A 55,489-nucleotide genomic window follows, 5' to 3' on the forward strand; every position below is an offset into this window, starting at 1 on the left:
GAGCGTCGGCGAATGCCGCCACCGCGACCGGGAACGACCGTGCCTCGAGAAAGCCGCGAAGGTAGTCGACGTGCTCGTCGCACGCGAGCCACGTCTTGCCGCGATCGCCCGTGTGGATGCGGGGATTGCGCCAGTCGATGCGCCAGCTCGCCGGCGCACGGCATTCCGCGCGCGAGCAGACGCCGTGGTCGGGCGACGCGCCCAGCCCACCGATCATGCGGTGCCGCGTTCGTCGTGGCGCGTCGAGCGGTCGTCGTCCCCGCCGTGCGCGGAATCCGCTGCGCCCGGTGAATCAGCGACAGGGGGAGTGCGCCGAACAAGACCGCCCGGGCGCAGCACGTTACGCCGCCCGCCCGAGCCCTCCACGTTCGCGACCACGACGGCGAAGTACGGGAGGATGATCGCTCCGGCGGCGAGCACCGCCAGCCACCAACCCCTCGCGAACAGCATGCCGATGACGCAGAGCACACGGATCGACATCGCGATCGAGTACTTGATCATGCGCGCCCGCCGCTCAGCCTCTGGCGAGGGCGGCAGCATGGTGATCGACTGCTGCTGCTTCATGGTGGTCACCGTGGTTCTTCGGCGCTCCTCTCCGTCAAGCCTACGTCCGCAGACGGGTGACGGATGCCTCGATTGCCCGAGCCTCTATGCTGAAACGGGCCGATCGGCCCGACGCCAGAAGGAGAAGTACGCATGACGACGAGCCGCACCGTTCTCGTGACCGGTGGCAACCGAGGCATCGGCTTCGCGATCGCCGGCGAGTTCATCGCCCAAGGGCACCGTGTCGCGGTCACCGCTCGTTCCGGCGAGGGACCAGAGGGCTCCCTCACGGTTCGGGCCGATGTGACCGACGCGGCATCCGTCGACGCGGCCTTCACCGAGATCGAGGCCGCACTCGGCGCGGTCGAGGTCGTCGTCGCCAATGCCGGCATCACGCGCGACACGCTGCTTCTGCGCATGAGCGAAGACGACTTCACGAGCGTCGTCGACACGAACCTCACCGGCGCGTTCCGTGTCGTCAAGCGCGCATCGAAGGGCATGCTGAAGGCACGCTTCGGCCGCATCGTGCTCATCTCGAGCGTCGTCGGCCTCTACGGTTCGGCCGGACAGGTCAACTACTCGGCGTCGAAGGCGGGGCTCGTCGGCATGGCCCGCTCGCTCACTCGCGAACTCGGGGCGCGCAACATCACGGCCAACGTCGTGGCACCGGGGTTCATCGAGACCGACATGACCGGTGAACTGCCCGAGGCGCAGCAGGCCGAGTACAAGAGGAGCATTCCGCTCGCCCGCTTCGCCTCTCCCGCCGAGGTCGCGAAGGTCGTCACGTGGGTCGCGGGCGATGACGCCGGATACATCTCGGGCGCCGTCATCCCCGTCGACGGCGGACTCGGCATGGGGCACTGAGCGGGCGACGGGAGGCACGCCGCTGCTCAGCCGAGAAGGCCGAGCGCCGCGAGTACCGGCGACAGGTCTGGGCGGTCGATCGCCACATCCGCCTGCGCACGCACGATCGGCTTCGCGCAGAATGCGATGCCGAGTGCCGCACGGTCGAGCATCAGCAGGTCGTTCGCGCCGTCGCCCACGGCGACGGTGCGCTCGATCGGGATGCCGCCGGCCTCGGCCCACTCGACGAGCGCCGCTGACTTGGCGCTCGCGTCGACGATCGGGCCGTCGACGACCCCGGTGAGGCGGCCGTCGACGACCTCGAGCCGATTCGCCCGGCAGAAGTCGAGCCCGAGGTGTTCGGCGAGCGGGTCGAGCAGTTCGTGGAACCCGCCGGAGACCACACCGACTCGGCCGCCGGCGGCGTGAACACCGTCGATGAGCCGTTGCACGCCGGGCGTGGGGGTCATGCGCCCTCGCGCGGCGGCGAGGGCGTCGGCGTCGAGGCCGGCGAGCGTCGCCACGCGCTCGCGCAGGCTCTCGGCGAAGTCGAGCTCGCCGCGCATCGCGCGCTCGGTCACCGACGCGACGTGCTCGAGGCTGCCGGCCGCCTCGGCGAGCAGTTCGATCGCCTCCTCGCGGATCAGCGTCGAGTCGGCATCGAGCACCACGAGCGGGCCGCTCGCGCGGCCGGTGGTGCCGCTGCTCACGGGTTGGCCCGGACGCGCGATCCCTTGCCCACGACGGTGATGCCGCTCTCGGTCACGATGAAGCCGCGGGCGAGGTCTTCGGCGCGATCGACGCCGATGCGGGCACCGGCGTCGACGACGACCTCCTTGTCGAGGATCGCCCGCCGCACGGTCGCACCGGCATCGATGCGCGCCCGATCGAAGAGGATCGAATCGGCCACGTGCGCGCCCGACCCGACCTTCGACCACGGTCCGATGACGCTGCGTTCGACGTGGGCGCCCGAGATGACCGAACCGAGCGAGACGATCGAGTCGATCAGGGTGCCGAGCGTGCCGCGCGCGTCACGCGTGAACTTCGCCGGGGGAGAGTTCAACTGCTGGCTGAAGATCGGCCACTCGCTGTTGTAGAGGTTGAACACGGGCAGCACCGAGATGAGGTCCTGGTGCGCTTCGAAGAACGAATCGATCGTTCCGACATCGCGCCAGTAGTACCGATCGCGATCGGTCGAGCCCGGCACGTCGTTGCGCTGCAGGTCGTAGACACCGGCGGTGCCCTCGGCCACGAACGCCGGAATGATGTCGCCGCCCATGTCGTGGCTCGAGTCGGTGCGTTCACCGTCGCGAAGCACGGCATCGATGAGCGCATCGGCGTTGAAGACGTAGTTGCCCATCGAGGCGAGCACCTCGTTCGGCGAATCGGGGAGTCCGACCGGGTCGGTGGGCTTCTCGAGGAATCGGTGGATGCGGCCCGGGTCGTCGGGGTCGACCTCGATGACACCGAACTGATCGGCCAGACCGATCGGCTGCCTGATCGCGGCGACCGTCGCGGCGGCACCCGAATCGATGTGCGCCTGGATCATCTGGCCGAAGTCCATGCGGTACACGTGGTCGGCGCCCACGACGACGATGATGTCGGGCTGCTCGTCGTAGATGAGGTTGAGGCTCTGCAGGATCGCGTCGGCGGAACCCGAGAACCAGCGCTTGCCGAGGCGTTGCTGCGCGGGCACCGAGGCGATGTAGGAGTTCAGGAGGCCGTTCATGCGCCATGTCTGCGAGACGTGGCGGTCGAGGCTGTGCGACTTGTACTGCGTCAGCACGACGATCTGCCGGAGGCCGGAGTTCAGCAGATTCGAGAGTGCGAAGTCGATCAGGCGGTACTGCCCGCCGAAGGGCACCGCGGGCTTCGCACGGTCCTCAGTCAATGGCATGAGTCGTTTGCCCTCGCCGCCTGCGAGGACGATGCCGAAAATCTTGCGCGTCAACATGACCCAACCATAACCAGCACGAAGCATCGGCGCCGCCGAAACGTCGGGGCATTACGAATGCCGCTGCGATACCTTTGCAGCATGCGAGTCGATCTGCTCACCCGCGAGTATCCACCCGAGGTCTACGGGGGCGCCGGCGTGCACGTCGCCGAGTTGGTACGGGCGCTGCGTACCGGCATCGACGTGCAGGTGCGATGCTTCGGCGCGCCGCGTAGCGAGGCCGGGACCGTCGGGTACCCGACGCCGCCGGAGTTCGACGCGGCGAACCCGGCGCTCGGCACGATGGGGGTCGATCTGCTCATGGCCGGCGACACGGCCGGCGCCGATCTCGTGCATTCGCACACCTGGTACGCGAACTTCGCCGGGTTCACTGCGAAGCGCCTGCACGGGATGCCGCACGTGGTCTCTGCGCACAGCCTCGAGCCGTTGCGGCCTTGGAAGGCCGAACAGCTCGGCGGTGGGTACCGGCTGTCATCGTGGGTCGAGCGAGCCGCGTTCGAAGACGCCGATGCGGTCATCGCGGTGAGCGACGGCATGCGCCGCGACATCCTTCGTTCGTATCCCGCCATCGACCCGGCGAAGGTGGAGGTCGTCTACAACGGCATCGACCTCGAGCACTGGGCTCCGCGTGACGACCCCGATGCGGTGCGGGCGCTCGGCGTCGACCCCGATCGACCGTCGATCGTCTTCGTGGGTCGCATCACCCGGCAGAAGGGGCTGCCGTACTTGCTTCGCGCAGCGCGCCTGCTGCCCGAAGACGTGCAACTCGTGCTGTGCGCCGGCGCACCCGACACCGAGGAGATCATGGCGGAGGTCACGTTCCTCGTCGAGGAGCTGAGCGCCGAACGCAGCGGAGTCGTCTGGATCGACCGGCACCTGCCGCGCGCCGAGCTCTCCGCGCTGCTCACGGCGGCGACGACGTTCGTCTGCCCCTCGGTCTATGAGCCGCTCGGCATCGTGAACCTCGAGGCGATGGCGTGCGGTGCCCCGGTGGTCGGCACCGCGACGGGCGGCATCCCCGAGGTCGTCGCCGATGGCGTCACCGGAGTGCTCGTGCCGATCGAGCAGCTCGACGACGGTACCGGCACGCCCGTCGACCCCGATCGATTCGTCGCCGATCTCGCCGCCGCGCTCACCGCAGTCGTGAGCGACCCCGTGCGCGCCGCAGAGATGGGCGCGGCCGGTCGACGCCGTGCGGAGGCCGAGTTCGGCTGGGCGGCGATCGCCGATCGCACGCTCGAGTTGTACCGTCGAGTGCTCGCCCGCTGACGTTCGGCGACGTGCTCGGCGCCTGGTGTGCGCCGAACGACCCCCGCGCTGCCGATAGCATTGGACGTATGGCGAGCACGGTTCTGCAGTTCCACGATGTGTCGGTGGTCCGCGATGGCAACACGATCCTCGACTCCGTCGAATGGAGCGTCGACTCCGATGAGCGCTGGGTCATCCTCGGGCCCAATGGCGCGGGCAAGACGACGCTGCTGCAGATCGCCGCGGCGGCGATGCACCCGAGTTCGGGTACCGCCGAGGTGCTGCAGGAGTCGCTCGGCAAGGTCGACGTCTTCGAGTTGCGTCCCATGATCGGCTTCGCCTCGACGGCGATGGCCCGCAAGATCCCGCGCAACGAGACGGTCATCGACGTGGTGCTCACTGCCGCATACTCGGTCACCGGCCGCTGGAACGAGGAGTACGAGGCGATCGACCTGCGCCGGGCGCAGCGCGTGCTCTCCGAGTGGGGCCTCGACGGCTTCGCCGACCGCCGCTTCGGCAGCCTCTCCGACGGCGAGCAGAAGCGCGTGCAGATCGCCCGCTCCGTCATGACCGATCCCGAGCTGTTGCTGCTCGACGAGCCCGCCGCGAGCCTCGACCTCGGCGCTCGCGAAGAGCTCGTCGCGCTGCTCGGCGGCTATGCCGCATCGTCGGCATCTCCCGCGATCGTGATGGTCACGCACCACGTCGAAGAGATCCCCGTCGGCTTCACGCACGCGATGCTGTTGCAGAAGGGCGGCATCGTGACGGCAGGGCCACTTGCGGAATCGCTGACCGCTGAGAATCTCTCCAAGACGTTCGGCATGTCGATCGAACTGACCGAGACCGACGGTCGATACGCGGCCCGCGCCGTGTGACGGTGCGCGGCCGTCGGTTCTGCTAAGATCGATAGCTGGCCCGTGGGCCAACCTTTTCCTGCGTGCGCGCAGGCCTTTCGAATCCACCGTCCGTTGCTACACCAGCTGAAATCCAAGGAAGTCTCCATGAAGACCGACATCCACCCCGAGTACAACGCCATCGTCTTCCGCGACCTCGCTTCGGGCGCCACGTTCCTCACCCGCTCGACGGCGACGAGCGACAAGACGATCGAGCTCGACGGTGAGACCTACCCGGTCATCGATGTCGAGATCTCGTCGGAGTCGCACCCGTTCTACACGGGCAAGCAGCGCATCATGGACTCGGCCGGCCGCGTCGAGAAGTTCAACCAGCGCTTCAAGAACTTCGGCGCCTGAGCACTGCCGCACGAGAAGAGCCCCGCCGTCGGCGGGGCTCTTCTGCGTCTCGCAGGGCGAGACGCCGCCCTGACGGTGGCCGGTTCAGCGCACCGGCCAAGCGCCCGACGTCGTGAACTCGGGCTCTCCGTTCTTGCGGCGCCACGCCTGGTAGCTCTCGGCCTGCTCGCGGCTCCAGTCGACCTGACGGGCATGCAGCTCGGCGACGGCGGTCGCGGCGAGCTGAGGATACGCGCGGGCGATGGCCTGGGCGACTCTGCCCGCTGCCACGGCGTCGGCGCCGGCGTCGTGGGCGTCGTCGAGCACGACCTCGTAGTGTTCGGCGGCCGCAGACAGCGTGCGCTTTCCGCGGCGATACTTGTCGACGGCCTTGTCGATGACGAGCGGGTCGATGACCGCACCGGGGGCGGGCAGGGGAGCGAGGCCGTAGCGCGCCGCCTCGCGGTCGAGGATCGTGAGGTCGTAGGCGGCGTTGTACGCGACGATCGGCAGGCCCCGCGCCGCGGCATCCGTCACAGCGCCGATGATCTCGGCGACCGCGCCGGGAGCCGCCTGCCCTTCGAGGCGAGCGCGCTCGGTGCTGACACCGTGGATGAGCGACGCGGCGGTCGGGATCTCGACCCCTGGATCGACGAGCCACTCGCGCTGCTCGAGCACCTCGCCCGAGGCGCCGAGCACGCCGACGTGCGCGGTGACGATGCGGCACGTGTCGACGTCGATGCCCGTCGTCTCGAGGTCGAAGACGGCGAGGGTATCGGCCCAGCGGGCTCCCAGAAGATCCATGCCGTCAGGCTATGTTCGGCCACCGTCATCGAGGCCGTGCGGAGGCGCGTGTCGGCGGCATCCACGAGTCGTCGCTCCTCCACAGGGAACAGGAGCGGCCCAGCGACGCGCCATAGAATGGCGAGGATGATCACCTCTCCCTACGCCGAGCAGCTCGCTCGCATCCCCGTGCGAGCGCACCGCATCGACGTCGACGGCACCGAGACCGCCTGGTGGGAGTACGGCGAAGCGGATGCCCCGGTGCTCGTGCTCGTGCACGGCTTCCGCGGTGACCACCACGGCCTCGAACCCGTCGTCGCCCAGTTGCCCGGGTTCCGCATCATTTCGCCCGACCTCCCGGGATTCGGTGAATCGGCGACCTTCTCGTCTCGCCCGCACGACATCGAGGCCTACGCCGCCTGGCTCGTCGCGTTCATCGACGCCGTCGGCATCACCGGCCCCTACGCCCTGCTCGGCCACTCGTTCGGCTCGATCATCTCCGCGGCCGCCGTCGCCGGGGGGCTCTCTCCTGAGCGCCTCGTGCTCGTCAACCCGATCGGCGCTCCGGCCCTCGAGGGTCCGCGCGGCGTCATGACCCGCCTCGCCGTGCTGTACTACCGCACCGCCGCCGCGTTGCCCGAGCGTGCGGGTTTCGCCCTCCTGCGAAACGGCGCCATCGTGCGGGTCATGAGCGTGACGATGGCCAAGACCCGTTCGAAGTCGCTCCGCCGTTTCATCCACGACCAGCACGCCCGCTACTTCTCGGCGTTCGGCGACCGCGACGCCGTGCTCGAGGCGTTCCGGGCCTCCGTCAGCAACGACGTGAGCCAGTTCGCCGCCGACATCGCGGTGCCGACGCTCCTCGTCGCCGCCGAGCGCGACGACGTCACGCCGCTCACTGCACAGCACCGACTCGTCACGCTCTTCCCCGACGCGACGCTCGAGGTGATCCCCGAGGTCGGTCACCTCATCCACTACGAGACGCCCGGTGACGCCGCCTCGCGCATCCTGAGGTTCCTCGGCGCCGGGGCGCGCGCGTGAGGATCGTCGTCGACTGCCGCTACACCCGCATCGGGCAGCACGACGGCATCAGCCGGTTCACGGCGGGCATCGTGACCGAGCTCGGAAGGCGGCATCCGCTCACCATGCTCGTGAGCGACCATCGTCAGCTCGACATGCTGCCCGAGCTGCCGTGGCAGCTCGTGAGCTCGCCGACGAGCATCCGCGAGCCGCTCGTTGCACGTCAGGTCAGGAAGCTGCGCCCCGACGTCGTCTTCACGCCGATGCAGACGATGGGGTCGTGGGGCCGCGACTACAAGCTGCTGCTGACCCTGCACGACCTGATCTACTACGAGAACCGCACGCCGCCGCGCGACCTGCCGGCCCCCGTTCGGCTCCTGTGGCGCCTCTACCACCTCGCCTGGTGGCCGCAGCGCATGCTGCTGAACCGTGCCGACCAGGTCGTGACGGTCTCCGAGACGACGGCAGGGCTCATCCACGAGCACCACCTCACCGATCGGCCCGTCACCGTCGTGCCGAACGCGGCCGATGACCTCGGCGCTCCGGCGCTGCCGCGCACGCGTCCAGTGGGCCACCGGCTCGTCTACATGGGCTCGTACATGCCCTACAAGAACGTCGACACGCTCGTGCGCGCCGTTGCGGCACTGCCCGACCACGAGCTGCACCTGCTGAGCCGAATCAGCGACGGCGAGCGGACCCGGTTGACCCGTCTCGCACCGCAGGCCCGGCTCGTCTTCCACAACGGTGTGACGGATGCCGCGTACGCCGAGTTGCTCTCGAATGCGACCGCACTCGTGCACGCCTCGAAGGCCGAGGGTTTCGGCATCCCGCTCGTCGAGGCGATGCGCCTCGGCACGCCATCCGTCGTCAGCGACATACCGATCTTCCGCGAGATCGGCGGTGATGCCGCCGTCTACTTCGACCCCGACAACCCCGAATCGCTCGTCGCCGCCCTGTGGTCGCTCGAGCGCCAGGGGGAGTGGGAACGGCGCTCGGAGGCATCCGTCGGCGTCGCCGCCCGCTACAACTGGGCGGCGTCGGCTGAGCGACTGCTCGCGCTCATGCAGTCGACGGTGGTCGGCACTGGGCGACGCCGTCGACGTCGCGCCGGCTGAGACGCGATTCCCGGGCTCAGCCGGTCGCTGTGGTCAGGAATCGAGCGCGGTGACGATGGCTGCGAGCGTCTCGCTCGCTCCGGCCTCGATCTTGACCGCCGCCCGGACGTCGCCCTTGGTGACGCCGCGATTGACCACGATGATCGGCAGGCGCTTGCGTCGAGCCTGCTCGATGAGCCGCATGCCCGAGTTCACGACGAGCGACGAGCCGGCCACGAGCAGAACGTCGGCGCCCCTGCACGAGCGAGGCGGCCGCCTGGAAGACGTCGGCGGGCACGAACTCGCCGAAGAAGACCACGTCGGGCTTCAGGATGCCGCCGCAGACGGTGCACGCAGGAATCACCATGGCGTCGACGTCGTCGACCTCGACATCGCCGTCGGGTGCCGGCCGGATCGCCGTCTCGAGGTCGATCTCGGGGTTCAGCGTCTCGAGCCGTGCAGCGATCGCCTGACGGGCGAAGCGCTGGCCGCAGGTGAGGCACAGCACACGGTCCATGCTGCCGTGGAGTTCGATGACGTGCTGATTCCCGGCGCGCCGGTGCAGGCCGTCGACGTTCTGCGTGATGACGCCGTTGACGTGGCCGCGCGCTTCGAGTTCGGCGAGGGCGAGGTGGCCGCGGTTGGGCGCCGCGCTCGCGAAGTTGCGCCACCCGAGGTGGCTGCCCGCCCAGTAGCGCTTGCGCGCCCGTTCCGACGCGAGAAAGGACTGGACCGTCATCGGCGTGCGCACGGGAGCACCTTCGCCGCGGTAGTCGGGGATGCCGGAATCGGTGCTGACCCCGGCACCGGTGAGCACCGCGATGCGGGTGCCGCGGAGCAGCTCGATCGCCTCGGCGAGCCGCGGTTCGGCCGCGACCGGCGCCTCGATGCCAGTGCTCAAGCGGGCCTCCCTTCGACGATGATCCGAGTCTAGACGGGTCCGTTTTCCGGATTGTTTCGTGCACTGGCAGGCTTGGGGTGAGGAGACTGATGCACATCGAACGAGTCCGCGACGCGGCATCCGATGCGGTGGCCGATTACGCCCGGCTCACCGACGTCGCACTTCGCAGCGTCAACGAGCCCGAACAGGGGCTCTACATCGCCGAGTCCGCGAAGGTCATCCGCCGTGCGATCACCGCCGGGCACACGCCGCGCTCGGTGCTCATGGAGGAGAAGTGGTTCGCGGCGCTCGAACCCGTGCTGGCGCCGTTCGACATTCCGGTGCACCTCGCCGACCCCGACCAGCTCGAGGCGATCACGGGGTATCGAGTGCACCGCGGTGCACTCGCGGCGTTCGAGCGGCCGGCACTCGCCGACCCGGCGGAACTCCTCGCGCATGCGCGCCGGGTCGTGGTGCTCGAAGACATCGTCGACCATACGAACGTGGGCGCGATCTTCCGCAGCGTCGCAGCGCTCGGCGCCGACGCGGTGCTCGTGAGCCCGCGCTGCGCCGACCCGCTCTACCGGCGCAGCGTGCGAGTGAGCATGGGCACGGTGTTCCAGGTGCCGTGGACCCGGCTGCCGGAATGGCCCGAAGCGGCGCGGATGCTGCACGCACACGACTTCTCGATCGCCGCACTCGCCCTCGCCGAGGAAGCGGTCTCGTTGCCGGTGCTCGCGGCCGACCCACCCGAGCGTCTCGCGCTCGTCTTCGGCGCCGAGGGCGACGGCCTCAGCCGAACCGCCCTCGCCTCGGCTGACACGGTTGTGACGATCCCCATGCGGCTCGGCGTGGACTCCCTGAACGTCGCTGCCGCGGCGGCCGTCGTGCTCTACGCGGTCGCGCTCGACGAGGAGGCCGCCGATGACCGAGGATGAGGCGCGTGCCGCGAAGGCGCGCGTGTATCGTCGCCGTCGCATCGTCGTCTTCAGCGCGCTCGCGATCGTCGTCGCGCTGCTCACGACGGGCGGCGTCTACACGTCCAACGCGCTCGGCGCGGCGGTGCCGGCGGCCGCGCCGCAGATCACCGACCCCGAACCGGTCGCCGCGGCTGCGCAACCGCTCGCGCTGCCCGGATTCGGCAGCTACGCCGTCGGCGCCGTCGGGTTCGACGGGCTCATGGCCGCCGGCAACGAGTCGACGCCGATGGCGATCGCGAGCATCACGAAGATCGTCACGGCGCTCACCGTGCTCGAGGCGAACCCGATCCCCGCCGGCGAGAGCGGTCCCGACATCGAGTACACCGAGGCCGACGTCGACATCTACTGGGACATGGTGGCCCAGAACGGCTCGGTCGCCCCGGTCGAGGCCGGCGCCGTCCTGAGTCTCAGGGAGAGCCTCGAAGCACTGCTCGTGCCGTCGGGCAACAACTACGGCATCTCGATCGCGAACTGGGCCTTCGGCTCCGAGCAGGCGCTCGTCGATCGTGCCAACGCCTGGCTGGCTGCCCACGGGCTCGCGAACACGCACGTCGTCGATTCCAGCGGCATGTCCGATGACAACGTCAGTACCGCGGCCGATCTGGTCGTGCTCGGCCAGATCGCGCTCCAAGACCCGACCCTCGCAACCATCGTGGCATCGGCGAGCGTCGAGATCCCCGAGATCGGCGTCCTCACGAACTCCAACAAGATGCTCGGCACCCACGGCGTCGACGGCATGAAGACGGGCACGACGGATGACGCGGCGAACCTGCTCTTCACCGCCGACTACGCCGTGGGCTCGTCCACCGTGACCGTGGTCGGCGTGTTGCTCGGCGGCCAGACGCATGCCGCGGTGAACGAGGCCATCGCGGCCCTGCTCGACTCCGTCGCCCCGGGTTTCCACGAGGTCGCACCGCTCACGGCGAACCAGGTGCTCGCCGAGTACTCGACACCGTGGGGCGAGTCCGCACGGGCGCGCACGGCCGAGGGGGCGACGCTCGTCGTGTGGGGCGAGACGCCCGTCGATGTCGAGGTGCAGGCCGAACCCGTGACGCTCGCCCAGCGCGGCGAGAACGTCGGCGCCGCGATCGTGCGTGCCGGATCTCAGGAGTTCAGCGTGCCCCTCGTGCTCGACGCGGCGATCGAAGACCCCGGCACCTGGTGGCGCCTCACGAATCCGGGAGCGCTCGACTGACGCCGGCGAGCCTCTGACGACAGGTTGTTCACCCGGGAAGCGTGAACGGCCCGGCATCCGGTCGTTTCGCGCTGACGCGGTCGCCCGACGACTGATGGCGAACTCGGCGCAGCACCCACGGCACGAGGTATTCGCGCGCCCAGGTGAGGTCTTCGACGCGTGCCTGGCGCCACGTGCTCGACGGTAGCGGCTCGGGCTTCAGCGGTTCGAGCGTGTTCTCGACGTTGAGCGCGTCGACCACCATGCGCGCGACAGTGTGGTGGCCGAGCGAGTTCAGGTGCAGCCGGTCGGGGGCCCACATCCGCTGGTCCTGAATGGCGGTGAGCGCCCACTGGTCGGCGACGATGCAGTCGTACTTGGCCGCGATCGAGCGCAGGTTCTCGTTGTAGATCGCGACCTTGCCGCGGATGCCGCGGAAGACGGGGGAGAACCCGACGTCGACGCCGGTGAAGATGACGATCGTCGCGTGATCGCGGGAGAGGCGTTCGATCGCGTACTCGAATCGCGCCGCGATCTCGTCGGGGTCGGTGCGAGGTCGGATGACGTCATTGCCGCCGGCCGAGATCGTGATGAGGTCGGGGCGCAGCGCGAGCGCGGGTTCGATCTGCTCGTCGACGATCTGCTGGATGAGCTTGCCGCGCACGGCGAGGTTCGCGTAGGCGAAGTCCTCGGTGCCCTGCGCCAGCACCTCTGCGACCCGGTCGGCCCATCCGCGGTGCCCGCCGGGCGTGCCCGGCTCTGGGTCGCCGATGCCCTCCGTGAACGAGTCGCCGAGGGCGACGTAGCGCGACCAGGGATGCTGCGGCGAGACCATGCCTCCATTGTGCCGTGTCTCTCACCGGGTACCTCCCCGCACCGGTTTCGGGGATGTCGTGCCCCTCCGCTACGCTCGGATCCAGTGAGCACCGCGATTCCTTTCGGCCCCCAGCCGGGCACGTCAGCCGCCGAGCACCTCTCACCTTCGTTCCCTGAGCGCGCCGCGTGGGGTACTGCATCGAAGCTCCGGGCGTGGCAGGCCGAGGCACTCGAGCAGTACCTCGCTGAACTGCCGCGTGACTTCCTCGCGGCCGCGACGCCGGGCGCCGGCAAGACGACGTTCGCGCTGCGCCTCGCGGCCGAGCTTCGCGCGCGGCGCATCATCGACCGCATCACCGTCGTGGCCCCGACCGACCACCTGAAGCGGCAGTGGGCGGATGCCGCGGCGCGCGTCGGCATCCGTCTCGACCCGGGGTTCCGCAACGCCCACGGCCGCAGCTCCCGGCACTATCACGGCGTCGCCGTCACGTACGCGCAGGTCGCGATGCGGCCCGCGCTGCACCGCGAACTGACGCTGTCGGGCAAGACCCTCGTGATCCTCGACGAGGTGCACCACGGCGGCGACGCGCTCTCGTGGGGCGACGCGATCCGTGAGGCGTTCGAACGCGCAGAGAAGCGGCTCTCGCTGACCGGCACGCCGTTCCGCTCAGACACCGCGCCCATCCCGTTCGTGCAGTACGTGCCCGATGCCCAGGGCGTGCGGCTGTCGAAGACCGACTACGACTACGGGTACGGCCGAGCCCTCGCCGACGGCGTCGTGCGCCCGGTGCTCTTCATGGTCTACGCGGGCCACATGCGCTGGCGCACGAAGGCGGGCGACGAGATGGAGGCGAGGCTCGGCGAAGACAACACGAAAGACATCACGTCCTCGGCGTGGCGCACCGCGCTCGAGCCGACTGGCGAGTGGATTCCCGCGGTGCTCGCCGCCGCTGACCGGCGCCTCACCGAAGTGCGCCACGGCATTCCCGACGCCGGCGGACTCGTCATCGCCACCGATCAGACCGTCGCCCGCGCCTACGCGCAGATCCTCGAGCAGATCTGCGGCGAGAAGGTCACGATCGTGCTCTCCGACGAGAAGGAGGCGAGCGCGCGCATCGAGGAGTTCTCGGCGAGCACCACTCGGTGGATGGTCGCGGTGCGCATGGTCTCCGAGGGGGTCGACGTGCCGCGCCTGGCCGTGGGCGTCTACGCCACGAGCGCATCGACACCGCTCTTCTTCGCCCAGGCGATCGGACGCTTCGTGCGAGCGCGTCGCCGCGGTGAGACGGCCTCCGTCTTCCTGCCGAACGTGCCGGGCCTCATGGCGCTCGCCGGCCAGCTCGAGCTCGAACGCGATCACGCGCTCGATCGGCGCGGCGGTGATGCCGACGACGACGGGCTCGACGACAGCCTGCTCGAGTCGGCCAATCGCGAGGAACGGGCTTCAGACGAGGAGATGGGGCTCGGCACCTGGGAGGCGATCGGGTCGGATGCCTCGTTCGACCGAGTGCTCTACGACGGCACCGAGTTCGGCACGCTCGCCGAGCCCGGCAGTGACGAGGAGCACGACTTCATCGGCATCCCCGGCATCCTCGAGCCCGAGCAGGTCTCCGAGCTGCTGCGGCATCGCCAGGCGCGTCAGGCCCGGCGGGCGGGCGAGCGGCACAAGCAGGTGGTCGCCGACGGAGACCCGGAACCCGTCGCCCTCTTCCGCACCTTGAAAGAACAGCGTTCATTGCTCAACAGCCTCGTGGGGCTGTGGGCGCGGCACACCGGCGAGGCGCACTCACTGGTGCACGGCGAGCTCCGCCGCGTCTGCGGCGGCCCAGCGGTCGCACAGGCGACGGTGACCCAGTTGCAGGCGCGCATCGAGTTCCTGCGCAAACGTCTCGGCAGCCGCTGACTGGCGATCTCGCAATCACCGGATGCCGCGGCCGGCGCCACCCCGGCGGGTCTAGCATTTCCGTATGGACCGTCGTTCGCGGGTGCTCGTCGTCGCCATCGTCGTCTCGTTCATCGCCTTCCTCGACGGCGCGGTCATCAACGTCGCGCTTCCGGCGATCGAGTCGGATCTCGGCGGCGGACTCGCGCTGCAGCAGTGGGCGGTCGACGCCTACCTGCTGACGCTCGGTTCGCTCATCCTCATCGCGGGGTCGTTGTCGGATTCGTTCGGGCGGCTTCGCATCATCCGCATCGGCCTGTACGGGTTCGCGGTCACCTCGGCGATCTGTGCGCTCGCCCCCGACGGGCTCGTGTTCATCATCGGCCGTGCCCTGCAGGGCGCCGCTGGAGCGCTGCTGGTGCCGAGCTCGCTCGCGCTCATCATTGCGACGTTTCCGTCGGCGGAGCAGGGCAAGGCGATCGGGCGGTGGACGGCGTGGACGACGGCGGCGTTCCTCGTGGGGCCGCTCCTCGGCGGAGCACTCGTCGATCTCGTCTCGTGGCGACTCGTCTTCTGGATCAATCTGCTTCCCATCGTCGTCTCCATCGTGCTCATGCGTGCACTCGGTCGCGATGCGCCGAATCCCGCGCGCGAGCGCATCGACTGGACCGGCGCGGCGCTCGGAGTCGTCGGGCTCGGGGGCACGGTCTTCGCGCTCATCGAACAGGGGCGCCTCGGGTGGTCGTCACCTCTCGTCTCCGTGTCGCTCGCGGTCGGGATCGTCGCACTCGTCGGGTTCCTCTGGTGGGAGCACCGGACGCCGCAGCCGATGCTGCCGCTGAGCCTCTTCCGCGCTCGGAATTTCGCTGCCGGCAACCTCGCCACGTTCTTCATCTACGCATCGTTCGCGCTCGGCCCGTTCGCGATCACGATCTTCCTGCAGGAGTTCGCCGGATTCCCGGCCACACTCGCCGGTCTTGCGACGCTGCCGCCGATGATCCTGCTCGTTCTGCTCGGCGCGTGGTTCGGCGGGCTCTCGTCGCGGTTCGGCCCGAGGATCTTCATGAGCCTCGGCCCGATCACCGTCGCGATCGGCTACCTGCTGATGCTGACCGTGAACGACGACGTGAACTACTGGACCCAGCTTCTGCCCGGCATCATCGTGACCGGGCTCGGCATGGCGATGACCGTCGCACCGCTCACGGCGACCATTCTCGGCGCGGTCGATCCAGCACGGGCGGGCATCGGTTCGGCCGTGAACAACGCCGTCGCACGAATCGCCGGACTCGTCGCGATCGCCGCGATCGGCGTCATCGTGGGCAGTCAGCTCGATGTCACGGGCTTCCACCGTGCTGCACTCGCGACGGCGGTCCTCCTGATCGTCGGCGGGCTCGTGTCATGGATCGGCATTCGCAATCCCGATCTCGCACCGGCGTCGCCTCCGTCGCCGGAGTCGGCGCGTGACTGACGGGGTACCGCAGCACCTGCGATTTGGCATCAAGTTCTACAGCGTGTAGAAATGACGTGAATCCGGCCGTCAGGTCGAGATACGACGCTCGAAGGAGAAACGATGCTGTCCGAGAAGTCCCGCCCCGTCATCGAAGCCACGCTGCCCGTCATTGCGGGACGCATCGCCGAGATCACGCCGAAGTTCTACGACCGTCTCTTCACGGCGCACCCGGAACTGCTCGACGGGATGTTCAGCCGTGCCAACCAGAACAACGGCACGCAGCAGCGGGCACTCGCCGGCAGCATCGCCGCCTTCGCATCGCACCTGATCGCGAACCCGGGCACCCTGCCCGAGGCGGTGCTGTCGCGGATCGCGCACAAGCACGCCGCGCTCGGCATCCCGGAATCCGGATACCCGATCGTCTACGAGCACCTGTTCGCGGCGATCGCGGAGGATCTGGGCGATGCCGGCACACCCGAGGTCGTCGAGGCCTGGACCGAGGTGTACTGGCTGATGGCCGACGCCCTCATCAAGATCGAGCGGGGCCTCTACGCGCGGCAGGCGAACGACGAGATGTGGACTCCGTGGCGAGTCACCGCCAAAGAGGCCGCAGGAGTCGGCTCCATCACCTTCCGGCTGACGCCGGCGAACGACACTCCGGTCACCCGTGCAACTCCGGGGCAGTACGTCTCCGTGCGTGTGCGGCTCGACGACGGTCTGAGCCAAGCTCGCCAGTACTCGCTGTCGGATCTCGTGGATTCGCTCACCGACCGGGTGTTCACCACCAAGCTCGACGAAGGCGGAGAAGTCTCCCCGCACCTGCACCGATCCGTGATGGTCGGCGACGTCGTCGAACTGTCCAACCCGTACGGCGACATCGAATTCGATGACTCCGACGGACCGATCGTGCTCGCAACGGCAGGCATCGGCTGCACTCCGAGCGCATCGATCCTGCAGTCCCTCGCGCAACGGGCATCGGACCGCCGGGTGCTCGTGCTCCACGCAGAGCAGCGCGCCGAGAACTGGGCGCTCGGGCACCAGATGCGCTCAGCGGTCGAGCAGTTGCCGAACGCCGACCTGCAGTTGTGGCTGGAGGAGGCCGCGACCGAGACGGGCGCCGAGTCCGGCTTCATGGACCTGGAAGGCGTCGCACTGCCGACCGGCGCGAAGCTCTTCCTGTGCGGGCCGGTGCCGTTCATGCGGTCCATCCGGTCGCAGGCCATCAGTGCAGGCATCCCCGCCACCGACATCCACTACGAGGTGTTCGGTCCAGACGTCTGGCTGGCGGCGTAACCAGGCGGCGATCCGGAGGGCGGTGGTGGCGGGACCGTCACCAGCGCCCTCCGCTCAGTCTGCGGCCATCGTCATCGATGCCGTCGCGATGACGCGATCGAGCCCGCCGAGTTCGGCAGCGGCGTCGAGCGCGGCCATGAGGTCGTTCGTGAGGTCGTCGACGTGCTCGAGGCCGATCGCGAGTCGCACGATGCCCGCGCCGGGTTTCGCCTCGCCGGCGACCGGCCGGTGGGTGAGCGAGGCCGGATGCTGCACGAGCGAGTCGACGCCGCCGAGCGAGACGGCGTGCGTGACGAGTTCGCACGACTTCGTGAACCGTGCCGCCGCGTCGTAGCCGCCGACGAGGTCGAGCGCGATGATCGAGCCGGGGCCTTCCAACTGACGGCCGAGCAGGCCGGTCGGGTCCTGGCCGGGCAGGCCCGGGTAGTGCACGGCCGCCACCGCCGGGTGGGAGCGGAGGCGTTCGGCGAGCGCTGCCGCAGTCGCCTGCTGTGCACGGACGCGCAGCGGCAGGGTGCGGAGACCGCGATGCAGGAGGTAGGCGGCCATCGGATGCAACAGGCCGCCGGTGAGGGCGCGAACCTGCCGCAGCCGCTCGACCCAGGCCCGGTCGGCGGCGACGACGCCGCCCATGACGTCGCCGTGCCCGCCGAGGTACTTGGTGGCGCTGTGCAGCACGAGCGTCGCCCCATGCTCGGCGGGGCGCTGCAACACCGGCGTGGCGAAGGTGTTGTCGACGAGCACCGGCACTTCGCCCGCAGTATCCGCGATCGCCCGGATGTCGAGCAGTTCGAGCGTCGGGTTCGCGGGCGTCTCGATGACGATGAGCCCGGTGTCGGGGCGGATGGCAGCCGAGATGCCGTCGGCATCCGTCCACGTGACCTCGGTGCCGAGCAGCCCGCTCGCGAGCACGTGGTCGGTGCCGCCGTACAGCGGGCGCACCGCGACGACGTGGGGCCGGCCCGACGAGGCCGTGGCGATGAGCGTCGCGGCGAGTGCCGCCATGCCGCTTGCGAACGCCACCGCGCCCTCGGTGCCCTCGAGCCCGGCGAGCGACTCCTCGAATCGGGCGACCCCTGGCTGCCAGAGCCGCTGGTACACTGCCGAGCTGCCCTCGCCGAGGTCGTGTCCGGTCGCGAGTTCCTCGTAGGAGGCACCACCGGTCTCGACGTCGCCGAGGGGGTTCGTGGTCGAGAAGTCGATGACGGGCACATGGGATCCGCTCTCTCGAACACCCGTCATGCCGCCGTGGACGGCGCGGGTCTCGAGGTGCGACGACGATGTCTGCATGACTCGAATCAAGCAGAATCTGTCACCATCGGCAACTCGGCATGAAGGTTCGATGCGATAAGCTGGAAATCTCGAACATCCTGCAATTCAGACCGTTGAGGAGCTCATCGTGGCGCAGAAGCCGGAACTCGACCGCGTCGACCGGGCACTGCTGCAGGCCCTCTCGACGAACGCACGTGCCTCGGGTGCGGCTCTCGCCGCCGAGGTGGGCGTCGCGGAGTCCACCGTATCGCTCAGACTGCGTCGGCTGCAGACGCTCGGCACGGTGCGCGGGTACCGAGTCGAGGTCGATCTCGCCTCGCTCGGGGTTTCTCTGCAGGCCCTCATCGCGATCCGGCTCGTCAAGCACGACCGCAACGAGATCGACGCGTTCCGCCAGGCGGTGCCGCATCTGCCCGGCGTGATCGGCGTCTTCCACATGGCGGGTGCCGAAGATTACCTGATCCACGTCGCGGCACGCGATGCCGAAGAGCTGCGGGAGTTCGTGCTCGCCTACCTCACGGGGCATCCGGCCGTCGCGCACACCGAGACCAACCTCATCTTCGAGCACGCCGACGGCGACGGCTGGAACAAGCTCGTCGGCTGACGTCTGGTTCGGCGCTCCGAAATCCTGCCAATCAGGGTGAATCCGGCGATCGCGACGGCATCGCCCGGTAGCTTGGCTGAGGCCGCGCGACGGCCGATTGCGATGGCGCGGGACGAACTCGGCACGCGAACGGTCGGGCACCCGCGATGGACGGGAGCAGCATGAACGACGTAGCTTCGGCGGGTACGGCCGCCGACCGGGCGAGATGGCGGCGATACCTCGCCGACGAACGTGCGGAAGCCGCCGTCTACCGCGAACTCGCCGCACGACGCGACGGCGAGGAGCGCGACATCCTCCTCGCCCTCGCTGCGGCAGAGGGCCGCCACGAAGCACATTGGTTCACGCTGCTCGGCGGCGATGACGATGCAGTGCCGCGTGCCGATGTGCGCACGCGTCTCCTCGGAGCGCTCGCCCGCCGCTTCGGCTCGATCTTCGTGCTCGCGCTCGCGCAGCGCGCCGAGGCGCGTTCTCCGTACGCCACCGACCCCGACGCAACGGCCGCCATGGCGGCCGACGAACGCATCCATGGCGAGGTGGTGCGCGGACTCGCCTCGCGCGGCCGCCGGCGACTCGCAGGCACCTTCCGCGCTGCGGTGTTCGGCGCAAACGACGGACTCGTCTCGAATCTCGCACTCGTACTCGGCATCGGCGCCACCGGCGTGCCCGCAGCGGTCGTGCTCTTCACCGGGCTCGCGGGCCTCCTCGCCGGCGCACTGTCGATGGGTGCGGGGGAGTACGTCTCGGTGCGGTCGCAGCGAGAGCTGCTCGAGGCATCCGCCCCCGACCCCTCTGCGCGCGAAGCGCTGCCCGACCTCGACATCGACGCCAACGAGCTCGCGCTCGTCTACCGGGCGCGCGGAATGGACGAGCGAGAGTCCGTCGAACACGCCGCCCTCGTCGTCGCACGGGTGCACGCCGCCGAACAGGTGCAGGCGCCGACCGATGCGCTGAGCGTGGTCGAGCACGACGACGAGGCCGTCGGCACCGGGCTCTCGGCTGCGATCTCGAGCTTCTGCTTCTTCGCCTCGGGCGCACTGATTCCCGTGCTGCCCTACCTCTTCGGCATGACCGGGCTTCCGGCGATCCTGACGGCCACGGTGCTCGTGGGCATCGCCCTGCTCGCCACCGGCGCGATCGTCGGCCTGCTCTCCGGCGCGTCGCCGCTGAAGCGTGCGCTTCGTCAGCTCGGCATCGGACTCGGCGCCGCAGCGGTCACCTACCTCCTCGGCCTCGCCTTCGGCACGACCATCGTCGAGAACTGACGCGCGGCGGCGCAGATCCGACCGCGCGAGTCGGAGTGCTAGTTTGCGAGCATGAACCGCGCCGAGGTTGCTCCGGAGACGATGTCGGCCGCCCCGTCCCCGGTCGCGACCGGGGTGATCATGATCGCGATGGCGATCGCGGTCTGGTGGCCGGCGTTCACGCTCGGCGCCTGGGGCGAACTCTTCTTCGATCAGATCCTCACCGTCTGGGCGGCTTCGACGGCGGCGTTCTTCTTCATCGTCTTCGATCGCCGGCCGCAACGCCGACGAGTCGTCAAGGCCATCGCACTGCTGCTCCCGAGCGTATGGCTGGTGCTCGAGTTCATCGCGGCGAACACCGACGACCCGTTGACACTGCTCGGCGATGCCGTCGGGTTCATCGCGGTCTTCTTCGCCATCCCGTTCACGATCTGGATCCTGGTTCGCGTGATGTGGCCGGAGTTCGGGAACGACATCCCGGTCGTCGGGCGATGGATGATCGTCGTCTCCATCGCCGTGATCGCGACCGCTTCGTTCCTGCTCGGCGTCAACCACCCGCACTTCCTCACGTGCGAGGACTTCGCGGTCAGCGGCAACTCGGAGCCCGCCGGGTGCACCCACCTCGACGAGCTTCCGTAGTCAGCCGGTCGGTGCGGTCACGAAGTCGATGAGCTCCTCGACCCGGCCGAGCAGTGCCGGTTCGAGGTCGCCGTACCCGCGCACGCGCCCGAGGATGTGCTGCCAGGCCCTCGCGATGTCGGCCTGTTCGGCGTGCGGCCAGCCGAAGGCCTCGCACACTCCGTGCTTCCACTCCGTGCCCCGTGGGATCACGGGCCACGCCGCCTTGCCGAGGCGGGCCGGCTTCACGCCCTGCCAGATGTCGATGAACGGGTGCCCGACGACGAGCACGTTCGCGCCGTGGGGGCCTCGCATGACGGCGTCGGCGATGCGCTGCTCCTTCGACCGGGGTACGAGGTGGTCGACGAGCACTCCGGCCTTGCGCCCCGGGCCGGGGCGGAAGTCGGCCAGCGCGTCTGCGAGCACGTCGACGCCCTCGAGGTACTCGACGACGACGCCCTCGATCCGAAGGTCGGCTCCCCAGACCTTCTCGACGAGTTCGGCGTCGTGACGTCCCTCGACGAACATCCGGCTCGGCAGGGCGACCCGCGCCGGTGAGGACTCCACGGCGAACGACCCCGACGCCGTGCGCAACCGTCCGCTGGTCGCCTCGGCCTTCGGAGCGGTGAGCTGCACCGCCTCGCCGTCGACCAGGAAGCCGTGGCCGAGCGGGAACATGCGCTTCGCGCCGAAGCGGTCTTCGAGTACGACGATGTTCTTCTCGATGCCGACCACGGCGCCGCAGAAGCCGTTGTCCGCGAGCTCGACGACGAGGTCGCGTTCGGCCTCGACCGTGGGAATCACCCGGCGCCCGCGCGCCTTCCAATCGCCGGCGAGCACGTCGCCGCCGTATCGGTCATTCGGGTCGTTGCGGAGGGGGTCGTGGGGCATCGCGGGCACCGGTCGAGGCTATCCGACGCCGCGTGATCGGTGCGGCGCCGACACGGCGACGCCCGGAACCGGCGGCCGGCCGCATTCGGTGCCCGAACCGGAGAGCGGGATCAGGAGGCCACTCGTCGTGCAGGCGACGTGCTGCTTCGTCGCAGCGTGAGCGTCCAGACCGCGCCCGCGACGGCCACGGCGGCCCCGACGCCGAACGCCCACGGGATGCCGGCGGCGTCGGCGACGAATCCGAGCATGATCGGGCCGATCCCGAGGCCGAGATCGATCGCCGCGCTTGCGGTGCCCGATGCCACGCCGCGCTGCGCAGGCGATGCGGTGGCGAAGATCGCCGCGAAGAATGCCGGTGTGCTGAATGCCACCCCGACCGCGGTGACTGCTGCACCGGCGATGAGTCCCGCGGGTGACGACCACGAGGCGGCGATCACGAGGCCCAAGCCGATCGTCGCGAGCGCGGCAGCCCCCAGCGCGAGCGGCGGCAGCCGGTCGGGGACCCGTGCGAACACGATGCGACAGACGACCACGACGCCGCCGTAGCTGAACAACGCCAGACTCGGTGTCTCGAGACCCACCTGCACGGCGTGGAGCGATGCGAAGGCCAGAAACCCGCCCATCGCGACGAGCGAGGTGAGGAATCCCAGTGCGATCGGGAGCGCAGGCCGGTGAATCAGATGGCGGACGGATTCGGCGGGTGCGGCCCGTTCCCGCGTCTCTCCGACGAGGAACGCGAGCGCCGCCGCGAGCGCGGCGAGTGCGGCGCCGCCGACCCAGGCCGCTGCGTACCCGCCGATGGCGACGAGCGCGTCGCCCGACAGCGGGCCGAGCGCGATGCCGAGATAGAGCCCGAGGGAGTTGTACGACAACGCCTCGCCGAGTCGCTCTTCAGGTGCGAGGTCGGCGAGCGCGGCGAATACGGCCACGAAGAAGGCTGCTTCGGCGACGCCCGCGAGGAGCCTCAGCACGATGACCGTGATGAGGTCGTCGGCGACAGCGGTCAGCCCCAGGCTGACCGCAGCGATCACGGCTCCACCGATGAGGAGGGGGCGGCGACCGATGTCGTCGGCGAGTCGTCCAGCGAGCGGTCGCAGCACGAGTGCCGTCAGCGCGAAGGCACCGAACGTCAACCCGGCCCATGCCACGTCGCCGCCGATCGGGCCGGTGACGTAGAGCGGGAGCACGAAGATCGCGATGCCGTCTGCCGTGAAGTAGCAGAGCTCGGCGACTCCCAGCGCGACGAACGCGCGCGTGAACAGTTTCGGCCTCGCCGGGCGACGGGTCATCTCCTGCCGCCTCGCACCGAAGGTCGTGGAGCTCGGCTGTCCACGACCTCAGGGTATGCCCGGCGAGCGGCATCCGACAGACGTCAGCGGAAGTCGCGCGATCGGTGCGGCGCCGACACGGTGAGGGGCTCGAATCGATCGGCGACGAGATTGGTGACTCCCTCGTGCGAGCGTTCGAGCATGCCCCGCACGATCATCGCCGGAGCCTCGCGAGCGATGCGGCGATAGCGGTTCCAGACCCCGACGCCCGCAATGACGTTCAACGTGCCGGATTCGTCTTCGAGGTTGAGGAAGGTGATGCCGCTCGCCGTCGCGGGCCGTTGCCGGTGCGTGACCACCCCGCCCACTTCGATGCGCCGCCCCGACTCCGCCTGCTGCAGCAGGTCGATGCGGATGACCCCGCGCTCGTCGAGCCGTTCGCGCACATGCCGGATCGGGTGGTCGTCGGGCGAGATGCCCGTGGCCCAGAGGTCGTAGACGACCTGCTCGGCCGGGCTCAGCATCGGCAGCAGCGGCGGCTGCACGACCACGACCGACCCCGCGAGGTACTCCTCGCGGTCGAGCGCTGCCTCACCCGCCATCCAGAGCGCCTCGCGCCGTTCGAGCCCGAAGCCGTCGAACGCGCCCGCCGCGGCGAGCGCCTCGAGCTGGGCGGCATCGAGCGCTCCGCGGCGCGAGACGTCGGCCATGTCGCGGTACGGCCCGTGGGCCTCGCGTTCGGCGACGAGTCGTTCGGCGACGGCCCGGCCGATGGAGGAGACCTCGGCGAGCCCGAGCCGCACCGCGAACGCGCCGTCACGGCGATGCTCGGCCCCTCGGTCGGGTTCGCGGCGATCGAAGGGGCCGACGGGCGGTTGCACGGGGTCGGCGCACGTCGCGAGGCCGGTGGGCGCGCGGCATCCGTCATCGTGGCCCGAGCCGGCACCTGCGTCGTCTGCGGCCTCGAGGCCCGCGTGCACTCCCGACCGCAGGATGTCGGGTCGCAGTACTTCCACCCCATGTCGCCGCGCATCGGCGGTGAGCGTCTGCGGCGAGTAGAACCCCATGGGCTGGGCACGGAGCAGCGCCGCGAGGAACGCCGCCGGGTAGTGCAGTTTCAGCCACGAGCTCGCATAGACGAGCAGCCCGAAGCTGAGTGCATGGCTCTCGGCGAAGCCGAAGTTCGCGAAGGCCTCGATCTTCTCGTAGATCGAGTCGGCCACTTCGCCCGTGATGCAGTTGCCGGCCATGCCCGTGTAGAGCTTCGCCTTCAGCCGCTCGATCTTCTCGATGCCGCGCTTGGAGCCCATTGCCCGTCGCAGCAGATCGGCGTCGGCGGCACTGCAGTCGCCGACCGCGACCGCCATCTGCATGAGCTGTTCTTGGAAGAGCGGCACGCCGAGCGTGCGTTCGAGCACCGGTTCGAGCTTCGGATGCAGGTAGCTGACGGCCTCTTCGCCGGTGCGCCGGCGGATGTACGGATGCACCGCACCGCCCTGCACCGGGCCGGGGCGGATGAGCGCGATCTCGACGACGAGGTCGTAGAAGCACCGGGGCTTCAGTCGGGGGAGCGTGCCCATCTGCGCCCGGCTCTCGACCTGGAACACGCCGATCGAGTCGGCACGGCAGAGCATGTCGTAGACCGCCGCCTCCTCTTTCGGCAGGCTCGCGAGTTCCCACACCTCGCCCGTCGACTCGCGTACGAGGTCGAAGGTGTACTGCAGGGCAGCGAGCATGCCGAGGCCGAGCAGGTCGAACTTCACGAGACCCATCCATGCGCAGTCGTCTTTGTCCCACTGCACCACGGTGCGCTGTTCTTTGCGAGCGTGCTCGATCGGCACCACCTCGCCGACGGGCCGATCGGTGAGCACCATGCCGCCCGAGTGGATGCCGAGGTGACGCGGAAAGGTGAGGACCTGCCCAGCGAGCTCGACGACGGCGTCGGGGATGTCGTGGTCGTCGGTCTCGACGACGGCGCCCCAGCGCTCGACCTGCCGCGACCAGGCGTCTTGCTGACCGGTGGAGTAGCCGAGCGCCTTCGCCATGTCGCGCACCGCGACCTTCGGCCGGTAGCTGATGACGTTCGCGACCTGCGCCGCATTCTGGCGGCCGTACTTCGCGTAGACGTACTGGATGATCTCCTCCCGGCGATCGGAGTCGAAGTCGACATCGATATCGGGCTCCTCATCACGCAGCGCCGAGAGGAACCGCTCGAAGGGCAGCCGGTATCCGATCGAGTCGACCGCGGTGATGCGCAGTGCGTAGCAGACCGCCGAGTTCGCCGCCGAGCCACGACCCTGGCACAGGATGCCGCGACGCCGAGCCTCGGCCACGATGTCGTGGACGATCAGGAAGTAGCCCGGGAAGTCCTTCAGCTCGATGACGTCGAGCTCGCGTTCGAGTCGTTCGCGCACATGCTGCGGCACGCCGGGGTAGAGCTCCTCAGCCCCCTGCCAGACGAGCACCCGCAGCCAGCTCATCGGCGTGTGCCCCGCCGGCACCTCTTGCTTGGGCAACTTCGGGCGGGCGCTGCGCAGGGTGAAGGCGAGTTCATCGGCGAGTGCCACCGAGCGGGCGACGGCGCCCGGGTAGCGGGCGAACCGGGCGGCCATCTCGGCACCGCTGCGCAGATGCAGCTGATCGGATGCCGGCAACCATCCGTCGAGCTCGTCGAGGCTGCGGCGGGCCCGCACCGCGGCGAGGGCAGCGGCGAGACGGTGCTCGGGCGGTGTGGCGTAATGCACGGCGTTCGTTGCGAGGAGCGGCAGGCCGGCGTGCTCGGCGAGCCCGGCGAGCACGTCGTTCGCCTGCTGGTCGAACGGATGCCCGTGGTCGAAGAGCTCGACGACGACGTTCTCGCGGCCGAAGAGCGCCGTGAGACGGTCGAGCTCCCGTGCAGCCGCATGCGCCCCGCCCTCGGCGAGCGCACGGCGCACGGCGCCCTTGCGGCACCCGGTCGGCACGACCCACTCGCCGTCGGCCCGTTCGGCGAGCTCTTCGATGGCGTACACCGGTCGCCCCTTCTCGCCGCCCGCGAGCTGGCCGGCGGTGATCGCACCGGCCAGCCGGTGGTAACCCGCCTCGCGCCGGGCGAGCACGAGGAGGTGCTCGCCCTCGGGATCGGCGAAGCCGTTCTGCGGGCCCTGCAGTCCGAGTGAGAGTTCGGCGCCGAAGACCGTCTGCAGTTGGGGAAAGCTCTCTGCGGCCTCGGCGAAGTGCACGATGCCGTAGAAGCCGTCGTGGTCGGTGACGGCGAGCCCGGTGAGCCCGAGGCGCTGCGCCTCCTCGACGAGCTGTTCGGGCGAGGACGCACCGTCGAGGAAGCTGAAGTTCGAGTGCGCGTGCAGCTCGGCGTAGGGCACGATCGGCCCGGTCGGGGCCACGAGTCCCGCCGACGGGCGGTACGGATGGCGCTTCCGGCTCCACGCGGGCGAGTCGCCGCCGTCGCCGATGGTCTTCGGCGCGCCGGGCGCACCCGGCCGGCGCTCGTCGGAGAGCTTGCGTTCGAGTTCCGACCACGGGATGCCCGGATTGTTCCAGCCCATCAGCCCCGCCCCGCCATCAGTCGTACCTCGCCTCTGCCCACCAGCCTTCGTCGTCGCGCACGAGGAGCCACGCGCAGCCCTCGTCGTCGACGATCTGGAAGCGGTGCACGCGCCTCGCGTGCTCGGCGTCCCACCAGCGTTCGACGACCGGCCAAGGGCCCGCCCAGGCCCGCACGGGCGTGGGGGCGGCGCCCGCGAGCGCGAAACGTTCGGGCTTCGCCGAGATCGCACCGCGGGCGTCGATCGTGACGACGGCACCGCCGGCGTCGAGCAGCCCGACCGGCCGGCGCTCGCGGAACACGCTCGCCGGGGCGAGCGCGGGCAGGCTGCCGGGCCACGGCGCGCTCTCGTCGCCGCGTTCGGGAGCCCGATCACCCCAGGGCACGAGCACCTGCCGGTCGGCGAGCATTCGCCCGCCGCCGATCACCGCAGTGACGACCGCGTCGTGGCCGAGCATGCTCTGCACCCGGGTGAGCCCGTGATGCACGCGCTCGTCGGGCCCGCCGCCCCAGAGCCCCTCTTCATGGTTGCCGGTGGAGTCGATGCGCTCGGGCACGACGCGCAGTCGCACGATCGGCGAGGTGAGCGCCCTGTCGGCGGTGCCTGTGCCCTGCAGCTGCCAACGCACGCGATCGACGACGTCGGCGGGGGTGAACCAGCGCGGGTGCAACCAGCCGCGGCTCGAGTGCCCGCCTGCTTCGTCGTCGATCTCGATGCGGATGCCGGTGCACACGAGCCGCTTCGCCCGCATGCGCTCGATGAACTCGGAGGCATGCACCCGGAAGGCGAAGGCGAGCTGGTCGATGCGGTCGAGCGGCGGTTCGAACTCCTGCGCGACCTCGAACTCGGGCGGCGGGGTGCGTGCGAGCACCCTCGCCTGCTCGCGCCCGGCCGCCCGATCGTGCGCGAAGGCGCCCGCCGCGCCGAATCGGCGGCGCACGTCGGCCTCGGGCAGGGCCGCGAACTCGCCGAGGGTGTGCACCCCGAGGCGGTTCAGCAGGGTTCGGGTACGGGCATCGACGACGAGTCCCACCGGCAGCGGGGCGATGAACGCAGCGGATGCCCCGGGCTCGACGATGCCCACCGGCGACTCGCCCGCAGCGTCGGCGATACCCGCAGCTCCGATCGCCCGGGCCGCCTGCTCGGCGGCGAACGGCCCGTCGGCGACTCCGACCCGCGCCCCGATCACCCCGAGTGCGGCGACGGTGCCGAGCAGGGCGCGTGCCGCGGCATCTTCACCGCCGTAGTAGCGGGCCGGACCCCGCGCCCGCATGGCGAGCGTGCCGGGGCGGACGAGCTGCACACCGGGCACCGTCTCTTCGACCCGCCGCACGACCGGCTCGAAGACGCGCACGTCGAGCGAGGCGTCGTAGTCGAGCAGGGTGAGTGCGGGGGAGCGGTACTGCGCTTCGCGGAGCTTCAGCCCGCGAACCACGCCGTCGCTGCGAGCCGCGGCCGAGCAGGCGAAGATCTGGCCGCCCTCGGTGAGGGCGACGGGTGCGGCCGGGTCGAGGCCCGATTCGCGGCACGCCGCGAACACGGGCCAGTCGGGGCACCAGAGCACGATCGTGCGGGTGGGGTCGACGTGTACCGGGTCGACGGCCATCAGACGGCCCGCCGCACGTACTCGTCGAGTCGTACCGGCGCGTTCAGGGGCGCCGATGCGCCCTGGGGAACCGCTTCATCGGCAGCGACCCGGAACTCGAGGGAGCGCCCAGGCAACTGGAGCCGGGAGCGGCCGCGACGGCCGAACTCACCGCGACCGCCGGCCGAGACGACGACATCGCGGTCGCTGAGGTGCCCGTGCCCGAGTTCGAGCCCGTGCCACTGGCTCGCCTCGACGCCGACGCTCGCGTCGCTGCCCGGCCACCGACCGGCCACGAGCAGCACGGTGCCGCGCTGCCGGAGCCGTGCGGTCAACCGCGACGCCTCGGCGGGGGAGACCTGACCGACCGGGCGCACCGCGACCACCGGAATGACGTCGGCGAGTGCCGCGACCACGGTGAGCCATTGCCGCCCGGGGTCGGGCACGAGCGCGAGCCGTTCGAGGTCGATGCCGAACCGCGAGGCGGCCTCGACGCCGAACTCGGGCATGCCGGCGACCGCGACCCAGCGCCCGCTCGCCGAGGGGCCGGCCAGAAGCGCCATGAGCAGGGTCGTCGACCCCTCGACCGAGACGATCGTGCCCTCGCGGAGGCTGCCGCCGCCGGGCAGTACCTGCTCGAAGGCCGGATGCGTGGGCACGGTCTTCGAATCGAGCCGCGTCGCCTGCATGCCCCGAATGCGGGCCTGCAGTTCTTCGACCCGCGCCGGCACTTCGGCGGGGGTGAGGGGAGCGGTCATCGTCACCCTCATAGTTTCGAACACATGTTCTAGGTATCTGTCTAACTGAAGTAGGCTTGGACTCATGGCCGAGTCTGCGCATCCGGTGGGTGGTGTCGACTATCCGCGGACGTTCCAAGAGCTCCGCGAGTGGTTCCCGGATGATGCGGCGTGCCTGGCGTACCTCGCACGGTTGCGCTGGCCGGACGGGTTCGTCTGCCCGGAATGCAAGGGTCGCGAGTTCTGGCTCACCGGCGTTGGCCTGTGGATGTGCAGTGGCTGCTCGCGGCGCACATCGGTGACCGCGGGGACGATTTTCCATCGGACGCGGACCCCGCTGTCGACGTGGTTCGCGGCGGTCTGGTTCGTCACGTCGCAGAAGAACGGGATGTCCGCACAGAGCCTGCAGCGGGTGCTCGGCTTGAAGTCTTACGAGACCGCGTGGGCGTGGATGCACAAGCTCCGCCGGGCGATGGTGCGGCCCGAACGGGACCTGCTCCACGGCGTCGTCGAAGTGGACGAGACCTTCGTCGGCGGCGTCAGTGGCGGGCACGCCGGGGCGAGCTCTGGCAAAGCCGTCGTAATGGTCGCGGTCGAAAAGCCCGGCCCGGGCCGCAAGCTCGGTCGGATCCGGCTCGGACTCGCCGACCGACCCGGCACTCTCGGACTCGTCACGTTCGCGCAGAACACCGTCGCGCAAGGCTCGACGATCCACACCGACGGCGCCCGGATGATGCGCCGGCTCGGCGAGCTTGGCTACACCCACGAGTACGCCACCGGCTACAACGCCCCCGACCCGACCGCAGTGCTGCCCGGCGTGCACCTGACCGCGTCTCTCCTGAGGCGGTGGCTGACGGGCACACTCCACTACGGCGTTGCCGAGCACCAGCTGCCCTACTACCTCGACGAGTTCACGTTCCGATTCAATCGTCGCGACGCGACCAGCCGGGGGCTGCTCTTCTACCGGCTGCTCCAGCAGGCTGTGCAGACCGACCCCCACCCACTCCAGGATCTCCTCGACCCCGATTCGAACCCCTACTTCACCTAGGCTCGCGAGACCGGCGTTGACGAGGGTCTGAACCGATGAAAAGCCAGTCAATCCCTACTTCACCTAGACAGATACCTAGACCACAAGTTCTGGGTATTTGCTTGAGTGAAGCCCGGCGGGCGCATGGCGCAGAATTCCATCCGAACGGCGAGTTCCGGCACGCGATATTCGAACTGCGAACCAGGCTCGAACCCAAGGATCGGCTTGCGGGCGCCGCAATATACGTCGTGAAGGAAGTCGCAGTGCACGCGGTGGTAGAACTCGCTCCTCTGTGCGTCGTGGACGTGGCAGGCGTGCAGCCGGTACCCTTCTGCCTGTGAAGTAGGACCCGAGAACCGCCACAGTTATGCCGTTGAGCCCCCGCTCCGGCATTTCCTGACAAGCCCGCTCTCGCCCGACCTCACTCACCAGGAGCCGAACTTCATGCTCGAATCGGACACCGCCTTCCTCGACGCCATCGCCGATGCCCTCGCAGCCCTGCCGGGCGTGCACGCCGTGACACTCGGCGGCTCTCGTGCGCTGGGGACGAACACCCCGGACAGCGATTGGGATCTGTCCGTCTACTACCGCGACGGGTTCACTCCCGACCATCTCCGTGCCGTCGGCTGGACCGGAGAAGTCTCTGAGCTCGGAGCCTGGGGCGGAGGCGTCTTCAATGGAGGGGCATGGCTTCAGATCGACGGGCGGAAGGTCGACATCCACTACCGCGACCTGGCGGTCGTCAACCGAGAGCTGGCCGAGGCCGTGCAGGGCCGGTTCCATTGGGAGCCACTGATGTTCCACCTCGCCGGCATCCCCAGCTACCTGCTGCTGGCCGAACTCGCGTCGAGCCGACAGCTGCGCGGCGACGCACTCCCGCGCCCGGCGTTCCCGGAACCGTTGCGAGACTCCGCATCACGCATGTGGCGGTCGAACGCCGCCCTCACTCTGAATTACGCACAGAACGGTTATGCCGACCGCAGCCAGCTGACGGAGACCGCTGGCGCCCTGGCGACCGCGGCGATGCAGACCGCGCACGCGGTCCTCGCCGAGCGCGGCGAATGGGTCACCAACGAGAAGCGCCTCCTTGCCCGCGCAGGGCTGCGCCGGATGGACGAGATCATCGCGAACCTCAGCACAAGCGCCACGTCACTGACCGAAGGCGTCCGTGCCGCACGAGAGCTATGCCAGTACACCCGATGACTTGATCATGGGTGGGGTCCCTGGCAGTCGGTGGGGCACCGGCTGAGATCGGTGAGGGTCGAGCACCGGCCACCTCGGTGCTGCTGAGAGCCGGTCTCGGGAGGACCGAGACGCCGGCCCTGCCGGATTCCCGTATGCCCCGCCCGATAACTGCTCGGTGAAGGCCACTAAACGCTACGCTCAGCCCCTCACCCACCCCGCGGGTCAGGCAGCCCTCTACGGCGACGATTGGGCGACGGCTACACCTAAGCAGATACCCAGCCATGTTCGAATATGCAAGTCGGCCGTGCCGACCGTCCGCAACATCCGATGGGCGTCGAGGCGCTCGTCGGATGAGCCCCTGAACAGCGAAAAGGCCGGATCAGAAACTGATCCGGCCTTCTCGACACCAGCGTGCGCGAGGGGGGACTTGAACCCCCACGCCCGTTAGGGCACTAGCACCTCAAGCTAGCGCGTCTGCCATTTCCGCCACCCGCGCTCGTGTCAGGCCGTTCCGATCACTCGGTGGCCCGAGAGAAGACATTAGCACGCTTTGAGAGGCGCCTTCGACATGATGGCCAACCACGGATGCCCCGGCTAGCGTGAGGGCATGGCCCAGTCTTCCACCGAGATCACTCCCGACATCGAGCTCGAGGAGACGGCGATCGTCGCACGCGACCTGATCCGATTCGACACCTCGAACTACGGCGAGGGCAGGGCCAACGGCGAGCGCGAGGCCGCCGAGTACGTCGAGGCCCGCCTGGCGGGGCTCGGGCTCGCGCCGCAGCTCTTCGAACCCGAGCCGCGACGCACGAGCGTCGTCGCACGAGTGCCCGGCCGCGACTCCTCCAAGCCCGCCCTCGTCGTGCACGGTCACCTCGACGTCGTGCCCGCCGACGCCCGCAATTGGAGCGTCGACCCGTTCGCGGGCGAGGTGCAGGGCGGCATGCTCTGGGGGCGTGGCGCGGTCGACATGAAAGACATGGACGCGATGATGCTGACCGCCCTCGGCGACATCATCGGCTCGGGGTCGCAGCCCGCGCGCGACCTCGTCGTCGCCTTCTTCGCCGACGAGGAGGCCGGGGGAGGAGCCGGCTCGAGCTGGCTCGTCGACCATCATCCCGAGCTCTTCGACGGTGCCGCCGAGGCCATCAGCGAGGTCGGCGGCTACTCCATCACGGTCGGCGGCCGCCGTGCCTACCTGCTGCAGACCGGTGAGAAGTCGCTGCTCTGGGTCCGTCTCGTCGCCAAGGGCACCGCGGCCCACGGGTCGCGGCTCATCCGCGACAACGCCATCACGAAGCTCGCCCAGGCGATCGCGACCCTCGGGCGCGCCGAGTGGCCGGTCCGGCTCACAGACACCACCCGCGAACTGCTCAGCGAGATCGCGGGAGTGCTCGGCGTCGACCCCGAGCAGGTCTCGCCCGACGAACTCGCCCTGGCCACGGGCTCGGCCTCGGGTTTCATCACGGCGACCCTGCGCACGACGACGAACCCGACGCTCCTCACCGCCGGCTACAAGCACAACGTCATCCCCGACCGGGCCGAAGCGCTCGTCGACATCCGCACCCTGCCCGGCGAAGAGGAGGCGGTGCTCGCCGAGGTGCGAGCACTCGTCGGCGACGAGGTCGAGGTCGAGATCGTGCACCGCGACGTCGGGCTCGAGGCCGCGACATCCGGAGCGCTCGTCGATGCCGTGAAGCGCACGCTCGGCGTGCACGATCCCGGTGCCCCGGTCTTCCCGTACCTGCTCTCGGGCGGCACCGACAACAAGGCGCTCAGCCGGCTCGGCATCGCCGGCTACGGCTTCGCGCCGCTGAGGCTGCCCGAAGGCTTGGACTTCCCTGCGATGTTCCACGGCGTTGACGAACGGGTGCCGCTCGACGCACTAGTCTTCGGAAGGCAGGTTCTGCGCGACCTCCTCCTCGACTACTGAACGAACCCACTCCTCCTGCATCCGCGGAGGCGGAAGGCGGATGCACCACGTGATCGAAGCGCTCATCCTCGGCCTCGTTCAAGGCCTGACCGAGTTCCTGCCGATCTCCTCGAGCGCACACCTGCGCATCCTGGGGGAGTTCCTTCCTGGAGCGCAGGACCCGGGCGCCGCCTTCACCGCGATCACGCAGCTGGGTACCGAGGCCGCCGTCGTGGTGTTCTTCTGGCGTGACATCGTGCGCATCGTCTCGCACTGGTTCGGCTCCTTCACGGGCAGGGTCGCCCGGAACGATCCCGATGCCCGCATGGGCTGGCTCATCATCATCGGTTCGGTGCCGATCGTCGTGCTCGGCCTGCTCTTCCAGGACCAGATCGAGACGAGCCTGCGCTCGCTCTGGATCGTCGCCACGATGCTCATCGTGTTCGGCCTCATCCTCGGGCTCGCCGACTGGGCCGGGGCGAAGCGCCGAAAGCTCGAAGACCTCACGGTGCCGCACGGCATCTTCTTCGGCCTGGCGCAGTCGCTCTCGCTGATTCCCGGTGTCTCACGCTCGGGCGGCACGATCACCATCGGTCTCTTCCTCGGCTACGAGCGTGCGGCCGCGGCGCGGTACGCATTCCTGCTCGCGATCCCGGCGGTCTTCGGCAGCGGCTTCTTCCAGCTCTTCAAGAGCCTCGACGAGCCCGGTGTGTACGGCCCGATCGAGACGGCCGCGGCAACGCTCGTCGCATTCGTCGTCGCGCTGCTCGTGATCGCGTTCTTCATGAGCTACATCTCGAAGCACAGCTTCCTGCCGTTCGTCATCTACCGGGTGCTCCTCGGCGGAACGATCCTCGTGCTGCTGAGCACCGGCGTGCTGAGCGCGTGACGGAACAGCGGTGTGCCTGAAACGGCACGCACCCGACGGAACGCCTCAGCGCGGCCCGTCGCCACGGCCGTCGGCGCGGCCGCCGGGCTCTTCTCCGCGTCGACGCAGGTAGCGCTCGAACTCCTGCGCGATCGCCTCGCCGCTCGCCTCGGGGGCGTCGACCGCATCGCGCGCCTGCTCGAGCTGCCCGATGTAGCCCGCCATCTCCTCGTCTTCGGCGGCGAGGGCGTCGACTCCCGCCTCCCACGCCTTCGCGTCGACCTCGAGGCTGCCGCGGGGGATCGAGAGCCCCGTGAGCTCCTCGACCTTGCCGAGCAGTGCCAGCACCGCCTTCGGTGACGGCGCGTTGTGCACGTAGTGCGGCACCGATGCCCACAGCGAGACCGTCGGAATGCCGACGCGCTCGGCCTGATCGGCGATGACGCTGAGAATACCGACCGGTCCCTCGTAGTTGGAGCGCTCGACGCCGAGCGCCGAGCGCATCTCGGGGTTCTCACTCGATGCGAAGACCGAGAGCGGCCGGGTGTGCGGTGCATCGGCGAGCATCGCGCCGAGCAGTACGATGCCCTCGATGTCGGCGGCGAGCGCCGCGTCGATGAGTTCGGCGGCGAAGCCCTTCCAGCTGCGGGCGGGCTCGGCGCCGAGCAGCACGTGCAGGCGGTCGGCACCCGGCCCGGTGACCCGGTCATCGGCGGTGTCGTCATCGGCGGGCACGGTGGCCGGGCCCATGATCGCCGCGCCCGGCCACTCGAGCCGGCGTGCCCCGTCGTCATCGACCACGATCGTGGGCCGCGTGAACTGGTAGTCGAAGTAGAGTTCGGGATCGACCGCGGCGACTTCGACGAGGCCGAGACGATCGACGAGGAGCTTCGCAGCTCCGGATGCCGCTTCTCCGGCGTCGTTCCATCCTTCGAATGCGACGACGAGCAGCCTTCCGCCCTCGAAACCGGCCGGCTGATTCACTCCTGGTGCCCCGCTTTCCGCCCCGGATCTCCGGGTTCATCTCCACAATAGGCCGTGCCCGTAGACTTGGCGGCTGTGACCACTCGCCTCCCCGCCGCAGTCCTCTGGGATATGGACGGCACCCTCGTCGACACCGAACGCTATTGGATGGCCGCTGAAGAGGAACTCGTCGGGTCGTTCGGGGGCTCGTGGGGCCACGACGATGCGATCGCGCTCGTCGGCAGCGGACTCTGGGAGGCGGCCGCCTACTTCCAGGCCAAGGGCGTCGATCTCGACGCCGATGAGATCGTGAGCCGCCTCACGGCTCGCGTGCGGGAGCAACTCGACGAGCACGGCGTCCCGTGGCGACCGGGCGCCCGCGAGCTGTTGCAGGCGCTCCGAGAGGCATCCGTGCCCACCGCCCTCGTCACCATGTCGATCCGCTCAATGGCCGACGACATCGTCGGTGCCATTCCGTTCGAGGCGTTCGACGTCATCGTCACGGGTGACAGCGTCGACAACGCCAAGCCGCATCCCGAGCCCTACCTCTCGGCGGCCGCCGAGCTCGGGGTCGACATCGCCGACTGCGTCGCCATCGAGGATTCACCGACGGGCCTCGCCTCGGCGCATGCATCCGGTGCGATCGCCCTGGCCGTGCCCAACTTCATTCCGCTCGACGGCCTTCCCGCCGGCGCACTGTGGCCGACCCTCGACGGGATGACCGTCGACGACGTCGCGGCACTCCTGACGGCTCGCGAGGTGACCGCATGACGCTCAGCCGGGGCGAGCAGAGCGGCCCGTTCCGCGTCGGCGACCGGGTGCAGTTGACCGGTCCGAAAGGCCGCCTGCACACGATCACCCTCCAGGCGGGCGCGCACTTCCACTCGCACAAGGGCCTGCTCGCGCACGACGACCTGATCGGCCGGCCCGACGGCTCCGTCGTCGCCAACCAGGCGGGCGTCGAGTACCTCGCCCTTCGCCCGCTGCTCACCGACTTCGTCATGTCGATGCCGCGCGGTGCCGCGATCGTCTACCCGAAAGACGCCGCGCAGATCCTCGCGCAGGCCGACATCTTCCCCGGTGCCCGCGTGGTCGAGGCCGGCGTCGGCTCCGGTGCGCTCTCGCTCTGGCTGCTCCGGGCGATCGGTGCGGCCGGCCGCCTGTACTCCTTCGAGCGTCGCGATGACTTCGCGAGCGTCGCGCGCGCCAACGTCGCGACCTTCCACGGCGCCGACCCCGAGAACTGGTCGATCACGCTCGGTGATCTGGCAGAGGTGCTGCCCGAGACGGTCGATGAGGCATCCGTCGACCGTGTCGTACTCGACATGCTCGCGCCGTGGGAGTGCCTCGAATCCGTCTCGGTCGCACTGAAGCCCGGCGGCGTGCTGCTCTGCTACATCGCCACCGCCACCCAGCTCTCGAGGGTCGCCGAGGCGATCCGTGCCACCGGGGAGTACACCGAACCGCAATCGTCCGAGACGATGGTGCGCGGCTGGCACGTGCAGGGTCTCGCCGTGCGCCCCGACCATCGCATGATCGCCCACACCGGGTTCCTCATCACCGCCCGGCGGCTCGCGCCGGGCACCATCCTGCCCGAACTGAAGCGTCGCCCGTCGAAGACCGAGTTCAGCGACGAAGACGTCGAGGCGTGGACCCCCGGGGCACTCGGCGAGCGCTCGGTCAGCGACAAGAGCCTGCGCAAGCGCGTCAGGCAGGCGGATGCCGCGGCCACACGTTCGCGCGCCGAGCCCGCTGAACCCGCTGAACCCGCTGAACCCGCCGGTCCGGCCGGGTAGGCTTTCAACGCCCCTCACCGCTCACCCAAGAATCGAGGATCAGTGCGCTCGTCATTCGCGCTCATCGCCACGGCCGGCATCATCGCCCTGACGTTGTCGGGGTGCGCCTCGGCGCCCGCTCCGGAAGCGGAACCCGGCAACTCCTCCAGCGCCGTCACGGTGAAGGGCGAATTCGGCGAAGCGCCACGCGTGACGTTCCCGACCCCGCTCGCGCCCGAAGAGACGCAGTGCACCGAGATCATCACAGGCGACGACGAGCACCTCGCCGCCGGACAGATGGCCCTCGTCGGTCTCGCCGTGTACAACGGCGCAACGGGCGAAGAGCTGCAGGTCACCGGATTCGGCGGCGACACCGGTGAGCCCGTGCCGCTCGCAAGCTCCGAGACCACGCTGCCCGGGCTCGCCAAGGCGCTCTCGTGCGGCTCGGTCGGCTCGCGCGTCGCCGCCGTCGTTCCCGAGAAAGACGGGTTCGGCCCCAACGGCAACCAGCAGCTCGGCATCGCCCCCGGCGAGAGCCTCGTGTTCGTGCTCGACATCCAACGTGCTTTCCTGCCGCGTGCCAATGGAGCGGTGCGCCTCACCCGCGACGGCTTCCCGGCCGTGGTACTCGCTCCCGACGGGCGGCCCGGCATCACGGTGCCGAAGTCCGACCCGTTCGAGACCACCGAGGTCGAGGTGCTGAAGGAGGGTTCGGGGCAGGTCGTCGAGTCCGGAGATTCGGTCGTCGTGCACTACACGGGGGTGACGTGGGCCGACGGCGAGGTGTTCGACTCCAGCTGGGAGAAGGGCGCGCCGACCATCATGACCGTCTCCGACGGCGCCGACAGCCAGGCGATCCCCGGATTCTCGAAGGCGATCGTCGGCCAGAAGGTCGGCTCTCAGGTCGCGGTCGTGATCCCGCCGAGCGACGGCTACGGCGATCAGGCGAGCGGACCGATCCCTGCGAACTCGACGCTGTTCTTCGTGATCGACATTCTGGGCGTGGTCTGAGCACCCCGGCGCGTCCGGCGCCGTCGCCGCAGTTCAGTAAGATCGCAGCTGTGGCAAGCGGCGAGAGCAAGGGTGAGGCGAAGATCCCCGTCGAGGATCGCCTGTTCAGTCTCGTCCTGGCGCTGCTCGCCACAGAGACCGGCCTGCTGAAGTCCGAAATCCTCTCGACGGTGCGCGGCTACGCAGAACGCTTCGATTCCGCGGGTCGCAACGCGAATCTCGAGCGACAGTTCGAGCGCGACAAAGACGACATCCGTGAGCTCGGCATCCCGCTCGAGACCGTCGAGTCGCCCGATCGCCCGGGCGACAACCAGGCGCTGCGCTACCGCATCCCCAAGGGCCAGTACGATCTGCCCGACGAGGTGCGCTTCACGCCCGACGAACTCGCACTGCTCGGCCTCGCGGCTGAGGTCTGGCGCGAAGCGTCGCTCTCGGCCGACTCCCAGCGGGCACTCACGAAGCTCCGTTCGCTCGGCATCGAGCCCCGCGAGCCCGTGATCGGCTACGCCCCTCGCCTGCGCGTGCGCGATGCCGCGTTCGAGCCGCTGCGGCAGGCCCTCGATCGCCGCCAGGCCGTGCGCTTCAAGTACTTCAAGCCCGGCGAGGCCGAACCGCGCGAACGCACGGTCGACCCGCTCGCGGTGGTGCTGCACGACGGCCGGTGGCACCTGCACGCCAACGACCACGATGCCGGGGGCGCCCGCACGTTCCTGCTCTCGCGCATCATCGGCGAGGTGATACCGGTGCCCGGCTCGAGCTTCGAAGCGCCGCCGCTCGGCGTGCAAGACCGTATCATCGCCGAACTGCAGCAGCTTCACGAGCGGAACGTCGCCGATCTCGCGGTCAGCGGCGGCAGCGATGCCGAGGTTCGGCTCGGCAAGCGCGCCATCGACGGCGACGAAGACGCCGGAGTCATCCGTCTGCACTACACGGATGCCGCCGTGTTCGCCGACGAGCTCGCCTCATACGGGCCCGAGGTGCGGGTGCTGTCGCCGGAGTCGCTGCGCGACGCAGTGCGCGATCGGCTCCGCGCGGTGGTCGCCGTGCACCGTGATTCGGCGACCGATGCAGCGGGGGAGGAGCAGCGATGACCGCCGGCAGATCGAAACAGCTGAAGGCGCCCGACAAACTCGTCTTCCTCCTCTCCTTCGTGCCGTACCTGCTCGAGCAGCGGGTGGTCGACGTCGATGAGGCAGCGGCCCACTTCGGGCTCTCCGAAGACGAGATCAGGCACGCCGTGCGACTCATCGCGACGTCGGGACTGCCCGGCGAGACCGGCACGTACCAGCCGAACGACCTCTTCGACATCGACTGGGACGCCTTCGAAGAAGACGATGTCATCGTCATCGTGCACCACGTCGCGATCGACGACGCTCCGCGGTTGTCGGCTCGCGAGGCGTCTGCACTCATCGCCGGCCTGCAGTACCTCTCGGCCTCACCCGAGAACGCCGGCAGCGCCTCGCTCGCGGCGCTCATGGCGAAGCTCACGGCCGGAGCATCCGCAGCGCCCAGCCGGCTGGCTGTGGCCGAATCCGTCGCGGATGCCTCGCTCGCACGCATTCGGGAGGCCGTCGCGGGCGAGCGCCAACTCGAGTTCGACTACCGCAACGCACTCGGTGTCGCCGGCCGTCGAAGGGCCGACCCGCTTCGCATCCTCTCGCAGGACGCCGACTGGTACTTGCAGGCGTACTGCCACACCCGCGAAGACGTGCGCAACTTCCGGGTCGACCGCATGAGCGATCTCGTCGTCTCCGACGCCCCGGTCGAGGACCATTCCGACCGCACGGTGCCCGACACGCTCTTCCAGAGTTCCGACTCCGACCTCGACGTGGTCGTCGACGTGGCGCCCGAGACGCTCCCGCTGTTGGCCGACTATCTCGCCGACTCCCGCACCGAACAGGTCGACGGGCGGCTGCGGGTCACGTTGCGTCTCGCGCACGTGCACGGACTCAAGCGTCTGGTCGCGGGTCTGCCGGGTCTCATCACGGTCGTCACCCCGGCCGAGGCGCGCGCCGTGGTCGCCGAATGGGCGGCAGCGGGTCTCGCCGGCTATGCCGAGTCCCCGGCCCCCGATGCCGCGCGGAGGCAGCCCGACGTCGACGACAGGTAGACTGACGTCACCCTCACCGACGAACGGACGAACTTCCCATGTGGCAAGGCTTCACTGGTTGGCACGCGCTGATCATCCTCGTGGTCATCCTGTTGCTCTTCGGAGCTCCCAAGCTTCCCGCGCTCGCTCGCAGCCTCGGACAGTCGATGAAGATCCTCAAGTCCGAAGTTCGCACCGACAAGACCGATCCCGACGCGCCGGGCGATGAGACGCCCAAGCCCGACGGACCGGATTCCGGCAAGAGCGCCTGACCAAGATGACCGCGGTGAGAGATCGCGGCGCGAAGGACCGCGAGAAGCGGATGTCGCTCGGTCAGCATCTGATCGAACTCCGCAAGCGCCTGTTCATCTCGGCGATCGCGATCGTCGTCGGCACCGGTCTCGGGTGGTGGCTGACCGACCTGTTCGTGTGGGATGCGATCCAGGAGCCTGTGCAGCGCGTCGCCGAGGCACGGGCCAACGAGACGTCGATCATCTTCCCGACGATCTCCAGTGGATTCGACCTGTACCTGCAGATCGCGTTCACCCTCGGCATCGTGCTCTCGAGCCCGGTCTGGCTCTACCAGATCTTCGCGTTCCTCGTTCCGGGTCTCAACAAGAAGGAGCGCCGGTTCACCTTCGCCTTCTTCGTGACCGCGATTCCGTTGTTCTTCGCGGGCTGCGCGGCGGGTTGGTTCGTGCTTCCGAACATCGTGAAGCTCATGACGGGGTTCGTTCCCGAAGGTTCTCTGTCGCTGCTCACGGCGAAGGAGTACATCGACTTCGTGCTGAAGCTCGTCGTCGCGATCGGCATCGCGTTCGTGGTGCCGGTCTTCATCGTGCTGCTGAATTTCGCGGGGGTGCTCAGCGCCGCGGCGATCATCAAGTCGTGGCGGGTCGCGATCCTCGTGATCGTGCTCTTCACCGCCATCGCGACCCCCTCTGCCGACGTCGTGTCGATGTTCATGCTCGCGATCCCGATGATCGGGCTGTACTTCCTCGCCTGGTTCCTGGCACACCTGCACGATCGACGAATCGAGCGGCGCAACCTGCGCGAGTTCGGGGAGCCGGTCTAGGAGTTCGTCGGCCCCTGTCTAGTCTGGAGGGGTGATGAGCCTCTCGCCGGCAGAACGTTATTCGCTTTCTCGCCGGCAACGCCGCCAGCCGCGTCTTGTCGACTTCGTTGCGGGGCAGCGATTCGACCTCGACCCGTTCCAGCTCGCCGCGTGCGGTGCGCTCGATGAGGGCCGCAGCGTGCTCGTGGCGGCCCCGACCGGTGCAGGAAAGACGGTCGTCGCCGAGTTCGCGGTGTTCCTCGCGATGCAGGAGCGCGGCGCGAAGGTGTTCTACACGACTCCGATCAAGGCGCTCTCGAACCAGAAGTACCAGGAGTTCGTCGACGCCTGGGGCGCAGACTCGGTCGGGCTGCTCACGGGTGACACGAACGTGAACTCAGGCGCGCGCATCGTCGTGATGACGACCGAGGTGCTCCGCAACATGCTGTACGCCGACTCGCCGCTCCTCGACCGGCTCGCGTACGTGGTCATGGACGAGGTGCACTACCTCGCCGATCGTTTCCGCGGGGCGGTGTGGGAAGAGGTCATCATCCACCTGCCCGAAGCGGTGCGGCTCGTCTCCCTGTCGGCCACCGTGTCGAACGCCGAGGAGTTCGGAGACTGGCTGCACGCCGTGCGCGGCGACACCGATGTCATCGTCTCCGAGGAGCGTCCGGTGCCGCTCGAGCAGCACGTCATCGTGAAGTCGAAGATGCTCGATCTCTTCGACTCCTCGGGGCAGGCCGCGACGAATCGCGTGAACCCCGAACTCAAGCAGCTCGCCCGAGCCGGCGGGCGTTCGATCTCAGGCCGCTCGACTCGCGGGCAACGAGGCGGCGACCGTGGCCGCTACCACCGCGACGCGCGCGCCGGCAGCGGCCGCGCAGACCGGCCAGAGGTCGTCGCGATGCTGCAGGGCAAGAACCTGCTGCCGGCCATCGTGTTCATCTTCTCGCGCGCCGGGTGCGACCAGGCCGTGCGTCAAGTGCTGCGCAGTGGCATCCGTCTCACCGAGTCGGCGGAGCGCGCCGAAATCCGGCAGATCGTCGAAGCGCGCGCCCGCATGCTCCGCGACGAGGACCTCGCGGTGCTCGGCTATTGGGAGTGGCTCGAGGGCCTCGAACGCGGGGTCGCCGCGCACCATGCCGGCATGCTCCCGGCGTTCAAGGAGATCGTGGAAGAGCTCTTCCAGCTGAAGCTCCTGAAGGTCGTGTTCGCGACCGAGACGCTCGCGCTCGGCGTCAACATGCCGGCGCGGTCGGTGGTGCTCGAGAAGCTCGAGAAGTTCAACGGCGAGGCGCGGGTGCCCATCACGCCGGGGGAGTACACCCAGTTGACGGGCCGGGCGGGCCGACGCGGCATCGACGTCGAGGGGCACTCGGTCATCCAGTGGGTCGACGGGCTCGATCCCGAAGCGGTCGCCGCGCTCGCCTCTCGACGCAGCTACCCGATGAACTCGAGCTTCCGGCCGACCTACAACATGGCCGTCAACCTCATCGACCAGTTCGGGCGTGAGCGCACCCGGCAGATCCTCGAGCTCTCCTTCGCACAGTTCCAGGCAGACCGCGCGGTCGTCGACCTCGCTCGCACCCTGCGCAAGCAGGAGGAGTCGATGGCGGGCTTCGAGCAGGCCATGAGCTGCCACCTCGGCGACTTCGGCGAGTACGCCGCCCTCAGGCGGCGTATCGGCGAGATCGAACGGCAGTCGTCGAAGGGCAACCCCACCCACGCGCAACGCGATCGGATGCAGCGTGAACTCGCGTCTGCCCGCAAGGCCATGCGCGCCCACCCGTGTCATGGCTGCGCCGAGCGGGAGTCGCATGCCCGTTGGGCCGAGCGCTGGTGGCGTCTCAAGCAGGAGCACGAGCAGCTCTCCCGGCAGATCCGAACCCGCACCGGCCAGGTGGCCAAGCGGTTCGACCGGGTCACCGAGGTGCTCGAGTCGCTCGGCTACCTCGAGCGCGATGCGTCCGGCGCCCTCGTGTCGACCTCGGCCGGGCGCATCCTGAAGCGCATCTACGGCGAGCGTGACCTGCTCGTGGCGGAGTGCCTGCGACGCGGTATCTGGGGCGGGCTCGACGAGGCCGGCATCGCCGCCATGGCGGCAACGCTCGTGTACGAACCCCGTCGTGACGACAGCGGCGTCGACTATCGCTTGCCGCGCGGCCGGTTCCGTGAGGCGTTCGAGCGCACGACCGACACGTGGAGTGTGCTCGACGACCTCGAACGCGACCATCGGCTGCCGGGGAGCGACGTTCCCTCGCCGGCCCTCGCCTCGGCGATGCACGCCTGGGCACGCGGCGCCGGTCTCGGCACTGTGCTCGCCGATACCGAGCTCGCCGCCGGCGACTTCGTGCGCCTCACGAAGCAGGTGGTCGACCTGCTCGACCAGGTGTCGCTCGTGGCCGATGCAGAGCTCGGCTCGACCGCGCGGGCCGCGATCGACGCCGTGCGGCGCGGGGTCGTCGCCTATGGCGCACTCGCGTGACCGGCCGTCGCGGTCGCTTAGGCTGATCTGGTGCCCGAGAAGTCCCATCGCCCCCTGCTGCCGCTCTGGGGCGGCGTGCTGGCCGCTGCAGCCGGAGGGTTCGCCTATGATCTCGGGTTTCCGGGCGCGAGCATCTGGCCGCTCGCGTTCGCCGGCATCGCCCTCGCGCTGATCAGCCTCATCGGGCGCTCGTCATGGGGTGCAGCGCTCGTCGGCCTCGTCTTCGGGCTCTCGTTCTACCTGCTGCAGGTCTCGTGGACCTCGCTCTACCTCGGCCCCGTGCCGTGGCTCGCGCTCTCCACGCTCGAATCGCTCTTCGTCGCCGGCGGCGGCGTGCTCATCGCACTCGCGTACCGGTGGCTGCCCCGTTCGAGCGATTCGCAGTGGGTCAGGCTCATCGCGCTGCCGCTGATCGTCGCTGGCCTCTGGTGCGTGCGCGAGTTCGCCACCGGCAGCATTCCCTACGGCGGGTTTCCATGGGGGAGGGCCGCGCTCAGCCAGTCCGAGAGCCCGTTCGCCCAGGTCGTGTCGTGGGCCGGTTCGACAGGTCTCAGCTTCGTGATGGTCGCGCTCGTGGCGGGCGTCATCGAGTGGGTGCGGCTCTCGGGGTGGCGGCGCCCCTTCACCGTGCTGCCGGTCACGGGCCTTCTCGTGGTCGCCATGCTCGTGCCCGCCTGGCAGACGGCGCCTGCCGGCGAGCTCCGGGTCGCGAGTGTGCAGGGCAACGGCCCGACCGGCTACTTCGACGAACGCGAGCCCGGCGACGTGCTCGCCGCGCAGCTCGCCGCGACCGAGCCCATCCTCGACGAGTCGGGCATCGACGTGCTGCTCTGGCGAGGGCGGCTCCGACATCGACCCGACGCGGAGCGAAGCGGTCGCTCGCACCTTCGATCGGCTGAGCGAGCAACTGGATGCCCCGCTCGTGCTCAACACGGTGACGACTCGAGACGACGAGTTCTTCAACACGTCCATGCTGTGGCGGGCGGGGGGAGGGCGCCGTCGACACGTACGACAAGCGACACCCGGTTCCCTTCGGCGAGTACATCCCCGACCGGGACTTCTGGTACTCGCTCGCGCCCGACCTGATCGGTCTCGTGCAGCGCGAGTACACCCCGGGAACCAATGCGCCGGTGTTCGACCTCGGAGATGCGGTCACGGGGCTCGCGATCTGCTTCGACGTGATCTATGACGATGTCATCTGGGAGGCGGCGCACGACGGCGCGCAACTCTACATGTTCCAGACGAACAACGCCGATTTCCGCGGCACCGACGAGAACCTGCAGCAGCTCGCGATCGCCCGTCTTCGTGCGATCGAGACCGGGCGATCGGTCGTGAACATCTCGACCGTCGGCACGAGTCAGGTGATCGATCCGGCGGGTCGCACGATCGACGCCCTGCCATCGGATGTACGCGGCGCGATGGTCACCGATGTCGAGCTGCGCGACGGACTGACACTGGCGGTCGTGCTGGGCCCGAGCGTGCCGTTCATCGTCGTGATCGGCTCACTGGCCGCGCTGATCTCCGCAGGCATCATCGCCCGCCGCCGATCTCGTGACCCGCGCGATGATGCCGCCGTCGAAACGGATGCGGGCTAAGCGCCGACCTTCTGGCCGCGACGGGCCCGCAGATAGCTGAGTCGCTCCTCGAGCAGCTCTTCGAGTTCGGCGCGCGTTCGGCGCTCGAGCAGCATGTCCCAGTGCGTGCGAGCGACCTTCTCGCCCGAGCGATCGATCTCGACGGGCTTCGAGTCGACGAGCAGTACCGCGGATGCGCCGCAGTGCTTGCACTCCCACGACTCGGGCAGTTCCGCCTCGGTCGAGAACGTCATCACCGTCTCGCGGCTGCAGGTCTCGCAGCGGTAGACGTACTCGGCACGCTCGGCGAAAATCACGCCATCTTCACTCTGCAGGCTCTGTGCGCCGATGCGCATGCCTCGTAGGCTCCTGTCCGCCATGGCGTACTCCTTTCGCTCGTCTCCTGTCTAAACGATCAAGCTGGGCATTCCCTTTCCGGAGCCTGAGGTTTGGCGGGGAATTCTCAGTTTCGATCGGCGACCAGGGGGAGCGCGAGGTCGGCGCGGTCGGTCACGAGGCCGTCGACGCCGAGGTCCAGCAGCCTCGTCATCTCGGCCGGGTCGTTGACGGTCCAGATGTGCACCTCGGCGCCCGCGCGATGCACCGCATCGACGAAGCGCTCGGTGACGAGGGGGAGGAGGCCGACCCGCTCCGGCACCTGCAGGGCTCGCGCTCCGCGAAGCGCGCGGCCGAGCAGGCGCGTCGAACCGGTGAGTGCGACGAGGCGAGCACGGATGACTCCGGCGCCGCCGGCCGACGTCACCGCACCGGGAACGAGTGCGGCGAGCCGCAGGCGACGGCGCTCGGAGAAGCTCGTCAGCAATACGCGCGATTGGGCTCGAACCCTGTTGATCGCCGTGACGGCCGCCTCGACCGCGCTCTCGACCTTCACGTCGATGTTGAAACGCAGCTCTGGGAACGCGTCGAGCGCCTCCTCGAGCGAACAGAAGCCCTGCACCTGACCGAGATCGATGCGCCGGAGCTCGGCCATCGTGAGCTTGGAGACCTCGACGTCACGGCCGGCGACGCGTTCGAGCGTCGGGTCGTGCGCAACGACGGCGACGCCGTCGGCGCTCAGGTGCACGTCGGTCTCGATGTACTCGCAGCCGATCGCGACCGCCTTCGCGAAGGCGAGGAGCGTGTTCTCGGGGGCGTCGAGCGCGAGGCCGCGGTGCGCGAGCACCCGCGGCCTCGTGGGCTCGAAGTAGGCGGAGATGTCGAACCCGTCGTCAGGGGCGGTTCGGCCTCGAGGCATCCGGCGCCGACAGACCAGACCCGGTCGGGAAGTTCGGAGTGAATGCACTGCCGAAGCCCTTCAGCGCCTCGGTGAGCTCGCTCGGTACGATCCAGAGCTTGTTCGCCTCGCCCTTGGCGATCTCGGGGAGCATCTGCAGGTACTGGTACCCGAGCAGGCTCGGGTCGGGGTCGCCCTTGTGGATGGCATCGAAGACCGTGAGGATCGCCTCGGCCTCACCCTGGGCACGGAGCACCGCAGCCTTCGCCTCGCCCTCGGCCTCGAGGATGGCCGCCTGGCGCGCGCCTTCGGCAGTGAGAATGGCCGACTGCTTGGTGCCCTCGGCGGTGAGGATGAGTGCGCGCCGATCACGCTCGGCGCGCATCTGCTTCTCCATCGAGTCTTGAATGGAGTGAGGCGGATCGATCGCCTTGAGCTCGACGCGTCCGACGCGGATGCCCCACTTGCCGGTCGCCTCATCGAGCACGATGCGCAGCTGCCCGTTGATGTTGTCGCGCGAGGTGAGCGCCTCTTCGAGGTTCAGGCCGCCGACGACGTTGCGGAGCGTCGTGGTGGTGAGCTGCTCGACGGCGCCCAGGTAGTTCGCGATCTCGTACGTCGCCGCTCTCGCATCGGTCACCTGGAAGTAGACGACCGTATCGATCGAGACCACGAGGTTGTCTTCGGTGATCACCGGCTGCGGGGGGAAGGAGACGACGGTCTCGCGCATGTCGACGAGGGGGCGCAACCGGTCGATGAAGGGCACGAGGATGTTCAGTCCGGGGCTGAGGGTCTTGTGATACCGGCCGAGTCGCTCGACCACGCCCGAGTACGCCTGCGGGATGATTCGGATCGACTTCGCCAAGACGACGATGACGAAGATGACGATCGCGACGACGACGATCGTCGTGATGATTCCGGAAACGTCCATCAAGCTCCAGTGCTCCTCTCAACCGGGACGACGACGGCCGTCGCCCCGTCGATACCGGTGACGAGCACACGCTCGCCGACCGCGACATCCGCCTGCTCGGTGATGGGCGACAACCGTGCCGTCCATACGTCACCGTTCTGCAGTCGGACCTGACCGCCCGCAGGGGTCACGGTGCGCACGACCTGGCCGTCGGCGCCGATGAGTGCGTCGATATTGCTTCGCGTCGGATCACCGCCGCGACGCAGCATCCGCAGCAGCGACGGTCTGAGCGTCAGGATCAGTGTGACCGCGACGAGCGCGGCGACGATGAACTGCGCCCACCATGGAATGCCGAAGAGGCCCGAGAGGAGACCAGCCACGCTGCCGAGCGCGAGCATGAGAAACGTCATCTCGAGCGTGAAGACCTCGATGGTCGCGAACGCCAGTATCAACACGAGCCACACGATCCACGCGTACTGGGTCAGTACATCCAATTCGTTCTCCTTCGCACGGCCTGTACTGAAACTATCAGGGCGCATAGTCCAGCGGATGACCCGTTCGGACTTGATAGTCTCGGTTCGCCTGTTGTGTGCGGGCCGCCGACCGTCAAGTTTCGAGGAGTTCCACTGTGACCAACCCGCTCGCCTCCGGATCGCTCGAGGGCCGCGTCGCCCTCGTCACCGGCTCCTCACGTGGAATCGGCGCCGACACGGCTCGCCTTCTCGCGCGCGCCGGGGCATCCGTCGTCATCAACTACCGCAGCAAGGCGCCCCGCGCCGAGAAGGTGGTGGGCGAGATCATGGCCGACGGCGGCACTGCCATCGCGGTCGGAGCAGACCTCACCGACGCGGCATCCGTCGCCGCGATGTTCGAGCGCACCGCCGCCGAACTGGGTCCCATCGACATCCTCGTGCTCAACGCCTCCGGTGGCATGGAGACCGGCATGGGCGACGACTATGCGATGCGCCTGAACCGCGACGCACAGGTCAATGTCGTCGACGGCGCCCTGCCGCATCTCGCCCCGGGCGCCCGCATCGTGTTCGTCACGAGTCACCAGGCGCACTTCATCCGCACGGTGCCGACGATGCCCGAGTACGAGGCCGTCGCCCTCTCGAAGCGAGCCGGCGAAGACGCGCTCCGCGCGAAGCTCCCCGAACTCGAGGCAGCCGGGTTCGAGTTCGTCGTGGTCTCGGGCGACATGATCGAGGGCACCATCACCGCCACCCTGCTCGAGCGCGCGAACCCCGGGGCGATCGAGGCCCGCAAGCACGATGCCGGGCGGTTGTTCAACGTCGCGGAGTTCGCAGCCGAGGTCGCCTCGGCCGCGGTCGACGCGGTGCCGGCCGAGAACACCCGCTACGTCGGCGACACTTCGGGCTTCGATCGTGGAGAGAAGGCCTGAGGCACTGCGCCGACTCGTTCCCAGATGACGGAAGGCCGGCCGAAGCGAGAGCTTCGGCCGGCCTTCCGCGTTCGTTCGGCTAGGCGGCCGCGTGGGTGACGCCGCGTCCGAAGGTGAACGCGCGCACGATCTGCACGATGCCGAGCACGACCAGGCTGATGCCCGCGAACCAGAATAGGAATACCGCGCCCCAGAGCGGCGAGAACAGCAGCACGATTCCGGCGACGAGGCTCAGGATGCCGAAGAAGATCGCCCACCCCTTGGAGCCGGCGTCACTCGACTGGGCGAGTGCGACGATGCCCTCGACGATCCAGAGGATGCCGACGAGGATGCCGAGGAAGATGCCGAGGAAGACGGCGGACTCATTCGGGTTGGAGAGCACGATGACGCCGCCGACCACGAACAGCAGCCCGAGGATGATGTCGAGCGTGCGGGCGCCGCCTGAGATGCCCTTCGAGAAGATGCCGAGGCCGAGGTAGGCGATTCCGGCGATCAGGAAGTAGAGGCCGAACAGCCACGCGATCGCGATCGCGGACTTCTCGGGCGCGAACGTGATGAACAGGCCGATGATGAGCGCGACGGCCCCGCTGATGCCGAGCGTCGCACGAACGGTGTTGATCGCCGATTTCGTCAGCGACGAGGCGTCGAGCGTGAATGACGCGAAGACCCCGGTGGGCTGCGACGTGGTCATGATGAGTCCCTTCCGGCGGCAGGCACCGCGCAACGTCAGGGTAGGGCCGGTGCGCACCTGAGTGTTGGATGTGAAACGGCGAGTCGCGGCATGGCGCGACGCGAGTGTATGGATGAGCTGAGCCCGTTTCCGTCGCCCGGGCTGCGCAGGAATCGAGAAGCGGGGGAGCGCGCGGGCGACTAGCGTTCCGTCATGGACATCACGATTCACTCCAGCTTCCTGCCGCACACCGACCCCGATGCATCCGTCGCGTTCTACCGGGACGCCCTCGGCTTCGAGGTCAGAGACGATGTCGAGTACGAGGGCATGCGCTGGGTGACCGTCGGTCCTGCCGGCCAACCCGGTATCTCCATCGTGCTGGAACCGCCGGCAGCCGACCCCGGCATCACCGACGACGAGCGCGACCTCATCGTCGAGATGATGGCGAAGGGCACATATGCAGGCATCCTCCTCGCCACCCCTGACCTCGACGTCGCGTTCGCGGAGCTTCAGTCGGCGGGTGCCGAGATCGTCCAGGAGCCGATCGATCAGGGCTATGGGGTCCGCGACTGCGCGGTGCGCGACCCGGCGGGAAACATGATCCGCATTCAGGAGGTGCGCTGAATGCTGCCGCCGCCGAGATCGATCGTGCGGTCGGTCCTGACTCCGCACGTCAGTGTGTCGATCTCGGCGCTCGCCGTTCGACGCAACAGTGAAGGGGCGCATACGGCGCCCGCTGAGGAGAGGATTCACGATGCAGTACTTTCTGACCGTTCCGCACGACTCGGCTGAAGAACCCACCATGGAGTCGATGCAGGAGATCGACCCGGCAGAGCTCGAGGCTGTGCTGAAGGCCGTCGATGCGTTCAACACCGCGCTGAAAGACGCCGGCGCGTTCCGATTCGCGGCCGGCCTGCAGCCGCCGTCGACGGCGAAGACGGTGGATGCCAGCGGGGGAGACGTTCTCGTTCTCGACGAACCGTTCGTCGAAGCGGCATCCTACGTCGGCGGATTCTGGGTGATCGAGGCCGCCGATGAAGCGGAAGCGCTGCGTTGGACGACGATGGCAGCGCAGGCGCTCGGGGGCCGGATCGAGGTTCGAGCGCTTCAGGAGGCGCCGAGCGAGTGAGTTCGCCCCGCCGGCGTGTCAACGGTCGGGTGCGACCTTCGGCACGAGCCGCACGAACACGACCATGCCCAGCAACTCGACGAGCGTCTGCGTCACGACCGCGAGCGGGGCGATGGAGAGGTCGGCGGGGAGGGCGAGCGCGAGGGGGAGCACGACGAGTGAGTTTCGTGTGGCTCCGCTGAAGATCACGGCGCGGGATTCAGGTGCGTCGAGCCGGCCGAGACGGCTCGCGGCGAGACCGGCGACGAGCATGACCATGAGGAATACGACGTAGAGCGGGATGACGCGCAGAAGCGTGAGCACCTCGCCGCCGACCGCGGCGATCTGGGACCCGATCACAACGGCGAGGGTCAGCATCATGAGCGGCACCGTCGCGCCGGCCATCGCTTGCTCGATCGCTCGCCCGACCTGCTGGCGGCGCGCAACGGACTGGACCGCCGCGGCCGCGATCAGCGGGAGGACGATGATGACGACGAACGCCTCGATGAACGGCCCGATCTCGATGTGCTCGACGGCGTCACCGCCGGCGAACAACCAGAGGTACGCGGGAAGGAGGAGGATCTGCAGCAGCATCAATAGCGGCGTCGCCCCGAGCAGGCGGGCTTTCGCACCGCCGGCGAGCCCTGTGAACACGACCACGTAGTCCACGCACGGAGTGAGCAGCACGAGGAGCACGCCGATCAGCAGGCCGCGGTCATCGGCCACGAATCGGGAGAGTACCCAGACCAGGAGCGGCACGAAGGCGAAGTTCACGAGGAGCACGACGCGGAGGAAGCGAACGTCCGTGAGCGATCGACCGATCTCGACGAGAGGCACGCCGAGGAACGTGGCGAACAACAGGAGTGCGAGCACCGGGTTGGTCGCAGCTGTGAGTGTCGGTGCCGTTCCGGGGGCGAGCACGCCGACGAGTCCGCCGATGATCATCGCCGCGAGGTACAACGCGATCTGATGCGTGTTCCACCAGACCACGAATCGCTGCACGAGTTCAGCCTAGGGAAACGCCGGGTCGGCACGGCCGGGCGGGGTTGCCGCACGACGTATTCGATCGGCGCCCGAGAACTGCCGCATCGTGATATCGTTCGATGAACATCGGTTCATTGAAAGGATGCGAATGCCACGCACAGCCGAGCAGAACGAGGTGCTGAGGAACGAGACTCGTCAGGCGGTCGAGACGGCGGCCGTGCGCGTCTTCGCGCGGCACGGGTTCGCGGCGTCGAGCATCCGGCAGATCGCTGACGAGGCGGGGCTCAGCATTGGATCGATCTATCGGCACTACGCGAGCAAGGAAGAGCTGTTCGACGAGCTGCTCGAGCAGGCATCGGCGGGCCTTGAAGCCGCAGCGGCTCAGCTGGCGAGCGGGGGAGATCCGCGCGACCTGATCCGTGGATTCACCCGGGCGTACGTATCCGATCTCACCAGACCGAATGGCGCAGGCGAGTTCTTCATGGTGATCAACCAGGGTTTCACGACCGATACGCCCGTCGGAACTGCCATCCGGCTCGCCGCGACGCAACAGACGCTCTGGCGGACGTTCGCTGCACTCGTTCACCGCGGTCAGCTCGACGGGCAGTTCGCCGAAGGCGACCCGGCACAGATGACCGGATATTACTTCGCCATGCTCTCCGGATTGACGACACTGCGTCTTGCCCTGCGCGACGAACTCGCCGAACCCGACATCGACCTCATATTGCGAACACTCACCGGAGGAATCAAGGGATGATCGAGACCACACGCGCCGTCGAACTCGGTGAGGAATACCGGTACAGGGTCACCGAAGTGCTCGTGCGTGGCTTCGCCGAGGACTTCGAGTACTTCTCCAAAGACCCGAAGGTGCTTGCGGACGCATTCGAACACATGATCCTTCTCGATCGCTTCCACGTTGCGCTGGTCGACGGAGAACCCGCTGCCGTTGCGGTCGTCACCGAGGGAGCGCAGGAGTGCTTCGCGCCCGACCGACGCCAACTGCAGCGAGTGCTCGGGAGGATGCACGGCGCCATCACCGATCGCATCATCCGAAGCCAGTTCATGGGCGCCGACGACGGGGCTCGTGAGGGCCTCGCGGAGATCGGATTCGTGACGACAGCACCGCTCCATCAGGGCAAGGGAGTGGCGACCGCTCTCATGCGTGACATCCTGGAGCTCCCGTATGACGAGTTCGTGCTTCGCGACATCAAGAACACGAACGTCGCCGCGCTGGGGCTCTATGCCAAACTCGGATTCATCGAGACTCGGCGGCGCCCGGTCAGGTTCGCGAAGCGTGCTGGCTTCTCCACCTATGTGTCGATGGGGCTCAGTCGGACATGAGCAACGCGTCTGCATGAGTAACGCGTCTGGTATTCGAGCCACGTGTCGATGTCGTCGCCGAATCCGCAGAGCGCCGATAATGCACATTATGTCGGACAGGGCTGATGAAAGGAAGATCGAGCAGTCTCACCCGCTCCCCGCGGCATCGATTAGACGGCGAGTCGCCACCCACGCACTAGCGTGGCATCAATCGACGTTCCGACGCACGGATAGAGCGCCCTTCAGGTGGCTCTGGGGCTGTCGGCAGGTACGGAGCCTCAGTGTTCCAGAACGATCTTTCCTGTGGTGCTGCGCGACTCGAGGGCGCGAAACGCTTCCGCGACCTCCCCGATGCGGTAGCGAGCGCCGATCGAAACACTGATCGCCCCCGAAACAGCCCACTCGAAGATGTCATAGGCCCGGCGCTGCAGCTCCTCGGCGGTGCGAATGTGATGCATCACGGTGGGCCTGGTAAGGAAGAGGGATCCACCCGTATTGAGCGTATTCACGTCGAACGGCGGCACTGGGCCGCTCGCATTGCCGATCAACACGAGGGTGCCGCGGACCCGAAGGGCTCGCAAACTGTCGGCGAATGTGTCAGCGCCCACACCGTCGTACACGACCGAGGCGCCAATGCCACCGGTGACCTCTCGCGTCCACTCGGCGAAGTCGTCGTAGCCGAAAACGTGATCTGCGCCGTTCCTTCGCGCGATCTCGGCCTTCTCCAGTGTCGACGTCGTGCCGATCACCGTCGCGCCCTTGAGCTTCGCGATCTGGGTGAGCAACTGCCCGACGCCGCCGGCCGCGGCGTGCACAAGCACCACGTCTCCTGCCTTGATTGGGAAGGTATCCGTGGTCAGGTAGTGCGCGGTGACGCCTTGCATGAGCAGTGACACGGCGGCATCGTCATCGATGCGCTCCGGGATCGCAACCAGCTTTGCAACGTCGACCACTGCGTAGTCGGAAAAGCTGCCCTGTCCTCCGGCCAGCCAGCCCACTCGCTGGCCGATGCTGAAACCGTCGACGCCCGCGCCAAGTGCTGAAACGACGCCCACCCCCTCCACGCCTGCCGGGAACGGCGCCTCGACCGGGGTGGCACCAATGCGCTGAGCGACATCGAGGAAGTTCACCCCCGAAACGCTGAGCTTCACGAGGGTCTGGCCTTTATCGGGAACCGGAATGTCAACCTGTTCGGCCGAGTACATTTCGGGGCCTCCGAACTCTGGCACAACCACTGTCGTGATCTGCTCCTTCATGTGCACGTCCCCTCTTGGTGATCGCTGGTGCGCGATTCGGGCGGCTCGCCCTCGCATTGACTATACAGGGCTGTTTACCTCGTGCTAGAGATGTTTCATGACCCGCGCGCATGACTCCCTCGGACAGCTCACCCCAGCGGCTGAGAAGATCCTGGCGACGGCATCTGGTCTCTTCTACGCGTATGGGCTGCACGCTGTCGGTGTAGATCGGATCGCCGAGGAATCCGGGGTGACGAAGAAGACTCTGTATGAGCGCTTCGGGTCAAAGGAGGGACTGGTGCTCGCCTACCTGCGGCGGCGTGAGGATCAGTGGCGAAACGCCCTGGAGCAGCACCTCCTGCAGCACCCCGAGCCCGACGTGGAGCGCGTGCTTGCCGTGTTCGATGCGGCAGACCTCTGGTATTCCGGGCGATCGACCAAGGGGTGCAGCGCGGTCAATGCTCGAGCCGAAGCAAGCCCAGAACCAGAGGATCAGTCGATCCCGCGAGAGGTCACCGAGCAGAAGACATGGATGCTCGACAGGTTCCGCGAGCTATGTGCGGAGGCCGGGTACGTCGATCCGGATTCGTTGTCACGATCGCTGTTGCTACTGCTGGAAGGTGCCCTCGTCACGCTCGGGACCCGATCATTCCCCGAGCCGATGCGGGTCGCCAGGGACACCGCGCACCTGTACCTGCTCCATTGCCAGCCACCCTCGAGCGGCCACTCGGCCTAGAGTCGAAGCATGCGCGCGATCGGCTCCCTCTCCGGCGTTTCGCAGATGCAGGCACGCGACTCTCATTCCGTGACCAGGCGGGCCGTCATCGAGTTCCTTGCCCGAACAGCCGATACAGCTGGCCCGACATGGAACAGCCAGCCAGCTGCACGCCCCTGCAATCCAAGCTGACTACCGCCAAGACGAATATGACTCGTCACCGGTAGAGCTGATGAAAGGAAGATCGAGCAGTCTCACCCGCTCCCCGCGGCATCGATTAGACGGCGAGTCGCCACCCACGCACTAGCGTGGCATCAATCGACGTTCCGACGCACGGATAGAGCGCCCTTCAGGTGGCTCTGGGGCTGTCGGCAGGTACGGAGCCTCAGTGTTCCAGAACGATCCTTCCTGTGGTGCTGCGCGACTCGAGGGTGCGAAACGCTTCCGCGACCTCCCCGATGCGGTAGCGAGCGCCGATCGGCCGGTTGCACGCCCTGCAATCCAAGCTGAATACCGCCAGCACGAATATGACTCGTCACCGGTAGAGCGCGCACGGGCCTCGCCCGCCTTGCAGAATCCGCCCGGTGCGGGCCCTGTTTGTAGGCTGTGGGCGTGCAAGCCTTCGAAACTGTTCATGCTGAACCCCGCGATTCTGTCGAATCTCCCGGATTCCGGGTGAACTTCTGGCAGCGCCCGTCACCCGAAACCGCGTGGAGTCTGGACGCATACTTTCTCTCAGGCGCCCAGGACGTAGATGAGGTGCTCCGCTGGGTAGACGAGCATGCACAGGGGCGTCGATTCGAGGTATTCGCAGAAATGGAGGTGGAACAGGTGAAGGCATTCGCAGAACCGCGGACGACTCCCCTGCTCCGTCTGCTCGGAGAAGATCCGAATGCCGGCGAATCTGCAGAGATCGGCCGGTTCGTAGAGGTCTAGTTGGCCATCAGGAAAGGACGCGGTAGCGAAGGTGGGTCTCGCTGGCGAACGCAGTCGTTTCCAAGCGTTCCAGATCAAT

56 protein-coding genes, 1 tRNA gene and 1 pseudogene (2 of these 58 only partly in view) are annotated in these 55,489 nt (G+C 68.6%); 35 read left to right on the top strand and 23 right to left on the bottom strand.

The features are described from left to right. Positions 1 to 217: the 5' portion of a hypothetical protein gene (locus tag FHG54_RS09885; RefSeq protein WP_139417124.1), read on the bottom strand. The gene continues 41 nt to the left of window position 1, outside the view; the window shows 217 of its 258 coding nt (coding positions 1–217); the start codon lies at positions 215 to 217; its stop codon lies beyond the left edge, outside the window. Continuing rightward, positions 214 to 564, bottom strand: coding sequence for a DUF3099 domain-containing protein (locus FHG54_RS09890; protein ID WP_139417125.1), 351 nt, complete (start codon positions 562 to 564; stop codon positions 214 to 216). Before FHG54_RS09890 ends, FHG54_RS09885 begins: the two co-directional genes overlap by 4 nt. Positions 565 to 696: 132 nt before the next feature. Here FHG54_RS09890 and fabG point away from each other — a divergent pair, with 132 nt between their 5' ends. After that, positions 697 to 1,407 carry a 3-oxoacyl-ACP reductase FabG gene (fabG, locus tag FHG54_RS09895; protein WP_139417126.1) on the top strand — a complete coding sequence of 237 codons (711 nt, stop codon included), beginning with the start codon at positions 697 to 699 and terminating at the stop codon, positions 1,405 to 1,407. Positions 1,408 to 1,433: 26 nt separating this feature from the next. Here the strand turns inward: fabG and serB are convergent, their stop codons facing one another. After that, positions 1,434 to 2,096: a phosphoserine phosphatase SerB gene (serB, locus tag FHG54_RS09900; protein WP_233437743.1), complete on the bottom strand. Its 663-nt coding sequence runs from the start codon at positions 2,094 to 2,096 to the stop codon at positions 1,434 to 1,436. After that, entirely contained in the window at positions 2,093 to 3,340 is a 1,248-nt protein-coding gene (locus tag FHG54_RS09905; RefSeq protein WP_139417127.1) for a glucose-1-phosphate adenylyltransferase, read from the bottom strand. The genes serB and FHG54_RS09905 overlap by 4 nt, the downstream gene beginning before the upstream one ends. Positions 3,341 to 3,421: 81 nt before the next feature. Between FHG54_RS09905 and glgA the strand changes: the two genes are divergently transcribed. From glgA to FHG54_RS09920, 3 genes are all read left to right on the top strand, one after another. After that, entirely contained in the window at positions 3,422 to 4,609 is a 1,188-nt protein-coding gene (gene glgA, locus FHG54_RS09910; RefSeq protein WP_139417128.1) for a glycogen synthase, read from the top strand. A 68-nt stretch (positions 4,610 to 4,677) separates the two neighbouring features. Then, a complete protein-coding gene (locus tag FHG54_RS09915) occupies positions 4,678 to 5,463 on the top strand; it encodes an ABC transporter ATP-binding protein (protein WP_139417129.1) in 786 nt (261 codons plus the stop codon). Between the two features lie 126 nt (positions 5,464 to 5,589). Beyond that, complete coding sequence (locus tag FHG54_RS09920; protein WP_056650308.1) at positions 5,590 to 5,838, top strand: type B 50S ribosomal protein L31; 249 nt, start codon at positions 5,590 to 5,592, stop codon at positions 5,836 to 5,838. A gap of 84 nt (positions 5,839 to 5,922) precedes the next feature. On the opposite strand, the gene FHG54_RS09925 is transcribed toward FHG54_RS09920, so the two are convergent. Further along, positions 5,923 to 6,621: an exonuclease domain-containing protein gene (locus FHG54_RS09925; protein ID WP_139417130.1), complete on the bottom strand. Its 699-nt coding sequence runs from the start codon at positions 6,619 to 6,621 to the stop codon at positions 5,923 to 5,925. Between the two features lie 126 nt (positions 6,622 to 6,747). Between FHG54_RS09925 and FHG54_RS09930 the strand changes: the two genes are divergently transcribed. Next, entirely contained in the window at positions 6,748 to 7,641 is an 894-nt protein-coding gene (locus tag FHG54_RS09930; RefSeq protein ID WP_139417131.1) for an alpha/beta fold hydrolase, read from the top strand. Beyond that, on the top strand, positions 7,638 to 8,735 hold the full coding sequence (locus FHG54_RS09935; protein WP_139417132.1) for a glycosyltransferase family 4 protein: 1,098 nt from the start codon (positions 7,638 to 7,640) through the stop codon (positions 8,733 to 8,735). Before FHG54_RS09930 ends, FHG54_RS09935 begins: the two co-directional genes overlap by 4 nt. A gap of 33 nt (positions 8,736 to 8,768) precedes the next feature. Here FHG54_RS09935 and FHG54_RS09940 read toward each other — a convergent pair. After that, a pseudogene (locus FHG54_RS09940) lies at positions 8,769 to 9,615 on the bottom strand (NAD-dependent protein deacetylase). A gap of 89 nt (positions 9,616 to 9,704) precedes the next feature. On the opposite strand from FHG54_RS09940, the gene FHG54_RS09945 reads away from it, so the two are divergent. Both FHG54_RS09945 and FHG54_RS09950 read left to right on the top strand, forming a co-directional pair. Beyond that, complete coding sequence (locus FHG54_RS09945; protein ID WP_139417133.1) at positions 9,705 to 10,532, top strand: TrmH family RNA methyltransferase; 828 nt, start codon at positions 9,705 to 9,707, stop codon at positions 10,530 to 10,532. Beyond that, entirely contained in the window at positions 10,519 to 11,769 is a 1,251-nt protein-coding gene (locus FHG54_RS09950; RefSeq protein ID WP_139417134.1) for a D-alanyl-D-alanine carboxypeptidase family protein, read from the top strand. Before FHG54_RS09945 ends, FHG54_RS09950 begins: the two co-directional genes overlap by 14 nt. 28 nt (positions 11,770 to 11,797) lie before the next feature. On the opposite strand, the gene FHG54_RS09955 is transcribed toward FHG54_RS09950, so the two are convergent. After that, on the bottom strand, positions 11,798 to 12,583 hold the full coding sequence (locus FHG54_RS09955) for an SGNH/GDSL hydrolase family protein (RefSeq protein ID WP_139417135.1): 786 nt from the start codon (positions 12,581 to 12,583) through the stop codon (positions 11,798 to 11,800). An 84-nt stretch (positions 12,584 to 12,667) separates the two neighbouring features. Here FHG54_RS09955 and FHG54_RS09960 point away from each other — a divergent pair, with 84 nt between their 5' ends. From FHG54_RS09960 to FHG54_RS09970, 3 genes are all read left to right on the top strand, one after another. Then, entirely contained in the window at positions 12,668 to 14,467 is a 1,800-nt protein-coding gene (locus FHG54_RS09960; RefSeq protein WP_233437744.1) for a DEAD/DEAH box helicase, read from the top strand. A 64-nt stretch (positions 14,468 to 14,531) separates the two neighbouring features. Continuing rightward, entirely contained in the window at positions 14,532 to 15,914 is a 1,383-nt protein-coding gene (locus tag FHG54_RS09965) for an MFS transporter (protein WP_139417137.1), read from the top strand. Between the two features lie 102 nt (positions 15,915 to 16,016). Then, the gene (locus tag FHG54_RS09970) at positions 16,017 to 17,189 is read left to right on the top strand and encodes a globin domain-containing protein (RefSeq protein ID WP_139417138.1); all 1,173 of its coding nucleotides are present in this window, start codon (positions 16,017 to 16,019) and stop codon (positions 17,187 to 17,189) included. Positions 17,190 to 17,243: 54 nt separating this feature from the next. Here FHG54_RS09970 and FHG54_RS09975 read toward each other — a convergent pair whose 3' ends face one another. Continuing rightward, positions 17,244 to 18,479, bottom strand: a complete 1,236-nt coding sequence (locus tag FHG54_RS09975) for a trans-sulfuration enzyme family protein (protein WP_139417139.1) — start codon at positions 18,477 to 18,479, stop codon at positions 17,244 to 17,246. Positions 18,480 to 18,588: 109 nt separating this feature from the next. Here FHG54_RS09975 and FHG54_RS09980 point away from each other — a divergent pair, with 109 nt between their 5' ends. The 3 genes from FHG54_RS09980 to FHG54_RS09990 all read left to right on the top strand — a co-directional run bounded on the left by FHG54_RS09980 (position 18,589) and on the right by FHG54_RS09990 (position 20,945). Continuing rightward, complete coding sequence (locus FHG54_RS09980) at positions 18,589 to 19,065, top strand: Lrp/AsnC family transcriptional regulator (RefSeq protein WP_139417140.1); 477 nt, start codon at positions 18,589 to 18,591, stop codon at positions 19,063 to 19,065. 161 nt (positions 19,066 to 19,226) lie between these two features. Beyond that, positions 19,227 to 20,327 carry a VIT1/CCC1 transporter family protein gene (locus tag FHG54_RS09985; protein ID WP_139417141.1) on the top strand — a complete coding sequence of 367 codons (1,101 nt, stop codon included), beginning with the start codon at positions 19,227 to 19,229 and terminating at the stop codon, positions 20,325 to 20,327. A gap of 51 nt (positions 20,328 to 20,378) precedes the next feature. Then, positions 20,379 to 20,945 carry a hypothetical protein gene (locus tag FHG54_RS09990; protein WP_233437745.1) on the top strand — a complete coding sequence of 189 codons (567 nt, stop codon included), beginning with the start codon at positions 20,379 to 20,381 and terminating at the stop codon, positions 20,943 to 20,945. On the opposite strand, the gene FHG54_RS09995 is transcribed toward FHG54_RS09990, so the two are convergent. From FHG54_RS09995 to FHG54_RS10015, 5 genes are all read right to left on the bottom strand, one after another. Beyond that, a complete protein-coding gene (locus tag FHG54_RS09995; protein ID WP_139418397.1) occupies positions 20,946 to 21,815 on the bottom strand; it encodes a DUF3097 domain-containing protein in 870 nt (289 codons plus the stop codon). Positions 21,816 to 21,925: 110 nt separating this feature from the next. Further along, positions 21,926 to 23,104 (bottom strand): MFS transporter, encoded by a 1,179-nt coding sequence (locus tag FHG54_RS10000; RefSeq protein WP_139417142.1) that lies wholly within the window; start codon positions 23,102 to 23,104, stop codon positions 21,926 to 21,928. Between the two features lie 83 nt (positions 23,105 to 23,187). Continuing rightward, complete coding sequence (locus tag FHG54_RS10005; protein WP_139417143.1) at positions 23,188 to 26,628, bottom strand: error-prone DNA polymerase; 3,441 nt, start codon at positions 26,626 to 26,628, stop codon at positions 23,188 to 23,190. A gap of 16 nt (positions 26,629 to 26,644) precedes the next feature. Then, the gene (locus FHG54_RS10010) at positions 26,645 to 28,234 is read right to left on the bottom strand and encodes a DNA polymerase Y family protein (protein ID WP_139417144.1); all 1,590 of its coding nucleotides are present in this window, start codon (positions 28,232 to 28,234) and stop codon (positions 26,645 to 26,647) included. Then, on the bottom strand, positions 28,234 to 28,971 hold the full coding sequence (locus FHG54_RS10015; protein ID WP_139417145.1) for a hypothetical protein: 738 nt from the start codon (positions 28,969 to 28,971) through the stop codon (positions 28,234 to 28,236). Before FHG54_RS10015 ends, FHG54_RS10010 begins: the two co-directional genes overlap by 1 nt. 85 nt (positions 28,972 to 29,056) lie before the next feature. On the opposite strand from FHG54_RS10015, the gene FHG54_RS10020 reads away from it, so the two are divergent. Continuing rightward, positions 29,057 to 29,998 (top strand): IS1595 family transposase, encoded by a 942-nt coding sequence (locus FHG54_RS10020; protein WP_232333792.1) that lies wholly within the window; start codon positions 29,057 to 29,059, stop codon positions 29,996 to 29,998. A 423-nt stretch (positions 29,999 to 30,421) separates the two neighbouring features. Then, entirely contained in the window at positions 30,422 to 31,180 is a 759-nt protein-coding gene (locus FHG54_RS10025) for a nucleotidyltransferase domain-containing protein (protein ID WP_139417147.1), read from the top strand. A gap of 394 nt (positions 31,181 to 31,574) precedes the next feature. Here the strand turns inward: FHG54_RS10025 and FHG54_RS10030 are convergent. After that, positions 31,575 to 31,658: transfer RNA gene (locus FHG54_RS10030), tRNA-Leu, on the bottom strand. 111 nt (positions 31,659 to 31,769) lie between these two features. Here FHG54_RS10030 and FHG54_RS10035 point away from each other — a divergent pair. Both FHG54_RS10035 and FHG54_RS10040 read left to right on the top strand, forming a co-directional pair. After that, complete coding sequence (locus FHG54_RS10035; RefSeq protein ID WP_139417148.1) at positions 31,770 to 33,095, top strand: M20/M25/M40 family metallo-hydrolase; 1,326 nt, start codon at positions 31,770 to 31,772, stop codon at positions 33,093 to 33,095. Positions 33,096 to 33,135: 40 nt separating this feature from the next. Next, positions 33,136 to 33,963 carry an undecaprenyl-diphosphate phosphatase gene (locus FHG54_RS10040; RefSeq protein ID WP_139417149.1) on the top strand — a complete coding sequence of 276 codons (828 nt, stop codon included), beginning with the start codon at positions 33,136 to 33,138 and terminating at the stop codon, positions 33,961 to 33,963. A gap of 45 nt (positions 33,964 to 34,008) precedes the next feature. Here the strand turns inward: FHG54_RS10040 and FHG54_RS10045 are convergent, their stop codons facing one another. Further along, positions 34,009 to 34,926, bottom strand: coding sequence for a PAC2 family protein (locus FHG54_RS10045; RefSeq protein ID WP_232333784.1), 918 nt, complete (start codon positions 34,924 to 34,926; stop codon positions 34,009 to 34,011). Positions 34,927 to 35,001: 75 nt separating this feature from the next. On the opposite strand from FHG54_RS10045, the gene FHG54_RS10050 reads away from it, so the two are divergent. From FHG54_RS10050 to FHG54_RS17055, 10 genes are read left to right on the top strand one after another with little or no spacing between them, the layout of a single operon-like run. Continuing rightward, positions 35,002 to 35,676, top strand: coding sequence for an HAD family hydrolase (locus tag FHG54_RS10050; protein ID WP_233437746.1), 675 nt, complete (start codon positions 35,002 to 35,004; stop codon positions 35,674 to 35,676). Next, entirely contained in the window at positions 35,673 to 36,701 is a 1,029-nt protein-coding gene (locus tag FHG54_RS10055; protein ID WP_139417150.1) for a tRNA (adenine-N1)-methyltransferase, read from the top strand. The genes FHG54_RS10050 and FHG54_RS10055 overlap by 4 nt, the downstream gene beginning before the upstream one ends. 42 nt (positions 36,702 to 36,743) lie before the next feature. Further along, the gene (locus FHG54_RS10060; protein ID WP_139417151.1) at positions 36,744 to 37,691 is read left to right on the top strand and encodes an FKBP-type peptidyl-prolyl cis-trans isomerase; all 948 of its coding nucleotides are present in this window, start codon (positions 36,744 to 36,746) and stop codon (positions 37,689 to 37,691) included. A gap of 50 nt (positions 37,692 to 37,741) precedes the next feature. Beyond that, positions 37,742 to 38,782, top strand: a complete 1,041-nt coding sequence (locus FHG54_RS10065; RefSeq protein ID WP_233437747.1) for a helix-turn-helix transcriptional regulator — start codon at positions 37,742 to 37,744, stop codon at positions 38,780 to 38,782. Beyond that, complete coding sequence (locus tag FHG54_RS10070; protein WP_139417152.1) at positions 38,779 to 39,801, top strand: helix-turn-helix transcriptional regulator; 1,023 nt, start codon at positions 38,779 to 38,781, stop codon at positions 39,799 to 39,801. The genes FHG54_RS10065 and FHG54_RS10070 overlap by 4 nt, the downstream gene beginning before the upstream one ends. A gap of 38 nt (positions 39,802 to 39,839) precedes the next feature. Next, entirely contained in the window at positions 39,840 to 40,052 is a 213-nt protein-coding gene (tatA, locus tag FHG54_RS10075) for a twin-arginine translocase TatA/TatE family subunit (RefSeq protein ID WP_139417153.1), read from the top strand. A gap of 50 nt (positions 40,053 to 40,102) precedes the next feature. Continuing rightward, the gene (gene tatC, locus FHG54_RS10080) at positions 40,103 to 40,855 is read left to right on the top strand and encodes a twin-arginine translocase subunit TatC (protein ID WP_139418401.1); all 753 of its coding nucleotides are present in this window, start codon (positions 40,103 to 40,105) and stop codon (positions 40,853 to 40,855) included. 34 nt (positions 40,856 to 40,889) lie between these two features. Next, the gene (locus FHG54_RS10085) at positions 40,890 to 43,322 is read left to right on the top strand and encodes a DEAD/DEAH box helicase (protein ID WP_139417154.1); all 2,433 of its coding nucleotides are present in this window, start codon (positions 40,890 to 40,892) and stop codon (positions 43,320 to 43,322) included. Positions 43,323 to 43,352: 30 nt separating this feature from the next. Next, positions 43,353 to 44,408, top strand: a complete 1,056-nt coding sequence (locus FHG54_RS10090) for a hypothetical protein (protein WP_338025678.1) — start codon at positions 43,353 to 43,355, stop codon at positions 44,406 to 44,408. Continuing rightward, positions 44,366 to 44,917 (top strand): nitrilase-related carbon-nitrogen hydrolase, encoded by a 552-nt coding sequence (locus tag FHG54_RS17055; protein WP_338025701.1) that lies wholly within the window; start codon positions 44,366 to 44,368, stop codon positions 44,915 to 44,917. The genes FHG54_RS10090 and FHG54_RS17055 overlap by 43 nt, the downstream gene beginning before the upstream one ends. Here FHG54_RS17055 and FHG54_RS10095 read toward each other — a convergent pair. The 4 genes from FHG54_RS10095 to FHG54_RS10110 all read right to left on the bottom strand — a co-directional run bounded on the left by FHG54_RS10095 (position 44,914) and on the right by FHG54_RS10110 (position 47,534). Further along, a complete protein-coding gene (locus FHG54_RS10095; protein WP_139417155.1) occupies positions 44,914 to 45,276 on the bottom strand; it encodes an RNA polymerase-binding protein RbpA in 363 nt (120 codons plus the stop codon). The two genes, FHG54_RS17055 and FHG54_RS10095, sit on opposite strands and share 4 nt — an antisense overlap. 83 nt (positions 45,277 to 45,359) lie before the next feature. Then, positions 45,360 to 46,151, bottom strand: coding sequence for a glycerophosphodiester phosphodiesterase family protein (locus FHG54_RS10100; protein WP_139417156.1), 792 nt, complete (start codon positions 46,149 to 46,151; stop codon positions 45,360 to 45,362). Then, positions 46,126 to 47,061, bottom strand: a complete 936-nt coding sequence (locus tag FHG54_RS10105; RefSeq protein ID WP_139417157.1) for an SPFH domain-containing protein — start codon at positions 47,059 to 47,061, stop codon at positions 46,126 to 46,128. The genes FHG54_RS10100 and FHG54_RS10105 overlap by 26 nt, the downstream gene beginning before the upstream one ends. Next, positions 47,061 to 47,534, bottom strand: coding sequence for an NfeD family protein (locus FHG54_RS10110; protein WP_139417158.1), 474 nt, complete (start codon positions 47,532 to 47,534; stop codon positions 47,061 to 47,063). The genes FHG54_RS10105 and FHG54_RS10110 overlap by 1 nt, the downstream gene beginning before the upstream one ends. Positions 47,535 to 47,668: 134 nt before the next feature. On the opposite strand from FHG54_RS10110, the gene FHG54_RS10115 reads away from it, so the two are divergent. Then, entirely contained in the window at positions 47,669 to 48,442 is a 774-nt protein-coding gene (locus FHG54_RS10115; protein ID WP_139417159.1) for an SDR family oxidoreductase, read from the top strand. Between the two features lie 79 nt (positions 48,443 to 48,521). Here FHG54_RS10115 and FHG54_RS10120 read toward each other — a convergent pair whose 3' ends face one another. Next, positions 48,522 to 49,133 carry an HdeD family acid-resistance protein gene (locus FHG54_RS10120; protein WP_139417160.1) on the bottom strand — a complete coding sequence of 204 codons (612 nt, stop codon included), beginning with the start codon at positions 49,131 to 49,133 and terminating at the stop codon, positions 48,522 to 48,524. 192 nt (positions 49,134 to 49,325) lie between these two features. On the opposite strand from FHG54_RS10120, the gene FHG54_RS10125 reads away from it, so the two are divergent. Both FHG54_RS10125 and FHG54_RS10130 read left to right on the top strand, forming a co-directional pair. Continuing rightward, positions 49,326 to 49,736, top strand: coding sequence for a VOC family protein (locus FHG54_RS10125; RefSeq protein WP_139417161.1), 411 nt, complete (start codon positions 49,326 to 49,328; stop codon positions 49,734 to 49,736). Positions 49,737 to 49,866: 130 nt separating this feature from the next. Continuing rightward, the gene (locus tag FHG54_RS10130; protein ID WP_139417162.1) at positions 49,867 to 50,241 is read left to right on the top strand and encodes a YciI family protein; all 375 of its coding nucleotides are present in this window, start codon (positions 49,867 to 49,869) and stop codon (positions 50,239 to 50,241) included. Between the two features lie 18 nt (positions 50,242 to 50,259). Here FHG54_RS10130 and FHG54_RS10135 read toward each other — a convergent pair whose 3' ends face one another. Beyond that, a complete protein-coding gene (locus FHG54_RS10135; RefSeq protein WP_420837411.1) occupies positions 50,260 to 51,222 on the bottom strand; it encodes an arsenic resistance protein in 963 nt (320 codons plus the stop codon). Between the two features lie 130 nt (positions 51,223 to 51,352). On the opposite strand from FHG54_RS10135, the gene FHG54_RS10140 reads away from it, so the two are divergent. Both FHG54_RS10140 and FHG54_RS10145 read left to right on the top strand, forming a co-directional pair. Beyond that, positions 51,353 to 51,961, top strand: coding sequence for a TetR/AcrR family transcriptional regulator (locus tag FHG54_RS10140; protein WP_139417163.1), 609 nt, complete (start codon positions 51,353 to 51,355; stop codon positions 51,959 to 51,961). Then, a complete protein-coding gene (locus FHG54_RS10145) occupies positions 51,958 to 52,545 on the top strand; it encodes a GNAT family N-acetyltransferase (protein ID WP_139417164.1) in 588 nt (195 codons plus the stop codon). The genes FHG54_RS10140 and FHG54_RS10145 overlap by 4 nt, the downstream gene beginning before the upstream one ends. Positions 52,546 to 52,802: 257 nt before the next feature. On the opposite strand, the gene FHG54_RS10150 is transcribed toward FHG54_RS10145, so the two are convergent. Next, entirely contained in the window at positions 52,803 to 53,780 is a 978-nt protein-coding gene (locus FHG54_RS10150) for a quinone oxidoreductase family protein (RefSeq protein ID WP_139417165.1), read from the bottom strand. 97 nt (positions 53,781 to 53,877) lie between these two features. On the opposite strand from FHG54_RS10150, the gene FHG54_RS10155 reads away from it, so the two are divergent. Together FHG54_RS10155 and FHG54_RS10160 are read left to right on the top strand one after the other, a co-directional pair. After that, entirely contained in the window at positions 53,878 to 54,495 is a 618-nt protein-coding gene (locus tag FHG54_RS10155; protein ID WP_139417166.1) for a TetR/AcrR family transcriptional regulator, read from the top strand. A 591-nt stretch (positions 54,496 to 55,086) separates the two neighbouring features. Continuing rightward, positions 55,087 to 55,410, top strand: coding sequence for a hypothetical protein (locus FHG54_RS10160; RefSeq protein WP_233437748.1), 324 nt, complete (start codon positions 55,087 to 55,089; stop codon positions 55,408 to 55,410). A gap of 7 nt (positions 55,411 to 55,417) precedes the next feature. Here FHG54_RS10160 and FHG54_RS10165 read toward each other — a convergent pair whose 3' ends face one another. Further along, a protein-coding gene (locus FHG54_RS10165) for a dihydrofolate reductase family protein (RefSeq protein WP_139417167.1) crosses the window boundary here: on the bottom strand, positions 55,418 to 55,489 show its end. It continues 471 nt past the right edge of the window; only the last 72 of its 543 coding nucleotides appear in the window; the start codon falls outside the window, past its right edge — the gene reads right to left on this strand; it ends in the stop codon at positions 55,418 to 55,420.

The organism is Agromyces laixinhei, from assembly GCF_006337065.1.
GTDB lineage: Bacteria > Actinomycetota > Actinomycetes > Actinomycetales > Microbacteriaceae > Agromyces > Agromyces laixinhei.

Coding starts and splice junctions, on each gene's coding strand:
- FHG54_RS09890 (WP_139417125.1), bottom strand. CDS start 564: ATGAAGCAGCAGCAGTCGATCACCATGCTGCCGCCCTCGCCAGAGGCT.
- FHG54_RS10035 (WP_139417148.1), top strand. CDS start 31,770: ATGGCCCAGTCTTCCACCGAGATCACTCCCGACATCGAGCTCGAGGAG.
- FHG54_RS10055 (WP_139417150.1), top strand. CDS start 35,673: ATGACGCTCAGCCGGGGCGAGCAGAGCGGCCCGTTCCGCGTCGGCGAC.
- FHG54_RS10095 (WP_139417155.1), bottom strand. CDS start 45,276: ATGGCGGACAGGAGCCTACGAGGCATGCGCATCGGCGCACAGAGCCTG.
- FHG54_RS09990 (WP_233437745.1), top strand. CDS start 20,379: ATGAACCGCGCCGAGGTTGCTCCGGAGACGATGTCGGCCGCCCCGTCC.
- FHG54_RS09945 (WP_139417133.1), top strand. CDS start 9,705: ATGCACATCGAACGAGTCCGCGACGCGGCATCCGATGCGGTGGCCGAT.
- FHG54_RS09905 (WP_139417127.1), bottom strand. CDS start 3,340: ATGTTGACGCGCAAGATTTTCGGCATCGTCCTCGCAGGCGGCGAGGGC.
- FHG54_RS09930 (WP_139417131.1), top strand. CDS start 6,748: ATGATCACCTCTCCCTACGCCGAGCAGCTCGCTCGCATCCCCGTGCGA.
- tatA (WP_139417153.1), top strand. CDS start 39,840: ATGTGGCAAGGCTTCACTGGTTGGCACGCGCTGATCATCCTCGTGGTC.
- FHG54_RS10150 (WP_139417165.1), bottom strand. CDS start 53,780: ATGAAGGAGCAGATCACGACAGTGGTTGTGCCAGAGTTCGGAGGCCCC.
- FHG54_RS10010 (WP_139417144.1), bottom strand. CDS start 28,234: ATGGCCGTCGACCCGGTACACGTCGACCCCACCCGCACGATCGTGCTC.
- FHG54_RS10105 (WP_139417157.1), bottom strand. CDS start 47,061: ATGGACGTTTCCGGAATCATCACGACGATCGTCGTCGTCGCGATCGTC.
- FHG54_RS10085 (WP_139417154.1), top strand. CDS start 40,890: ATGAGCCTCTCGCCGGCAGAACGTTATTCGCTTTCTCGCCGGCAACGC.
- FHG54_RS09975 (WP_139417139.1), bottom strand. CDS start 18,479: ATGCAGACATCGTCGTCGCACCTCGAGACCCGCGCCGTCCACGGCGGC.
- FHG54_RS09920 (WP_056650308.1), top strand. CDS start 5,590: ATGAAGACCGACATCCACCCCGAGTACAACGCCATCGTCTTCCGCGAC.
- FHG54_RS10125 (WP_139417161.1), top strand. CDS start 49,326: ATGGACATCACGATTCACTCCAGCTTCCTGCCGCACACCGACCCCGAT.
- fabG (WP_139417126.1), top strand. CDS start 697: ATGACGACGAGCCGCACCGTTCTCGTGACCGGTGGCAACCGAGGCATC.
- FHG54_RS10005 (WP_139417143.1), bottom strand. CDS start 26,628: ATGGGCTGGAACAATCCGGGCATCCCGTGGTCGGAACTCGAACGCAAG.
- FHG54_RS09925 (WP_139417130.1), bottom strand. CDS start 6,621: ATGGATCTTCTGGGAGCCCGCTGGGCCGATACCCTCGCCGTCTTCGAC.
- FHG54_RS10120 (WP_139417160.1), bottom strand. CDS start 49,133: ATGACCACGTCGCAGCCCACCGGGGTCTTCGCGTCATTCACGCTCGAC.
- FHG54_RS09915 (WP_139417129.1), top strand. CDS start 4,678: ATGGCGAGCACGGTTCTGCAGTTCCACGATGTGTCGGTGGTCCGCGAT.
- FHG54_RS09955 (WP_139417135.1), bottom strand. CDS start 12,583: ATGGTCTCGCCGCAGCATCCCTGGTCGCGCTACGTCGCCCTCGGCGAC.
- FHG54_RS10025 (WP_139417147.1), top strand. CDS start 30,422: ATGCTCGAATCGGACACCGCCTTCCTCGACGCCATCGCCGATGCCCTC.
- tatC (WP_139418401.1), top strand. CDS start 40,103: ATGTCGCTCGGTCAGCATCTGATCGAACTCCGCAAGCGCCTGTTCATC.
- FHG54_RS10100 (WP_139417156.1), bottom strand. CDS start 46,151: ATGCCTCGAGGCCGAACCGCCCCTGACGACGGGTTCGACATCTCCGCC.
- FHG54_RS10015 (WP_139417145.1), bottom strand. CDS start 28,971: ATGACCGCTCCCCTCACCCCCGCCGAAGTGCCGGCGCGGGTCGAAGAA.
- FHG54_RS10155 (WP_139417166.1), top strand. CDS start 53,878: ATGACCCGCGCGCATGACTCCCTCGGACAGCTCACCCCAGCGGCTGAG.
- FHG54_RS09965 (WP_139417137.1), top strand. CDS start 14,532: ATGGACCGTCGTTCGCGGGTGCTCGTCGTCGCCATCGTCGTCTCGTTC.
- FHG54_RS09950 (WP_139417134.1), top strand. CDS start 10,519: ATGACCGAGGATGAGGCGCGTGCCGCGAAGGCGCGCGTGTATCGTCGC.
- FHG54_RS10000 (WP_139417142.1), bottom strand. CDS start 23,104: ATGACCCGTCGCCCGGCGAGGCCGAAACTGTTCACGCGCGCGTTCGTC.
- FHG54_RS10140 (WP_139417163.1), top strand. CDS start 51,353: ATGCCACGCACAGCCGAGCAGAACGAGGTGCTGAGGAACGAGACTCGT.
- FHG54_RS09985 (WP_139417141.1), top strand. CDS start 19,227: ATGAACGACGTAGCTTCGGCGGGTACGGCCGCCGACCGGGCGAGATGG.
- glgA (WP_139417128.1), top strand. CDS start 3,422: ATGCGAGTCGATCTGCTCACCCGCGAGTATCCACCCGAGGTCTACGGG.
- FHG54_RS10040 (WP_139417149.1), top strand. CDS start 33,136: ATGCACCACGTGATCGAAGCGCTCATCCTCGGCCTCGTTCAAGGCCTG.
- FHG54_RS10130 (WP_139417162.1), top strand. CDS start 49,867: ATGCAGTACTTTCTGACCGTTCCGCACGACTCGGCTGAAGAACCCACC.
- FHG54_RS09970 (WP_139417138.1), top strand. CDS start 16,017: ATGCTGTCCGAGAAGTCCCGCCCCGTCATCGAAGCCACGCTGCCCGTC.
- FHG54_RS09995 (WP_139418397.1), bottom strand. CDS start 21,815: ATGCCCCACGACCCCCTCCGCAACGACCCGAATGACCGATACGGCGGC.
- FHG54_RS10070 (WP_139417152.1), top strand. CDS start 38,779: ATGACCGCCGGCAGATCGAAACAGCTGAAGGCGCCCGACAAACTCGTC.
- FHG54_RS10145 (WP_139417164.1), top strand. CDS start 51,958: ATGATCGAGACCACACGCGCCGTCGAACTCGGTGAGGAATACCGGTAC.